The organism is Burkholderia sp. LMU1-1-1.1, from assembly GCF_040675865.1.
Classification (GTDB): Bacteria; Pseudomonadota; Gammaproteobacteria; order Burkholderiales; family Burkholderiaceae_D; genus Rugamonas.
Map to the genome: position 1 here is coordinate 1 of NZ_JBEGHG010000001.1, position 57,671 is coordinate 57,671.

Genomic DNA, 57,671 nt, shown 5'->3' on the forward strand with positions numbered 1-57,671 from the left:
GCGCTGGTTATGGACATACAATCACGACCGGCCACACATGGCACTCGGCGGCATTACGCCGATTCAGAAATTGGCCCTCGCCGCATAGCCTCTACTTCTGGTGCGCATCATTAATGGGGGGATTACCGCTGCGGCTGGTACTGCAAAGCCTGCGCGCATGATTGGCCTTCCTGCCGGCACCCGGATCTGGCTCGCCGCCGGCATCACCGATATGCGCGCTGGCATGAACGGGCTGGCGGCCAAGGTAGAGACTGCGCTGGCCGACGATCCTTTCAGCGGCCACCTCTTCGTGTTCCGTGGCCGGCGCGGCGACATGATCAAGGTGCTGTGGTGGACTGGCGATGGCCTGTGCTTGCTGGCTAAGCGTCTTGAGCGGGGACGCTTCGTGTGGCCGCAGGCCGACAGCGGTAGCGTGGCACTGACGCAAGCCCAGCTTTCCATGCTGTTGGAGGGAATCGACTGGCGCCGACCAGAGCGCACCTGGCGGCCGACATCGGCCTTGTAAACGTCATCGGCCTCGCGTAAACTCGCTTCATGCTCACTGCCGCCGACCTCCCTGACGATATCGCTGCCCTGAAGGCATTGCTATTGCCAAGCGAATGTCGCGTTCAAGAGCGCGATGACCAAGTCGCAGGACTGGAAGCGCAGTTGAACACGCGCGCCGCCGAGATCGAGCATCTCAAGCTGTGGATCTCCAAGCTGCGGCGCATGCAGTTCGGCCGCAAGTCCGAGAAACTGGACCATCAGATCGAGCAGCTGGAACTGCAGCTGGAGGATCTGCAAGCCGATGAAGGCGAGGTGGTGAAGGCGATACCTGAAACGGACCGGGCACCACGCAACAAGCCTGTACGCAAGCCGCTGCCTGACCACCTGCCTCGCGATGAAAAGGTCCATCTGCCCACCGCCGACGCGTGCCCGTCTTGCGGTGGTGGACTGCGCTTTTTGGGCGAGGACGTGGCCGAACAGCTCGAATATGTACCGGCCAGTTTCCGAGTAATACGCCATGTGCGTCCCAAGCTCGCTTGCAGCTGCTGCGACGCCATCGTGCAAGCGCCGGCGCCGAGCCGCCCGATCGAACGCGGCATCGCCGGACCCGGTTTGCTGGCACATGTCCTGGTGGCGAAGTTCGCCGACCACTTGCCGCTCTACCGCCAGAGCGTGATCTATGCACGGGAAGGCGTGGATCTGGATCGCGCACTGCTGGCACGCTGGGTTGGTGCCGCCAGCGCCTTACTGCGACCACTGGTTGATGCCATCAGGCGTCATGTGCTGGCGGCCACCAAGTTGCATGCTGACGATACGCCGATCCCGGTGCTCGCTCCCGGCAATGGCAAAACCAAGACTTCCCGACTGTGGACGTACGTGCGCGATGACCGGCCAAGCGGCGACACGGCGCCAGCCGCAGTTTGGTTCGCCTACTCGCCGGATCGCAAGGGCATCCGTCCGCAAACCCACCTGGCTGGGTTCAGGGGCGTGCTGCAAGCGGACGCCTACGCCGGCTTCAACGCGCTCTATGAAAGCGGCGCGATCCAAGAAGCGGCATGTTGGGCCCATGCGCGGCGTAAGTTCTATGATCTGCACGAAGCGCAGCCATCAGCGCTGACGACGGAGGCGCTGCGCAGGATCGCCGAACTCTACGTCATCGAGGTCGATATTCGAGGTAAGCCGCCCGATCAACGGCGACAAGCTAGGCAAACCAAGGCCAAGCCTTTGCTCGACGACCTTGAACACTGGCTTCGTGCCGCGCTTGAGAAGCTGTCGCGCAAATCCGATACCTCGGCGGCCATCCTGTACTCGCTCAAACTGTGGCCGGCACTGACACGCTATTGCGATGATGGCGCCATCGACATCGATAACTCCGCCGCCGAGCGCGCCCTGCGGGGCGTCGCTATTGGCCGCCGCAACTACCTGTTTGCCGGAGCTGACAGCGGCGGCGAACGCGCCGCCGCGATCTACTCCCTGATCGGAACCGCCAAGCTCAATGGTGTCGACGCTGAGGCTTGGCTACGGTACGTGCTCGCCCGCATTGCCGATCACCCCGTCAATCGGGTGGACGAATTGCTGCCTTGGAACTGCGTCGTTCAGCTCAATGATACTTTGCCGTTTGGCGACTCCCATTCTTCGTAGGTGATTGGCACGTTAGCGGCCATGTCCCATACCATCGAGTGATACTGGACACCTAAAGACTTGCCAACGAAGCTGGGTTAAACGGCATAATCTCAGAGAAATTATCGCGCTTGACCTTTGATGGCCAGTCAGCATCGGCAATTAGTGCCCGGCCTACGGCGACCAAATCGAATTCATGACGTTTCAGCCGTCGTTCGAGTTCGCCAAGGTCGGTTACCGCTGCACTTTCACCTTTGAACGCATGGGTAAAGTCGTTACCCTGGAGCCCCACAGAGCCGACCGTGATGGTAGGCTTGCCTGTGATTTTCTTGGCCCAACCTGCCAGATTGAGGTTGGAGCAATTGAACTCCGGCTCCCAGAAGCGGCGTGTTGAGCAGTGGAAGATGTCTACCCCGGCTAACGCCAGCGGCTCCAGTAATGCAGAAAGCTCCAATGGATTATTAGCCAGTCTGGCGTTATAGTCCTGCTGTTTCCACTGCGAAAAGCGAAATATGATGTTGAAGTCCGATCCCACGCGTTGTCTTACCGCATGTATAACTTCCCTGGCGAATCTCGTGCGGTCAATTATGTCGCCGCCATATCGATCGGTACGTCGATTGGATTGGGCCCAGAAGAATTGATCGATAAGATAGCCATGGGCGCCATGTAACTCAATTGCGTCGAAACCAATTTCCTTGGCCTTCGCTGCGGCATTGGCAAAGGCACTGATGGTGTCGGCTATGTCAACGTCGGTCATCGGCTCCGACAGCTCTTCGCCAGCTGCTGATAAACCGGAGGGGCCTTCGGATGAAGTACCAGGATTGGGACCGGAGCCAGGCACTCGAGCCATGCCCATATGCCAGAGTTGCGGTGCTATCTTGCCCCCGGCCGCATGAACTTGCCCCACCACGCGCGCCCAAGCGTCTAGGCTTTCGCTGGTGTGAAAGTTAGGAATTTGCGAGTCGTTCGACGCGCTCGGCCGGTTGATGGTCGTACCTTCTGTAATGATTAGGCCGACACCACCTTCCACACGGCGGCGGTAGTATGAAGCTACTTCATTTGTCGGTACACCGTTCGGAGACTTGGCACGGGTCATGGGTGCCATGACGATGCGATTTCCCAATGATAGATTCTTGTTGCGGAACGTCGAAAACAGCGGATGGGATGGCATCGTTATCTCCTTTGGTGTCGGTGAAATCGAAAAGATCGGAGTTCGCCGGTGGTCGCCGGTTATTTTGCGGATCCTACGGTTTCAGAAATAAACCGTGCAGACTCGCGCAGTGCTTGTTCTGCTTCCGGCAAGAAGCTCTGGAAGAAATGCCAAGCATGGGGCATCTGTGGCCAGACCTCGAGATTGACCCGCACCCGGTTCTCGGCTAAATGGCTGGCCAAGCGAATGGCATCGCTAAGCATCAGTTCGTTCTCACCGATTTGCACCAGTATCGGTGGCAGACCTGTGACGTCGGCGAATACCGGCGAGGCCAGTGGATGGTTGGGCAACGCGCCTGCGAGGAAGGTTCGGGCCAGCAGGTCCAGCAACGGCTTGGTGTTGAGCGGATCGAGACCTTCACGATTCGTCATCGACGCACCAGTGTGTTCGAGGTTGGCCCATGGCGAAATAGCGACGCCAGCAGCTGGTAACGGCAGCCCCTTATGCTTGGCGGCCACCATGACACTGACGACCATGGCGCCACCAGCAGACTCACCCGCGAAGGCTATTTTTCGTGCGGGGATACCTTGTTCCAGCAGCCATTCGTAAGCTCGCAGCCCATCGTCAATTGCAGCGGGGAAAGGATGCTCAGGCGCGAGGCGGTAGTCGGGAATGTAGACGCGGGCGCCGAGCAGCTTTGCGTAGTTGCCGCCAATACCGCGATATCCGGCCGGCTCACCGACGATATAGGCACCGCCGTGAATATAGACGAGGACGATGTCGGAATTTTGCTCATCGGGTAGCGCCAGCGTAGCCGGCACGCCACCCATATTGACCTCCTCAAACCGCACTCCTTGCGGCGGCTTCTGCTGCGCCTGAAAAGTGGTGTACGAAGCGCGCACCTGCGCCATTGAAGCGGTTTCGTCGCTGCCACTCAGGACCGGCACCAAGTTAACCAGGCTGTCTGCCCAGCCGCTCATTGCACGTGTTAATTCGTCATTCATAATCATCCTTGGTTATTTGCTTCAAATCGAAACGAATTGATATATTATCCAAAGGATTGGGGAATGTGCTTCCCTACACAGCGGCCTCGCCGCATGCCGATCCACCTAGGCTAGAAAGGCACGTCGATGGAAGTAACTAACCTGAATGACATTGCAGCCTTCGCCAGCGTGGTGAAGCACGGCAGCTATACGATGGCAGCTAAGCAATTAGGTCTGACGCGCTCGGCAATAGGAAAATCGGTCGTGCGTCTGGAGCAGCGCCTGCAGGTCCGACTGCTTAACCGGACCACTAGGAGTCTGAGTTTGACCGATGACGGCAGGGTGCTATATGAGACTTGCGTCACTATTTTGGAGGAGCTGGAAGGGGTAGAGAGCGCGCTGGCACAACGTAGCGGCACGCCCCAAGGTCAGATGCGTATCAGTCTGCCGGTCGCCCTGGGCCGCTTGCATGTGATGCCGGTGATCGCCGCATTCCTCAAGAAATGGGAAATGGTCACGATCGAGGCGAGTCTGTCGGATCGCGTGGTGGATTTGATTGATGAGCGATTTGATCTGGCAGTCAGAATCGGCATACCCAAGGACGATTCTCGGCTGTTGACGCGCACCCTTGCGCACCAGCAAATGATCACCTGCGCCGCACCCGAGTACCTGCTTCGCCATGGAAAACCCGCATCGCCGAAGGAACTGCACACATTTCGATGCCTGCATTTTGTTGCTGAAGGACGAGTTCTACCATGGAACTTCAGTTACGCTGGCGACAAAGTTTCCGTCATCAATGAGGGAGCACTGCATCTGGATAATGCGGAAGCGATCAAAGTTGCAGCCTTGGCTGGCCTTGGCATCGCCAAATTACCCAGCTACATTGTGGCAGATGATCTACGCAACGGAATGCTGCAAACGGTACTAGGCGAATTTTCCGAGCCGCCCGAACCCATACGCATCGTTTATCCTAGTAAACGGCATATATCGCCAAAAATCCGGTGCTTCATCGACGAACTGGTCAGTCATTGGCATCCTGTTCCATGGGAATTGACCTCTGTGTAAGAGAGAACCTCGCTTTTATCGCATATAGCAAAATCTCGGCCGACCGATGCAGCACCGCTCTAGGGATTCAGTTTGAAACCACAGGTTGACCACAGCAGCTGGAAAGTCAACGACGGCCCTCACGTCACGCTTACTGATGAACTGTCAGAAGTTCCTTCTGTTCGTAATCAGGCATTACGCCTGAACATTCGAAGAACAGGTGTATCTCCGAGTGACAGTGCAGATACGACGGTCAATGAACGGTTACAGGTGCTTCGACGGGACGGCAGGGTTACGTACGATTCGGCGACAAGTCGCTGGTGCACTATCTAATCGTCACGAGCTTTTACATTCAACCCATGAGCTACGGCTCGAAAAATGGTGGATGTCCGCTCTGGGGCGTTAGCACAGTCGGCTCTTGGTACTGAATACCGGCCGCAACGGGTCGACTTCAGCCTGGACGTGACAAATGAACTTTTCATGCAGGCAAGATGCTATCCTGACCATCCAGGCGGCATCCGGAGCCAAGACCGGCCGTTAGGTCGCTGCACAAGAATTTCAGAGATTTGAAACGGCGGAAAATGATGAGAGTGCTTGATCACGAGCCCCAATGGTGGTTTTTGCTGGAAGAGGATGTGTCGCTTTTCTTGGATGTAAATTGCGCTCACAGCTTCGTGGGTTACGGCTTTTTGCTTGAGCTAAGCGCGGAAGAGCATAGAGCGTATAAACACCTCGGACGAGAGTTTATCAGTCGGCTAGCAGCCGAGATCCAGGACGGTGCGCCAATCGTCAAAGGTAGCACTTCCCGGTTTAAAGGGCGGAACCTGTCGCGCACGCACTCGGACAAGGTTACGAAAGGAAGCCGCGTGCTCACGAGTTGCTCAAAGACGATCCGATAGTGGCACTAGAGATTATCGGATTCGTGAATTTTTAGCGAAGACAGTGGATCGTGCAAAGCGTCTGTGACATCGAATTATCTTCTTATGGTCCCCTAAAGCTGCCTGCACACCGCTAAGACTTCTGTCTTGCATAATTTTTTAAGAGGAATCAATGTTTGACAGAATAGTGCTGCGCCGATCGGAAGATGGAAGCCCAATTTCTCAAGGACAGCTAGCTGAAGCAATGCTGTACTATCAGAATGTTCATGTTGTATTCGATCCGGGAACTTTGCAAGAATTGATAAAGTCGATTGGGACAGATCTCATTCTTACTTTGCTTAAACGAGGCGGTATCTCAGCGGTTTATTGCGACGAAATGCTCGGAACAAATACGGAAGGGTCAGCCGCAACACAATGTCATAATTACATTGCATTCACGCTAACCGCAGATGCTGATGGTCGGTCCTTTGGATCTGCAGCAGATCGTATCGAGCACAATATGCGCAGGGTTGGAATTTCGGGAAAACCAGCAAAAGATTTCATTAGGAAATTTTTGGACAGGGTCCCAATTCGGACATTTAGTGGTAACCATTATGTAAAAGGCGGAATCATCGGTGCAGCGAATGTGGATTTGCAAGACAACGATTACGTCCAATCAGCAGCCAGGAATTTCATAAAAACCACCTCTGGTGGGTACATACCGAGTACAGATTTCAAGTTTGAAATCCTTAATTCCGATATGGGGCATTTTGTCTTTACCAACACGGACTTCAATGCCATAAATAGAGCTCGTTCTAGAATGCTGCCTCCGCAAGATCCACTGACGCCAGCACATGTTCTTAGTGGCATATTGGATGCGCGAGCGGACCTCATGATGGCCGCATTCTATGGTGGCGATTTTGCTACCTCGGAGTGTACATCAGCCATTATTCAGTTGAAACACTCTGAACTGCTCCGTAGGATGGAAATCAATGATCGAGAGAGAGTGGGATTTACCGAAATTGTACTACCTGATGCTCCTGCCGTTGCAGAGGTAATTAACAGCGGGGAACGGAGTTTTGAGGAATTTCTTAAGTTACTTGATCAATCGAGACGCTTTAAAGAATGGCTGCACAAAGCAAATCCTGACGAAAACTTGGTAAGTAGGTACCTGAAAGATGTTACAAGAGAAGGCTGGATTGAGGGCACCAAAGCAAAAGGAATTCGCTACATGCTTACAACTGGAATCGATGCGTTGAATCCTGTTGCGGGAATTGTTGCTGGCCTTTCTGATACATTCGTTATTGATAAGTTGTTCAAAGGCTGGCGCCCAAATCATTTTATAGACAAGCGTCTTACTCCTTTTCTTAGATAATAGCGGATTTTAATATTTTCACTTCCGCTTTGCGGCGAGAACGGCCCATCGTAGCAGGACGTGGCGCTTTCTCTTTAGCAATTTTTTATACTGGCGCGATCGGCTGAGAACGGCCAAAAGTACACAGCCATTACGAGCTTCCTGCATCGTTTAGGTAGTTCGTCACAAGGCCGGATAAATTTGCGGTAACGGGTTAACTTGTAAAAAAAGACATTTATGCGTGAAACATTCAATGCCCCACTCGACAAGCCCCTGTATCACTACACTGGTATTGATGGCTTAATGGGAATGGCTAGCTCAGGAAAGCTCTGGGCCGGCAACATTCATTTTATGAACGATTCCGAAGAGCTAAAGCACGCCGTGAATCTGTTGGAAGAACACTTGAGTATTGCGGTGTCCACTTCGTCCGGTAACGACGTGAAACGGAGTCATCTTTGGAGCGCGTTAAGAGCGTGGGCCGAAGAGAAGTGTTACGAAGTCCAGGAACATCATCTTTACATCTTCTCGCTATCGGAAGTCCCAAGCTTGCTCAGCCAGTGGCGCAGCTACACACCACACGGTAAGGGCGTGAGCATCGGATATTCACCGCAGCTCTTGCAGCAGATCTGTAAGTCAAATACATGTCGTTTAGTAAAGTGTGTATATGATAATGCGGAAAAGTCGCGGTTGTTCACCGAATTCACAGAGCGACTGTACAAGAATTTGGAGGAGACAAATCCTGATTGCTTGCTGGACTTCTACGCTTGTCGCGAAGCGGTAGCTGCTGAATCCAAAAACATCTTTAAAGTACTTGCGTTAATCAAGCACCAAGCTTTCAGCGAAGAGCGAGAGTGGCGTTTGATATCAGACTACTACAGCGATCTGACAAATGCGGAGTTCCGACCAGGGTCAAGTATGCTGACTCCCTATTTGGAGTGGAAACTCCCAGATGCTGAATGGATGTACGAAGCCATTATCCTTGGGCCGACTCCACACCCACAACTAGCATGGAAGTCGCTGCGCGCAATGGCCTATAAGAAGAAACTCGCTAGAACAGTGACGTTCAGCGAAATACCCTATCGCGTTTGGTAGCCTACGTAAGTTGTTCTTGGCAAAAGCAGACAGATTTGAGAGCAGTCAAAAATTTTTACTGGCTCAAACTTGACCTGACTCCGAGTGTCAAATGGGTTAGAGTTCCGAGAGGTAGCATTCGGCCATGAGCGGCCTGACGCAATTTCGCTATTTATAGAGAGGCACCCGACAATGAAGAACTTTTTTACTCCTGCTTTCAGCGTGTGTATAGTCGCTTCCTCGATAATGGGTTGCGCTACAACGGGCACGGATGGAGTGGTCGAGATAGGCCAGAATTTGTATATGATCGGTGGGCTTGGCAATTTTACCGATTTTTCCAGCAGCGCAGTTAAAGCTCGGATGTTCCAAGACGCGACGAAGTTTTGTTCGGGGAAAGGGAAGCAAGTGGAACAGGTAGGCAGCACAGGAAAAGACTCGAGCTACGGCACTTATGCCTCTGCCGAAGTCCAGTTTCGTTGTGTATAGACGCCGCAATCGGCTGCGGAAGCAGACGTACGGCAGGAGGTCGGCGTTAAGATAACGGCCGTGTTCGCAGCCGTACTGATGCCAGGGCACAATCACTGCTACCGACACCGGCCGGTGGGTGCGCATACTAGCCGGAACCCGACCGGTCGGGGCAAGCTCGGCTGCAAACATAGTCTACTGGCATGGCATGCCCGCACCACACCGTTCCCGCTGGCCTACCTCTTCGGTGTCAGCATCAGCAGCCGGCCGCGCGGACCGTCTTCCAGCAGCCATAGCGCGCCATCCGGCCCGGTGCGCACGGCGCGGATTCGTTCGCCCATGTCCCAATGGTCCTCCTTGGTGGCGTTCTCGCCGTCGAGGGCGATGCGGTCCAGCGACTGGCCCGAGAGACCGGTGATGAAGAGGGAATTTTTCCACTTCGGGAACAGGTCCGCATCGTAGTAGGCGAGGCCGCCCGGTGAAATGGCCGGGTTCCAGGAAACTTTCGGGGCCTCGAAGCCGTCGCCGGGCGCGTGGTCGGGGATGTCCCGGCCGTCATAGTGGCTGCCATTCGATGCCCTCGGCCAGCCATAGTTGAGGGCTGGCTTGATCAGGTTGATCTCGTCGCCATGGCGCGGCCCCATCTCCATTTCCCACAGGCGCCCCTGCCTGTCGAAGGCGATGCCCAGCAGGTTGCGGTGGCCATACGACCAGACGGCTGCATGGAAGCCCTTGGCCGCGAGCGGGTTGCCGGCGGCCGGCGTGCCGTCGAGGTTCAGGCGCAGCACCTTGCCGAGCGTTGACCCGGGGTCCTGCGCTGGATCGAGAAGCTGGCGGTCGCCACTGGTGAAGAAGAGGTACTTGCCATCCGGCGAAAAGCCGATACGGCCCGAATAGTGCCCGCCAGTCGAAGCATCCTGGCCGCGGAAAATGGCCTTTGTATCCTTGAGCGTGCCGCCTGCCTGATCCAATGTCGCGGTGGCGAGCACGACCCGGCTGCTGGCACCGGGACCCGCCTCGGAGTAGCTGAAGTAGATCAGCTTGCTGGCCGCGAAATCGGGAGCGGGCACGATGTCCATGAGCGCGCCCTGGCCCTTGCTGCTGACGGCGGGTGTGCCGGACACTGTCCGCCTGGTACTGGTTGCGGGATCGAACAGGATCATCGCTCCTTCTTTTTGCGTAACCAGCACGTTGCCGTTGGGCAGGAATGCCATTGCCCATGGGCTCTTGAATGCGCCGACCGGCTTGACCTCGAAAGGCAGGCCGCCGGTCGCGGAGGCGCTGGACTGCGCGTTCGCGGCTGCCGGGGCGGCGGCGAACGCGAGCAGGGTGAGCGAGAAAGTGGTGGCAAGGCCGAGCATGCTCATATTCATGTTTTCCAGATCTCCATTCGCGTATTGATGCCAGGTTGTTGGGGCGAAAAGCACTGCTGGTCCATAGGGGCGTTGGGGAGTGTAGAGCAAAACTCCCTCAAATATCGCGGATTCACATCAAAAGTCGACCGTCGCCGACAACACCGCCGTACGCGGCGACCCGAGCACCAGATACCCCGAACCCGGATATCCGCCGGCCGACGCCCAGTAGCTCTTGTCCGCGACGTTGTCGATCCGCGCGCGGAAGGTAACCTTGCGGTCCGCGATGGTGGCGACATAGCTCGCGCCGATATCCAACCGGCTCCACGACGGCAACTCCTGCAGATTCGCGCCATCGGCGTACTGCGACGACGTGTACAACGCCCGCGCATTCAGGTTCAGACCGCGCACGCCCGGCACATCCCACTCCGCGCCGATGTTCAGCTGCGTCTTCGGCACGCCGATCACGTCGTTGCCTTGATTGACGCCGCCGGCTGTGACGCGCTGCTCGGCGTCGAGCAAAGTCAAGCCGCCCAGCACGCGCAGGCCGCGCGTCGGCACGCCGAACACGGTCATTTCCAGGCCACGGTTACGCTGCTCGCCGAACACGCCGAAGATCCTGTTTTGCACGTAGGCCGATGGCTGCTTGGTGCTGAACACCGCCGCGCTGGCGCCCACCGTGCCGATATCGTACTTGACGCCGATTTCCTTTTGCTTCGATACGCACGGCGCGAACGCCTGTCCGATATTGTCGACGTCACCGGACGCCACCGGCCCCTGTTGCAGGCCTTCGGTATAGTTCGCGTACAGCGACACCGCTTTCACGGGACGGTAGACGATGCCGGCCATCGGCGTGTTCTTGCTTTGATCGTAGTGCGACAGCGAGGCGCCGGAGTCGTAGTCGTAGCTGTCGGACTTGATGGTCTGGCGGCGCACGCCGACGGTCAGCAGCACCTTATCGTCCAGCATGGACAGCGTGTCCGCCAGCGCGTAGCTGGACAGGATCGATTTGGCGGTCAGCTTGGGATCGTTCATGGCGCCACCGGTGAAGTAATCGGCGACCGGCGCCGCCACATCGACCGGATTGAAGATATTGGTCGCGAAGCCGGCGAAGTTACTGAATGCGTAGGCGTTGCGCGACTCCGTCCAGAACCCCGACGCCGTCGCGCTCAGGCTATGGCCGATGGCGCCGGTGCGCAGCTTGGTGCGTACGCCGATTTCGCCGGTGCGCACGCTGTCGTGGCGCACGTTGTCGAAGCGATACATGCTGGCCGCGCCGCCGGTACTGCCGACGGTCGGTTCGGCGATGATGTTAGACTCGTCGCCGCTGCGCGCGCCCAGCGCTGCCCACGCCACCGTGTCCTTGGCCAGATCGACTTCGCCGCGTAAGGTGCCGAAGGTGTCGCGCTCCTTCGAGTGGGTCCACTTCTGCGCCCAGTTGCTGTCCGAGTCCGGCGCGGAGGGCAGGGCGACGCCCTGGCTGACGGTCACGCTCGGGCGCGCGCCTTGCAGGTTGTGGTTCTGGTAGCCGACATCGGCCGACAGGCGGAAGCCGCGTCCCTGGAAGTCGACGCCGACGGAGGCCACCGACAACTCGCGCTTCTCGCCGTCAATGGGCGTGTCGCCGTCGCGGCGCACCGCGTTGACGCGGATGCCGGTGTTGCCGTTCTCGCCGAAGCGGCGGCCGATGTCGACCGCGCCGTAACCCTGGCCGCCGCTATCGACGCCGACCGTTAGCTGCGTCAGCGGGTTGTTGCTGGCGCGCTTGGGCAGCAGGTTGATCGAGCCGCCCACGCCACCGCCGCCAGGCGCCGCGCCGTTGATGAAGGAGTTCGCGCCGCGCAGCACTTCCACGCGTTCGAGCAGTTCGGAGGCGACGAACTGGCGCGGCAGCAGGCCGAATAGACCGTTGTAGGCCAGATCGTCCGAGTTGACCGGGAAGCCGCGTATCACATACAGCTCCTGGTAGTTGCCGAACCCGCGCGCGACGCGCACCGACGGGTCGTTTTGCAGCACGTCGGCGACGCTGCGCGCCTGCTGGTCCTGGATCACGGCCTGGGTGAAGTTGAGCGTATTAAACGGCGTATCCATCATGTCCACATTGCCCAGCAGGCCAAGACGGCCGCCGCGCGCGACCTGGCCGCCGGCGTAATCCTTGGTCAAGCCGTCGGCCGACGCATCCGCCGAGGCGCTGACGACCACGGTCTGGATCTTGCCCTCGGCGACATCGGCCGCCGCGCCTGCGGCGGTTTGATCTTGCGCGCCGGCGGCGCCGGCCATGAGCATCGCGGCCAGCGCGAAGGGGGACAATTTCAGATTTGGAGTGGGCATGATTCGTTTAATTTTTGGTAAGTAAATGAGAGTGATTCTCAATTATAGCGCTGGAGGCCGCAGTATTGCTACTAAATGAGAGTGATTTGCATTATCATTGTAATTTCCGGTTTGCCGACTCACTTTCAAAATGACACCCGTTACCGTCCGCCGCTGGGCCTGGATCCATAAATGGAGCAGCCTGGTCTGCACCGTGTTCATGCTGCTGCTGTGCCTGACCGGCTTGCCGCTGATCTATCACCACGAAATCGACCACCTGCTAGGCAACGCCATCGAGGCGCCGAAGATGGCGCCGGACACCCCCAAGGCCGATCTTGACGCCGTCATCGCCGCCGGCAAGGCGCGCTATCCGAACAAGCTGGTGATGTACATGTCGCAGGAGGCGGACGAGCGCGAGATCTGGTATCTGACGATGGGCGACCATCCGACCGACGAGGCCTTCAAGTCGGTCGCCGTCGATGCGCGCACCGCCAAGGTGCTGGCCGAACCGAGTTTCGAGGGAACTTTCCTGGGCGTGATGTTCCACCTGCACGTCGATCTGTACGCGGGTCTGTGGGGCAAATTGTTCCTCGGATTTATGGGACTGTTGCTGGTGGTGGCGATCATTTCCGGCGTCGTGCTGTACGCGCCGTTCATGCGCAAGCTGGAATTCGGCCAAGTCCGGCGCGAACGCGGTCCGCGCGTGAAATGGCTGGACCTGCACAATATGCTGGGCATCGTCACGCTGACCTGGGCGCTGGTGGTGGGCGCCACCGGCATGATCAACACCTGGGCCGACTTGCTGGTCAAGTACTGGCAAGCCACCGAAATGGCCGAGATGACCGCGCCGTACAAGGATCTGGCGTTGCCGAGCAAGCTGGGTTCGATGCAGAAGGCGATGGACAACGCCGTCGCCGCCGAGCCGGGCATGCAGGTGGCCTTTGTCGCCTTCCCGGGCACTGCGTTCTCCAGCCCGCATCACTACGGCATCTTCATGCACGGCAACGAGGCACTGACGTCGCGCCTGTACAAGCCGGTGCTGATCGATGCGCAAACCAGCGAGATCACCGATCGCCGCAAGTTGCCGTGGTACTTGACGGCGCTGCTGGTGTCGCAGCCGCTGCACTTCGGCGACTACGGCGGCGCGTGGATGCAGTTCCTGTGGGCGATGCTCGATATCGCCACCATCTTCGTGCTGGGCAGCGGTTTGTATCTGTGGTTGAGGCGCGGGGTGCAGGCCAGGGCGCCGGCCCGCCAGGAAGACGAGGATGTCACCGCGGAACGACAGGCACCTGCCTATGCGGCCGAAGGGGAGGCGCGATGAGCGGCGCGGGTTCCTTCCGCCGCATGTGGGGAGCGCCGATCACGCTGGCGATACTGACGGCGATCGGCCTGATTTCGGCGTTGCTGGGCGACGGCGTGTGGGATTACGTATCCGCCGTCGCGCTCGGTGTTCCGACCATCGCCTGCGCCTGGTACGGGTTGCGCCGCTGAGTTGCTGCCTGGCTAACCGGCCAGGTTCCGCAAGCCTTGCTGTGGCCGCTTTTCCATCAGCAGCGGCAGTAATTGCGTGGTCAGTTCGTTCAGCTCCGCGCCTCCGCGCTCCCGGATTTTGTTCACCTGCGCGACGATCTGGTCGTGCGCCAAGGTGTACTCGACGGTTTTGAGCATCTCGATGCGGCCGCGGATGCGCCGCAAGTCGTCGACCGCCTTGGGCTCGGCGGTCAGTGCCGTTTTTTCGACGATCGCCAGCAACACGTCGGTGATCAACCCGAGCTGTTTGCCGTACGACGCGACGCCGGTGAAGGCCTTCTCTTCAATTGCCGCGTTGCCTGCACCGGGGGTAATCCAGTGTGAGAACCACGTCAGATCGGGGTCGATCTGTTGCATTACTCCACCGCTCCAGGGGAAGTAAAATTGTGGCGACCAGGTCCAGAATGAAAGTGGCGATGTCATGATGACTCCTTTAATTGTGGGTGTTACGCTCGGTTAGACAGGACTCATCAGTAAAGTTCAAAGTATATGACTGATAATTGATGTGGATTTGGAGCAATCCGAGTCGCCCCGTCAGGGCATGACGCACCGCACAAACCAGCGGTTGCTTTATTTGCATGGATTGCTATCATTTGCCGGGTCATCCACCAGGAGTCCCAATGAATGCATCGACCAGGCAGCAATCCTCGCACCCCAACTACGACCGTTTGATCGCCGCCGCCCGCAACGCCGGGCCGGTGACGGTGGCCGTGGCCCATCCATGCGACCGCAACGCGCTGGAGGCGGCGCTCGATGCCGCCGAAATGGGCTTGATCAAGCCTATCCTGGTGGGGCCGCAGGCGCGCATCCGCCAGGCGGCCGACGAGGCGAAGTTCGATATCTCCGCGCTGACCTTGATCGATACCCCGCACAGCCACGCGTCGGCCGCGCGCGCGGTGGAGCTGGTGCGCGAGGGCAAGGCGCAGGCGCTGATGAAAGGCAGCCTGCACACCGATGAGTTGATGGGCGCCGTGGTGGCCGCCGACACCGGCCTGCGCACGGCGCGGCGCCTGAGCCACTGCTTCATCATGGATGTGCCGGGGCGCGGCGAGCCGTTGATCATCACCGACGCCGCCGTCAACATCAACCCGGGACTGAGCGAGAAGGTCGACATCGTGCAAAACGCGATCGATCTGGCGCGGGTGCTGAGGTTCGATCCGGTCAAGGTGGCGATCCTGGCCGCCGTCGAGACGGTGAGCGCCAAGATGCCGTCGACCATCGACGCGGCCGCCCTGTGCAAGATGGCCGACCGGGGCCAGATCACCGGCGCCATCCTCGACGGCCCGCTGGCGATGGACAACGCCATCGATCCGGAGGCGGCGGCGATCAAGAACCTGGTCTCGCCGGTGGCGGGGCAGGCCAATGTACTGATCGCGCCGGATCTGGAGGCGGGCAACATGCTGGCCAAGAGCCTGACCTTCATGGCCGGCGCCGGCGCGGCGGGCATCGTGCTGGGCGCGCGCGTGCCGGTCATCCTGACCAGCCGCGCGGACTCGGTGGAAGCGCGGCTGGCTTCCTGCGCGGTGGCGGTGCTGCTGGTGCACAGCAAGGCCTCCGCGCTCGCCGCCACAGGAGCCTGAGCTCATGGCGCCGAACGATTGCATCGTCGTCATCAACGCCGGTTCGTCCAGCATCAAGTTCTCGCTGTTCGACGGCCCCTCGCTGCGACCTGCGTTGCGCGGCAAGATCGAGAACCTGTATGCGGGCGTGACGCGCTTCATCGCCCAGGATGCGCAGGGCGCGACCGTCGGCGAGCGTAGCTGGCCGGATGCGCCCATCGATCACGAGGCCGGCATGCGTTTCCTGATCGATTTCGCGCAGACGCACCTCGATGGCAGGCGCGTGGCCGCCGTCGGCCACCGCATCGTGCATGGCGGCGTCGCCTACAGCGGGCCGCAACTGCTGGATCAAACCGTGGTGGCGCAGTTGGACCAGCTGGTGCCGCTGGCGCCGTTGCACCTGCCGCACAACCTGGCGCCGGTGCGGTCGATGATGGCGCTGGCGCCCGAGGTGCCGCAGGTGGGCTGCTTCGATACCGCCTTCCACGTCCGCCAGCCGGCGCGGGCGCAGGCGTTCGCGCTGCCGGCCAGGATCACGGATCTCGGCATCCGCCGATACGGTTTCCATGGCCTGTCCTATGAATATATCGCCAGCCGCCTGCCCGCGGCGGATCCCGCGCTGGCCGGCGCCAAGGTGGTGGCCGCGCACCTGGGCAACGGCGCCAGCATGTGCGCCATGTCGGCCGGGCGCAGCGTCGCCAGCACGATGGGCTTTACCGCCGTCGACGGCCTGCCGATGGGAACCCGCTGCGGCGACCTCGATCCCGGCGTGGTGCTGTACCTGATCGAGGAACTGGGCATGGATGTGGCGGCCGTCCAGAAGCTGCTGTACCAGGAATCTGGCCTGCTGGGCGTATCGGGCATCTCGGCCGATATGCGCACCCTGGAGGCCAGCGAAGATCCGCGCGCCAGGGCCGCCATCGACTTGATGGTCTACCGCATTGGCCGCGAACTCGGCTCGCTGGCCGCCGCGCTGGGTGGACTCGATGCGCTGGTGTTCTCGGGCGGCATAGGCGAGAACAGCGTCGCGGTGCGCGCCGCCGTCTGCCGCGACGCCGCCTGGCTCGGTGTGGAGCTGGACGCGGCGGCCAACGGCGCCAATCCGCGCGGCGTGGCCCGCATCAGCGCCGCCGGCAGCAAGGTCGCGGTATGGGTGGTGCCGGCCAACGAGGAACTGATGATCGCCCGCCACACCCTGGCGATGCTGGAGGATGCATGAACACTGAAACCGTTTTTCCCATTTTGGCCGGCAAGCGCGCCCTGGTGGTCGGCGTGGCGAACGAGCACTCGATCGCCTGGGGCTGCGCGCAGGCCTTTCGCAAGGCGGGCGCCGACGTGGTGCTCACCTATCTGAATGACAAGGCGTTGCCGCACGTGGCGCCGCTGGCGGCGCAAATCGACGCGCAACTGCTGCCGCTGGACGTGACCCAACCGGGTCGACTCGAAGCGTTGTTCGAGATCCTCGCAGGACAGGGCAAGCTCGATATCCTGGTTCACTCCATCGCCTTCGCGCCAAAGGCGGACCTGCAGGGCGGCCTGCTCGATTGTTCGCTGGACGGTTTCCTGCGGGCGATGGACGTGTCGTGCCATTCGTTCGTGCGGATGGCCAGGCTGGCGGTTCCACTGATGACGGACGGCGGCACCATGTTCGCGATGAGCTATCACGGCGCCAACAAGGTGGTGCCCAACTATAACGTCATGGGGCCGGTGAAGGCGGCGCTGGAGGCGTCCTGCCGCTATCTCGCCTATGAACTGGGGCCGCGCGGAATCCGGGTGCACGCGATTTCGCCGGGGCCGTTGAAGACGCGGGCGGCGTCGGGCCTGAAGGATTTCGACCGGCTGCTGAACGAGGCGGTCGCACGGGCGCCGCTGGGCGAGCTGGTCGACATCGACGATGTCGGTGCCACCTGCGCGTTTCTGGCGACGCCTTACGCGCACCGGCTCACCGGCAGCACCGTGTATGTCGACGGCGGGCTGAATATCGTCGCCTGAGCGATTCGGGCACGCGCAGTTAGCTCTCCAGCTCCCGCCGAGCCAGAAACGCGTGTATCTGCGATACCACGGCGGCGCCTTCGCCGACGGCTGCGGCCACCCGCTTGGTCGAGTTGGCGCGCACGTCGCCGATCGCGAACACCCCCGGCACGCTCGTTTCCAGGCTGGCCTGCCGGCTTTCGAGCGCGCAGCCAGGGGCGTCGTAGCCGGTCAGGATGAAGCCTTTTGAATCGACCTCCACGCCGCAGTCGCCCAGCCAACCGGTGTTCGGATCGGCGCCGATGAACAGGAACAGCCGCCGCACGTCGTAGTCGGTTTCGACTTCGCTGCGGTTGTCGCGCACGCGCACCTGCCGCAGGCCGTCCTCTCCGCCGCCTTCCAGCGCGACGATCTCCGAGTGCGTGTGCAGCACGATGTTCGGCGTCGCCTCGATACGTTCGATCAGGTAGCTCGACATCGTCGACGCCAGGCTGTCCTTGCGGATCAACATGTGGACCCTGGAGGCGAAGCCGGACAGGAACACCGCCGCCTGGCCGGCCGAATTGCCTCCGCCGACCAGCACCACTTCCTCGCTGGCACACAGCTTGGCCTCCAGCGGCGAGGCCCAGTAGTACACGCCCTTGCCCTCGAACTGGGTCAGGTTGGCCAGGGAAGGGCGGCGATAGCGCGCCCCGCAAGACAGCACCACCGTGCGCGCCCGCAGCTGTTGCAGGCTGCCGCACATTTCCACTTCGAGCGGGTAGCTGTCGCATAGCAGCCGCCCGGCCGGCGCGGGTATCGCCATCTCGACGCCGAATTTACGCGACTGCACGTAGGCGCGGCCGGCCAGCGCGCGCCCGGAGATCCCGGTCGGGAAGCCCAGATAGTTTTCGATCCGGGCGCTGGCAGCCGCCTGGCCGCCATAGGCGCGCGTTTCCAGCGCCAGCACGGACAAGCCTTCGGAGGCCGCATACACGGCCGTCGCCAGTCCGGCCGGCCCGGCGCCGACCACGATCACGTCCCACACCTGGTTGGAGTTCAGCTCCGGAAGCGTGCCCAGACAGCGTCCCAGTTCGACCGTCGACGGATTTTTCCGTACGCTGCCGTCGGGGCACACCACCAGCGGCATGTCGTCCGGCAGCGGGCGATAACGTTCGCACAGGGCGCGCGCCTGCTCGTCGGCCTGCGGGTCGAGCACCTTGTTCGGAATCCCGTTGCTGTTCAACCAGCCCTGCAGCGCGTGCACGCGCGGATAGCCAGGTGTTGCAATCAGCACCACGCCGCTGGCGCCGTTTTCCATCAGTTCGACGCGCCGCAATATGAAGGCGCGCACGATCTTCTCGCCCAGTTCCGCCTCCGCCACCAGCAGCGCGCGCAGCGACTGCGTGGTCAGCACCAGCACTTCGACGGCGCCTATCGCGTGGCCATTGACCAGCGACGGCGCGTTGGATAGCTGGCTCATTTCGCCGGCGAATTCGCCCGGCAGGTGTTCGGTGATCACCGATGTATTTCCCAGGCCGTCATAGCGGCTGATGCGGATTTTCCCGGCCAGCAGAACGAACATGCCGAAGGTGCTGCGCCCGGCCTCGAACAGCATCTCGCCGTCGCGGTAGCAGGCGCGCGCGCCAAAGCGTTCGACCCGCCGGATTTCGGCCGCATCGAGTTTGGGAAGCGCCTGGCCGGCGCGGGATTTGAAGGTGTCGTAGGTCGTCATGATCACAGTCTAACGCGGTTAAATGCTGCACTGCCAGATTCTAAAGGAAGAGCGGTTGGTGATCATCATTGTGATTCTTTGAGCGGGCGATGATTTTTATGCGCAAGCGACTACTAGAATGCGCTCACAAGCTGATCATAAAACACCGGCCGTACACATGGCCGAGAAGACGGGAGACAAAAGTGAACACAGTAATGAACACGGCAGGTAAGCATTCGAAGTTGGCGGATAGCCGCATCACCCAGCGTGTCATCGTAGCCGCCGTGGCGTCGGCGGTCGCCTCCATCCTGGCCAGTAATGCCGCGATGGCGCAATCCACCGAGGCCGCCGCGCCCACCTCCCAGCCGGCGGCGGTGCCGCGCGCGCCGGACGACATGGCGCCAGCCGTCGTCACCGTCGTGGGCACCCGAAAATCGGTGGCGTCGGCGATCGACCGCAAGATCCGCAACTCCACCGTCTCCGACTCGCTGGTGGCCGAGGATATCAACCAGTTCCCGGATAAAAACGTCGGCGAGGCGCTGTCGCGTATCACCGGCGTGCAGTTGACGCGCGATTTCGGCGAAGGCTCGCAAATCTCGATTCGCGGCGTCGAGCCGGATTTGAACCGCGTGGAGATCAACGGCATGTCGGTGCTGGGCACCAACGGCAACGCCGGCCGTGGCGCCGAACTGCGCGAGCTGGCCTCCGAGCTGATATCCTCGATCGACGTGTTCAAGGGCAGCACGCCCGACCTGACCGAGGGCGGCGTCGGCGGCACGGTGGTGATCACCACCCGCAAGCCGCTCGACTTCAAAAAATTCACCATCGCCAGCACGGTGTCCGGCGAGCAGTCGTCCAGCCGTGGCGGCGTGCAGCCGCGCGCCAGCCTGCTGATCGCCGACCAGTTCCTCGACGGCCGCCTCGGGCTGATGGCCAACGTGGTGTATGACGACGTCCGCACCCGTAACGACTACACCCGCAACACCAGTTGGCGCTTCCTGCGCGACTGGGACTTCTCGCCGGAGAAAACCGTCACCTCGCTGGATCCGACGGTGGCCGGCATCTCGGACGTTTCCGGCTGCGGCGCCGCCAACCTGTCGGCCGCGCAGCGCACCGCCTGCAGCCAGCAGTGGTACGACTACTCGCCGGGCACGCCGCGCTACGGCATCTGGACCCGCGACCACAAACGTTCGTCGGCCGAGTTGACCGCCCAGTACAAATTCAGCAACGACCTGAAAGCGTACGTCAGCTATCAGGCCAACAAGCAGGACCAGCGCCTCAACGACCGCAACTACGGCACTGATTTCAGCGCCGTCACCCGGCTGGCCAACGCCGGCCGCGCGCCGACCTACAACGCCGCCGGTGTTCCTTCCGGCGCCACCTGCACCGCCGCGCCGACCGCTTCCACGCCGGCCGGCATGACCGTCGCTAATCACTACGTGACCGAGTACACGGTCGGCAGCTGCACCTATTTGAACGGCATCGCCGGGCAGGGCGCGTTCAGCACCCAGGCGCGCGATTTCGACCTGAAAATCGATTCGCGCTACGTCACCTCCGGCTTCACCTACAAAAAAGGGCCGCTGGAGATCGAGGGCCTCGCCGGCACTTCGCGGTCGAACTACCACAACGAGACCAACAGCATCGTGCTGTCGCAAAACGCGCCGGGCCTGAAGGTCTCCCTCGACGCCCAGGGCCTGCCGCACTTCGACTTCCCGGCCGGCTACTCGCCGGAGGACAGCCGTTCCTACGTCAGCGCCCAGCTGCAATACCGTCCCTACGAAACCAAGAACGATGAAGACCAGGCCAAGCTCGATTTCAAGTACCGCCTGTCGACGCCTTTCTTCAGCAAGCTCTGGTTCGGCGTACAGGCGCGCAAATCGTCCGCGCAGCGCTACAACGGCACCTCCTATGTGCTCGACAACGGCGCCGATCTGGCAGGTACGGCGGACGACCTGATCGTCGGCGGCGCCAACATCAACCAGACCGTGACCTACGACCCGAACAACACCAGCGGCGTGATACGCGGGCCGGACAAGTTCAACATCGCCGACCCCGGATGGTCTAGCCGCTATGTTAACGCCGCGCAGATGGCGCAGCTGGTCGACGCAGTGCGCGGCCGCTCGCCTGGCACCTTCTTCGGCGGCTACGACAAGGTCGGAAACATCCCGAGTGGTTGGATGACGCCGGTCTACAGCGCGGCGGCGCCGTACTTCGACACGTCCAAGTTCAACTTCGACGCCATCTACAACGGCATCGGCACCGACGGCAACATGCATCCACAGATCCCCGCCTACCGGGTCGAAGAGCGCATCAGGTCCGCGTATGTGCGGGTCGATTTTGACACCGAGCTGTACGAACACCAGATCTGGGGCAATCTGGGCGTGCGCTATACCGGCACGCGTGACAAATCCACTGGTTCGCAGTCCTACGGCATCCGCGTGGCGAATCCGGGTTCGTCGGCAGGCTATTCCGATTACCTGTATGGCACCAATATCATCTCGCTGGACAACAGCTACCACGACTACCTGCCTAGCCTGAACGTCATGGGCTGGGTGGTTCCGGACAAGTTCATGGTGCGGTTCGGGCTGGCCAAGGTGATGTCGCGGCCGCGCGTCGACCTGCTCGCGCCTAACGCTCGCTGCATCGCCGGCAGCGGCAATCCCGCGTTCGGCGGCGAGGGCGACGACGATTGCACGGCCGGCAACCCGAATCTGAAGCCGTTCCGCGCGACGAACACGGACCTGAGCTTCGAATACTATCCGAGCGCCGACAGCCAGGTCAGTGTCGGCCTGTTCAAAAAGAAGATCGACAGCTATATCCTGGAAAAGCAAATCGTCAGGGGCGTCGACTTGTTCAACGACGGCCAGCGGTTCGACGTCACGCAGGCGATCAACGGCGAGGGCGCCACCACCAAAGGTGTCGAGGTGACGGCGCGCACCGCGTTCACCTTCCTGCCTGGATGGCTGGGCGGCTTCGGTGGGGACGTCAACTACACCCGCATGACGTACAAGTACGCGGCCGGCACCGAACGAATCAATCCGCTGGACGGCACGGTACTGCCGTACGCCGGGCTGTCGAAAAACAGCTATAACGCCGCGCTGTGGTACGACTTGGGCAAGATCAACGCACGCCTCGCCTACAACTTCCGCGATCGTTTTTACACGGGTAACAACGATGTGGCGGGCAATCCGACCTTCCAGCAGAAGACCGGTTTCCTCGACGCGAAGTTCCAATATCGCTACAATGACAACGTCACGTTCTCCATCGAAGGCAAGAACTTGACGGACCAGGCACAGACCACCGACGGCGGCGATCCGTTCCGCGTGAACGAAGTGGCATGGTCCGGCCGTCGTTACTTCGTCAGCGTGTCGATCAAAAACTGAGCGATTAAAAATCAAGGGCATCCATGGCGCAAACGTTTATTGCGCGCGGACTGAAAACGGCGGCCTGCATGGCCGCTGTTTTTTCGTTTGCGCTCGCCGCATCGGCGGCGGAACCGGTATTTAACAACCCGCTGGTCAAACAGCGCGCCGACCCGCAGGTCTCGCTGCACAGCGACGGCTATTACTACTTCACCGCCACGGTGCCGGAGTACGACCGCATCGAGTTGCGGCGCGCGCGCTCGCTCAACGACCTGGGAGCGGCCGAGGCCAAGGTGGTATGGCGTAAGCACGCCAGCGGCATCATGGGTGCGCACATATGGGCGCCGGAGATGCACTACATCGACGGCAAATGGTATATCTATTTCACGGCCGGCGCCTCGGACAAGATCTGGGAGATACGCCTCTATGTGCTGGAAAACAGCTCCCCCAATCCGCTGGAAGGGGAATGGAAGGAGCTGGGGCAGCTCAAGACGGGCTGGGAATCGTTCTCGCTGGACGCCACCACGTTCACGCTGGACGGAAAACGGTACTTGTTGTGGACCCAGGTCGCGCCGGAATCGACCACGCACGCCACCAACATCTACATCGCCCGGATGGATACTCCGTCATCGATCAAGGGCCCGGCGGTGATGCTGACGAAGCCGGAGTATGACTGGGAGAAGGTCAAGCACGCGGTCAACGAGGCGCCGGCGGCGCTGGTGAAGAACGGCCGGGTGTTTGTCAGCTATTCGGCCAGCGCGACGGATGCGAACTATGCGCTTGGCCTGTTGACGGCGCCGGTGGGAGGGGACTTGCTGACGCCCGGCACCTGGACCAAATCGCCGAAGCCGGTGTTTGTCAGCAGCGAGGCGAATGGCCAGTACGGGCCGGGGCACAACTGGTTCACCACCACGCCGGATGGCAAGACGGATATATTGGTTTACCACGCACGCAATTACCGTGACATCGTTGGCGATCCGTTGAAGGACCAGAACCGGCACACGCGCGCGCAGGTGCTGCATTGGAATGCGGATGGGACACCGAATTTTGGTCAACCGGTAGCTGACAAGCGCGATTGACAACGGAGACACGTAGGGCGGATTAGGCGGAACGCCGTAATCGGCCATATATGCGCCGCCAACGGCGCATGCATGGCCGATTACGCTACGCTAATCCGCCCTACGTGTCTCCACGAGGGACAGCCAGCGCTGTCTATACTGATCCCAGCCATCGATCCGCAGCGGCGCCGCCGTCGTGCTGCGCAGCGCCGGCGCGCTGCCCCAGTGGTGCAGCATCCAGCCACCGCACGTGGTGCCGCTGGTATCGTCCGTGCTGTTGATTTGCTGATCCGGACGCAACGCCGCCAGCAAAGGCGCGAACCACGGATTGCCCGTATAGCTGCCTTCGACCACCACCGCACCGTCCACACCCAACTGCTCCAGACAGTAGTCGCTCATCAAAACACAATACAGCGTGGCGAGCGCGTAACGCTGCCTGTTGTCCTGCGGCGTCATCCCCACAATCGTCCCGGCCCGCCCGGCAAACGGCCCCCCAGCCTGCGAGTAGCAAGGCAACGCCATCGTCTGCCGCTCGATCAGCAAGCGCAAATCCTCGACGCCGCAGACCTCCAGCTCCGCCCCCGCCAATTCGCCGAACTCGCGCCCACCCATGAAGCGCATGCACGCCACGGCCTGGCCCATCGCGTTGCTATTGGCGAGCATATCGGCCGCTTCGCGCAAACCTTCCAGCGGCTTGCCCGGCGCGGCGGCGATCACCCAGGTTCCGGTGGACAGGACCGCCGGCGTCTCGCCTTCGCCACCATCGGCACGCGCGAAATGCCGCAGCAGCGATGCGTTGCTGTCATGGATGCCGCACAAAACCCTGCATTCCGGGGACAAGCCCGTTTGCCGCGCCAGTTCTGCCTTCAAAAAACCAAGCGGCGCCCACGCCGGCTGCAACGGTGGGAACAATCCGGTCCACCCCATGCGATCGACCAGCGAGGAATACTGCTGGCGGGCCGGCTGCCACAGATCCGTGTGACAGCCCAGCGACGTAACCTCGCTGGCCGCCACGCCGCTCAAACGCCATGCCCAATACTGCGGATACATGAGGATATGGCGCGCGCGACGGAACTCCTCGGGGAAGGCCTGCGCCTGCCAGGCGAGCTGCCGCCCCAGATTCAGACCGGCCGGCAGTTGAGGCGAGTAGGTGGCGGAATAGGGCGGCCGCTCGTCGGCGTAGTGCATTCCCTGCCCGGCGGGCATCTCGAACTCGTAGTCTAGCACCGGCAGCACCAGCCCCTCGTCATCGACCAGCGCCGCCGTGGCGCCGTGCGTGACGCTGACAATGGCGCCGACATGCGCCAACGCCGTGAATTGCTGCATGCCGTCCAGCGTCCAGTTCCAGATCCGGTCCGTGTCGTGGTGCGGATACGGAGTGCAGTTCAATATCGTATTCGGACTGCGGCGCTCCGCCAGGACCGCGCCGTCGGCATCGATCAGCACCAATTTGACGTTGGTTTTGCCGATGTCGAGGACGATGGTGGCTTCGATCGGCAAGCTCATTTGGCGGTCCTTCGGCCGCGCAGCAGACGTGGCAAGGCGATGGTCGCCAGCAGCAGAATACCGACGACGATGGTCATGTAAATGCCCGGGATATTGGCCAGCGACAGTCCGTAGGTGACGGTGCCCAGGGTCAGCACGGCCAGCACCACGCCGCCGATGGTGCCGGCGCCGCCGGCGATGCTGACGCCGCCCAGGATCACCATCGTGATCACCTCCAGCTCCCAGCCCATGGCGATGTTCGGCCGCGTGCTGCCGATACGTCCCGTCAGCAGGTAGGCCGCCAGTCCGGCCATCGCGCCGGTCAACATGAACAGCACCAGCCGATAGCGGTCGACGGCGATGCCCGAGAAGCGCGCGGCGACCGGGTTGTTCCCGATGGCGTAGATGCGGCGGCCCCAGGTCGTCGCATGCAGCACGAACGCGAAGAGCCCGGCGAAGGCCAGCAGGATGACGAATTCGCGCGGGATGAAGCCGAAGAAGTAGCCCTGGCCCCAATCGGCCATCAGTTGCGGATAGCCGGTGAACGCCTTATCGCCCAGCACCACGCTGGCCAGCCCGCGGAACAGCGAGACGGTGCCGATGGTGACGACGATCGACGGCAGGCGGAAGCGCGTGACCATGATGCCATTGAGCCAGCCGCAGGCCGTGCCGGCGGCCAGCGCGACCGGCAGCAGCAGCTCCGGCGCCACGCCGTTGGCGTGGGCCAGGCCGATCGCCACCGACGACAGCGCGAGGATGCCGGACACGGAGATGTCGATCTCGCGGCAGATGATCAGCAACGCCATCGGCAGCGCGATCAGCGCCTTTTCGCTGAAGTTGAAGGTGCCGTCGGCCAGGTTGTACAGGTCAAGGAAGTGCGGCAGCATGATGGCGTTGGCGGCGAAGGCCGCCACCAGCAGCAGCGCAAGCAGGCTTTCCCAGCGGCCCAGCAGGGCGCCCAGGCGGAAGCCCGGACGGTCCGCGATGATGTAGCGGGAAGAACTTGCCTTTTCAGGCGCGTCGGCGGAATTGGACATCACGGTACTCGTAGTCACGCAGCGCTCCCGGTTGCGTTGGATTTATTCAGGTGCAGCGGCAGGATCTGCCGGCCGATAGGTCGGCCGCCACGGGCATTGATCAGCACCGCAGTCAGGATCACGACGCCGGTCAGCGCGCTTTGCCAGAAAGGCGATACCTTCACCACCGGCAGCGCGTTGCCGATCACGGCGAGGAACAAGCCGCCCAGCACCGCGCCGGCCACGCTGCCGCTGCCGCCGGCGATGCTGATGCCGCCGATGACGCAGGCCGCGATGACGGTGAATTCAAAGCCGTAGGCGATCTCGGTGTAGGCGACCGCGTAACGCGCCACCCACAGGTAGCCGCACAAGCCGGCCATGGCGCCGGACAGGCCGTAAGTCCACATCAAACGGCTGGCGATCGGAATGCCGACGTAGCGTGCCGAAAACGGTTCGTTGCCGATGGCGTACAGGTCGCGGCCGAAGCGGCTGTGCTTTGCGACATACCAAGCCGCCAGCACCGTCAGCGCGGCGATCCACACCAGATGCGTGACGCCGAACAGGCGCGCCAGCGGGAAGGCGATGAAGTCGGCCGGCATCTGGTGCGACGACACCCAGGCGCCGCCGGACAGCACGAACACCAGGCCGCGATAGACGCTCATGGTGCCCAGGGTGACGACGATGGGCGCCAGGTCCAGATAGCCGATCAGGTAACCGTTGATCAAACCAAGCAGCAGGCCGATCGCCACCGCCGCCAGCATCACCAGCGGCAGCGGCAGTTCCGGAAAACGGGATGCCAGCAAGGCCGACATCATGCCCGCCAGCGCCAGGCTGGAGGCGACCGACAGATCGACGCCGCGCGTGACGATGACCAGCATCTGCGTCAGCGCCAGCATGATCAGCAAGGTGCTGTCGGTGAGCAGATTGGCCAGGCTCGAACCGGTGACGAACACCGGCGCGCGCGTTCCGACCAGGATAATCAGCGCGACGGTGCACAGCGCTAGCTGAACTTCCCGCATTTTCAGCAGCGCCTTCATACACATTCCTCCGCAGGCAGCGCGCAGCCGGAGGCGGCGGCGACGATGTTTTCCGGCGTGGCGTCCGCCCGGTTATAAGTATGTTCGATGCGGCCCTGGTGCATGATCACGATGCGGTCCGCCAGCCCCATGACCTCGGGCAGTTCGGACGAGACCAGGATCACCGACAGTCCCTTGCTTACCAGCTCACCGATAAAACGGTGAACTGCGGCCTTGGAACCGATGTCGATGCCCTTGGTGGGTTCGTCCAGGATGATCACTTTGGGATTGGTCGCCAGCCATTTGCCCAGCACGACCTTCTGCTGGTTGCCGCCGGAGAGCTCGGCGACGTTTTGCGTCAAGTGCGCCGCCTTCAATTCCAGCTGCTCGGCGTAGTGGCGCGCGATCGCGGTTTCCTGCGCCCGCCGTCCGCGCAGGAAGAAGCCGACCCTGGACAGGATGGGCAGGGTGATGTTCTGCATGATGGGCAGCGACAAATGCGCGCCCTGGTGCTGGCGGTCCTCCGGCACATAGGCGATGCCGTGCTTGATGGCGTCCGACGCGCAGGATACGCAAATCTCCTTGCCATCGAGCCTGACCGTTCCGCGCACGGCGGTGCTCAATCCGAAGATCGCGTGCATGACCTCCGAGCGGCCGGCGCCGACAAGCCCATAGAAGCCTAGGATCTCGCCGCGCCGCAGCGAGAAGCTGACGTCGTCGAACTCGGTGGGGTGGCACAAGTTTTTCACCTCAAGCAGCACCTCGCCGGGCGTGACATCCGCCTTCGGGTAGGCTTGCTTGACGGTGCGGCCCACCATCAGCGCCACCAGCTCCGCTTCGGTGACGTCGGCGATCGCGCCCTCGGCGATGAACTGACCGTCGCGCAGCACCGTGTAGCGGTCGGCCACGGCGAAGATCTCGTCGAATTTGTGCGTGATGAAAATGATCGCCGTGCCGGCCGCGCGCAACTGGCCGATGATGCGATACAGCTCGTGGATCTCGCGCTGCGACAGCGACGCCGTCGGCTCGTCCAGGATCACCACCCGCGCATCCTGCGACAGCGCGCGGGCGATTTCGACGAAGTGGCGCTGGGCCACGCTCAGGTCCTTGACGCGGGCGCGCACCGGCAGGTTCACCTCGAGGCGCGCGAACAGCTTCTCGGCCTCGGCCTCGATTTTGCTCCAGTCGATGCGGCCGGAGGCGCCCTTGCATGGCTGGCGGCCGACGTAGATATTCTCCGCCACGGTCAGCTCGTCGAACATCACGGTTTCCTGGTGCACGGCCGTGACGCCGGCGCGCATCGCATCCTGCGCGTTGGCGAACTTGATCGGTTGGCCGGCCAATTCGATCATGCCTTCGTCCGGCCGGTAAATACCGGTCAGGGTTTTGACCAATGTCGACTTACCTGCGCCGTTTTCTCCGATCAGGGCCATGACTTCACCCGCGCGCACCGACAGCGCCACGTTGTTCAACGCGACGATGCCGGCAAAGCGCTTGCAGATCCCGGTCAATTGCAGGACCGGGGTTGTATTCATATTCATAGGACTCCAGCTCAGAAGATCTTGGAGAACTTGTCGACGTTCCCTTTGTCGTAGGTGAATGGCGGCGCCATCGCACCCTCACCGTTGGCGTCCAATGCGATGCTGCCCATGCGGCCGGCCGAGACGCTGCCACCCGGCTTGGCGGTGGGCTGGCCCTTGACGAAGTCGTAGGCGGCATACGTGGCCGCATAACCGAGATCGATCGGATTCCAGATCGCGAACTCGCGTACCGCGCCGCTCTTGACGTGGCCGGCCATCTCGGACGGTAGCCCCAGGCCGGTGACGTACACTTTGCCGACCAGGTTCTCGTCGACCACCGCCTTGCTGGCTGCGTTGATGCCGACGGTCGTCGGGGCGATGATCGCCTTCAGGTTTGGATTGCTGCGCAACAGGCCGAGCGCCTCGCGGTAGCTTTTGTCCGACTGGTCGTCACCGTAGACGGTGGCGACCAGCTTCATCTTGCTGAACTCCGGCTTCTCCAGCGTCTTCTTCATCACGCCGATCCAGAGATTCTGATTGGTCGCCTGCGCCGACGCCGACAGGATCGCGATCTCGCCCTTGCCGCCGATGGCGTCGGACGCCATCTGGATCTGCTTCAATCCGATCAGGTCCGGGCTGGAGGGATTCAGCTGCATCAAGCGGCCTTCGGGCGCCAGGCCGCTGTCGAACGAGATCACCTTGATTCCGCGCGCCATGGCCTTTTTGGTGATCGGCACCAGCGCGTTCGGATCGTTGGCCGAGATGACGATGGCGTCGACCTTCTGGCTGATCAACGAGTTGATGATTTCGATCTGGCCTTCGGCGCTCGGCGTTGTCGGCCCGGTGTAGATGATCTCCACATTTTTCAGTTCCTTGGCCGCGTCCTTGGCGCCGGTGTGGGCGGCGTCGAAGAAGCCGTTGCCAAGGCTTTTGACGACCATGGCGATGCGCATGTTCTCACTTTTCTTCTCGCCGCATCCGGCGATGGCCGTCAGCAGGCCGGCGGCAACGGCCGCCAATACGATCTTCCTGCGCTTCAATGCGATACCTCCGATTGGTACATCGCGGCCGACTGGTAGTCGAACGGTGGATTGAACTGGCTGGCATTGTGCTGGGCGGGGATGGCTTCCGGCTCCACGGTGACCACGCGCACGCCGGATTGTTCGAGCAGCTGCACCGCAGAATCGGAGGCGTAGGTATCGGTGATGACGGTCGACACGCGGTTCAAGCCGCACAGGATCAGGCCCGCCTTCTTGGCGAACTTGGAGCTGTCGACCAATACGATCAGTTCCTCCGCCTGCGAGATCAGGCGCTTCTCGGCCTGGATCAGCAGCGGGTCGGCCTCCATCAGGCCAAGCAGCGACAGGCCGTAGACGCTCATGAACATCTTGGCCGCGTAGTGGTGCTGGGTGATGTCGTTGTCGAAGGGACTGAGGATGACATTCTGCTCGCGATAGACTTTGCCGCCGGGGACAATGATCTCGTTCTCGCTCGATACCAGCAGGCGCTCGGCCATCAGGAAGGAATTGGTGAGGATCTTGAGGTGCTGGTCGACCAGGAATTCGGCCATCATGAAGGTGGTGGTGCCGCCGTTGATGATGATCGTTTCGCCTTCGCTGCACATGCCGGCGGCGTGGCGCGCGATCGCGCGTTTGCGCTCGGCGTAGCACTGGATATTGTGCTGGAAGGTCTCGCTGGTGAGGGTGAAGCTGCGTTTTTTCTGCTCCAGGTTCGCGGCGCCGCCCCGGGTGCGGGTGAGCAGACTGCGGGCGGCGAGCCAGCTGATGTCGCGGCGGACCGTGGCGGGGGAGGCGCTGAGCCAGTCGACCAATTGCGGCACGCTGGCCGTATTATGTTCGGCGAGCAACTTCAGCAAACGTTTACGGCGCTTGTGATTTACCATTCCTGTCTCCTTTTATTCGCCACTACTACCGTCGCTGCCACAGTTTGCTGGGGGACCGATCCGGTGTGTGACTTTATTAATTACTAAGACTAAACATTTCAAAATCGTCCGTCAATCATTAGTCGATCAAATATTTGATTGTTTCGATATCGATTTCGCGATCCAATCAAGTTTCGATCATCGATATGATTATTTCCTACTTGGTCATCAACTTGAGCGCTTGCGCATTGACACCCATGCGCCGCTGATTTCTACTGGTTACAGTTGCCAAAAGCGGCAAGGGATCAGTAGAAACGCAAGACGAAACCAAACAACGGAGATCAGTAAATGAAAGTAACCCAGCAGCAAGCCCCGATCACTTCTCTGTGGGACGACGAAGCTGCGGCAGCCATGAGCGAGCCGGAGCTGTTGCTATACCGTTCGAACCTGCTCGGTTCGGACCTGCGCATCACCAATTTCGGCGGTGGCAATACGTCGGCCAAGGTGAAGATGGCCGATCCGCTTAGCGGCGAACAGGTGGAGGTGCTGTGGGTGAAGGGCTCCGGCGGCGATCTTGGCAGCATCAAGCTTGACGGCTTCTCGACGCTGTACATGGATAAGCTCAACGCCTTGAAGGGGCGCTATCGCGGCCTGGCGCTGGAAGACGAGATGGTGGCCTATCTGCCGCATTGCACGTTCAACCTGAATCCGCGCGCGGCCAGCATCGACACGCCGCTGCACGCCTACATCGCCCGCAAGCACGTCGACCACATGCACCCGGACGCGGTGATCGCCATCGCCGCCTGCGCCGGCAGCCAGGCGCTGACGCAAAAAATCTTCGAGGGCGAACTGGGATGGCTGCCATGGCAGCGTCCAGGCTACGACCTTGGCCTGAAGCTGGAACAGGTATCGAAGGCGCAGCCCAACCTGAAAGGCATCATCCTCGAAGGCCACGGGCTGTTCACTTGGGGCGACACCGCCAAGTCCTGCTACGAGACGACGCTGGCGATCATCAAGCGCGCGGAGGAATGGTTGGCCGCGAATTCCAAGCAGCCGTCGTTCGGCGGCCAGGCGATCGAGCCGCTGCCGGCCGAGCAGCGCAGCGCCCTGGCGGCCAAGCTGATGCCGCTGCTGCGCGGTAAAATCAGCCGCGACGAATACAAGCTCGGTCACTTCGACGACAGCGCCGCCGTGCTGGAATTCGTCTGCAGCCGCGACCTGCAACCGCTGGCCGCGCTGGGCACCTCGTGCCCCGACCACTTCCTGCGCACTAAAATCCGTCCGTTCGTGATCGACTTCGATCCGCTCAAGCCGGACTTCGACAAGCTGGTCGCCGGCCTCGATCAGGCGCTGGAGGAATACCGCGCCGGCTACGTGGCCTACTACGAGCGCTGCAAGCACGATAACAGCCCGGCCGTGCGCGACGCCAATCCGATCATCTACCTGATTCCAGGCGTCGGCATGCTGTCGTTCGCCAAGGACAAGGCCACCGCGCGCATCGCCGGCGAGTTCTACGTCAACGCGATCAACGTCATGCGCGGCGCGAACGGCGTCGACACCTACGTCGGCCTGCCGGAACAGGAGGCCTTCGACATCGAATACTGGCTGCTGGAGGAAGCGAAGCTGCAGCGCATGCCGAAGCCGAAAAGCCTGGCCGGCCGCATCGCGCTGGTCACCGGCGGCGCCGGCGGCATCGGCCAGGCGGTCGCCAGGCAGCTGTTGCAGGAGGGCGCGTGCGTGATGTTGACCGATATCGATCCGGAAGCGCTGTCGCAGGCGCACACCGATCTGGTGAAGTCGGCCGGCAAGGATAGCGTCGGCAGCATCGTCGCCAACATCACCAGCGAGGAAGCGGTGGAAAGCGTGCTGCAGGCGGCAGCGCTGCGTTTCGGCGGCGTCGACCTGCTGATTTCCAACGCCGGCATCGCTTCGTCGGCGCCGCTGGAGGACACCACGCTGGAAATCTGGCAGCGCAACCAGGACATCCTGGTCACCGGCTACTTCCTGGCCAGCCGCGCCGCCTTCCGCATCATGAAGCAGCAGGGACTGGGCGGCAGCATGGTGTTCGTCGCCAGCAAAAACGGCCTGGTAGCGTCGGCCGGCGCGTCGGCCTACTGCACCGCCAAGGCGGCGGAAATCCATCTGGCGCGCTGCATCGCGCTGGAAGGCGCGCCGCACGGCATCCGCGTCAACGTCGTCAATCCGGACGCGGTCATCCGGGGCTCGCGCATCTGGGACGGAAAGTGGAAGCAGGAGCGCGCCCAGTCGAATAAAATCGAGGCCGACGACGTCGAGAAGTTCTACCGTGACCGCAGCATGCTCAAACTGAGCGTTCTGCCAGAGGATATCGCCGAGGCGGTGTACTTCCTGGCGAGCGACAAAGCCGGCAAGAGCACTGGTAACATCCTGAACGTCGATGCCGGCAACGCTGGCGCGTTCACGCGCTAAGCCACACACTATAAAAATAACGAAGGAGACCTTATGAGCACCATCATCGACAGCGGCCGCGTGGCCGAACACAACGCCAAGCTGCGCGCCAACCTGGACGAGGACTACGCGGCGCTGGGCGGCATGCTGGCCCGCCGTGGGCAGGATATCGAAAAACTGACCGCGCAGGCGCAGAAGTTCGCCGTGGCCTTGCCAAGCTGGGGAGTCGGCACCGGCGGCACGCGCTTCGCCCGTTTTCCGGGCAAGGGCGAGCCGCGCAACGTGCTCGAGAAACTCGAGGACTGCGCCGTCATCCACCAATTGACCTGCGCGACTCCCGGCGTGTCGCTGCACTTCCCATGGGATAAAACCTCGGACCCGGCGGCGCTGCGCCAGCAGGCCGAGAGCCATGGCCTGTACTTCGACGCCGTCAACTCCAACACCTTCCAGGACCAGGTGGGGCAGGAGCACAGCTACAAATACGGTAGCATGACGGCGCACAGCGCCGCCACGCGCGCCCAGGCGGTCGAGCACAATATCGAATGTATCGAGTTGGGCCGGGCGCTTGGATCGAAGGCGTTGACGGTGTGGGTGGGCGATGGCGCCAACTTTCCGGGCCAGCACAATCTGCGCGGCGCGCTGGAACGTTATCTGGACAGCGCGCGCGGCATCTACGCCGCGCTGCCCGACGACTGGAACATGTTCATCGAACATAAGCTGTTCGAGCCGGCGTTCTACGCCACCACCATCGCCGACTGGGGCACCAGCTTCGCCTGCGCGCAGACCCTGGGCGAGAAGGCGAAATGCCTGGTCGACCTGGGACACCACGCGCCGAACACCAACATCGAGATGATCGTCGCCCGGCTGGCGCAGTTCGGCAAGCTGGGGGGCTTCCACTTCAACGACAGCAAATACGGCGACGACGATCTGGACTCCGGCAGCATCAATCCGTTCCAGCTGTTCCTGGTCTTCAATGAGCTGGCCGATGCGGCCGAACGCGAAGGCGCTTCGTTCGCTCCCGCCTACATGCTGGACCAGTCGCACAATGTCACCGATCCGATCGAAAGCCTGATGAACAGCGCGGTCGAGGTACAGCGCGCTTTTGTCCAGGCGAACCTGGTGGACCGCGTGGCCCTGCGTCAGTACCAGGAAGCCAACGACGCGCTGCAGTCGGCGCAAACGCTCAAGCACGCTTACCGCACCGATGTCAGCGCGATTCTTGCGATGGCGCGCCTGCGTTCCGGAGGCGCGATCGATCCGGTGGCGTTCTACCGCTCCAGCGGTTATCGCAGCCAGGCGGCGGAGCGCCGGCCGGCCAAGGCGGGTGCCAGCAGCAGCGGAATCGTCTAAGCGGTGGCCCCGATAATCAAGGGGCCGCGCCATCGGCACCGCCCGGCGACGCCCGCCGCAAGGGCGGTATCCGCCGCTGCCGCGCTGGCGTTGCTGTGTGCCGGCGTCGCCGCCGCGCATGGGGACTCCCCGGGACCGGTGCTGTCCGACCGGCTCGCCGATGTCGCCGCCCACCTGGCAAATCCGCCGGCGGACGCCCGTCCCTTGGTGCGCTGGTGGTGGTTCGGCCCGGCCGTGGTCCAGTCGCAACTCGAGCGGGAACTGCTGGCGATGAAGGCCGGTGGCTTCGGCGGCGTCGAGATCCAGCCGGTCTATCCGATGGAGCTGGACGATCCGGCGCGCGGCATACGCAACGTTCCATATTTGTCGGCCGAATTCCTCGATTCGGTCGGTTTCGTCAACCGCAAGGCGAGGGCCGAAGGCATGCGCGTCGATATGACGTTGGCCAGCGGCTGGCCGTATGGCGGTCCGAATGTTCCGGTCACGGAGTCGGCGGGACGTTTGCGCGTCGCCGTCGCGGAAGTGGCGCCCGGCGCGGCCAGCGTCACGCTGCCGGCCATTATGAGCGGAGAAAAACTGCTGGCGGCCTTCATCGGCACGGGCAACGCCGGTCAGTATGACGCCGCCGCGTTGAAGCTGACGGAGCTGCCCGCAACCGCCGGTCCTGGACGCGCTGTGGTGGCCCCCGTGGCCGATGCGCGCGTGATGGTGTTCTACATCGCCAGCCGCACGGGCCAGCAGGTCAAGCGCGCCGCGCTGGGCGCCGAAGGCTTTGTGCTGGACCATCTGAGCCGCAAAGCCATCGACCACCATTTGAACACCGTCGCCGAGCCGCTGCTCAAGGCGTTTGGCGATCAACCGCCGTACGCGGTGTTCTCGGACAGTCTGGAAGTCTACGGCACCGACTGGACCGACGATTTTCTTGAGGAGTTCCAGCGCCGGCGTGGATATGACCTCAGACCGCACCTCCCGGGGATCTACAGCGGCGCCGGGCCGGATGCGGGCGCGCTGCGCCGCGACTGGGTGCTAACGCAAACGGAACTGGTCAACGAGCACTATCTGACACCGGTCAACGACTGGGCGAAGGCCCACAACACGCAGTTCCGCTCCCAGACCTACGGCGAGCCGGCGGTCTCCATGTCCAGCAACCGGCTGGTGTCGTTGCCGGAAGGCGAAGGGCCGCAGTTCCGCAGCTTTTCCTTTACCCGCCTGGCGACATCGGCGGGGCACTTGTACAACAAGCCGGTGATCTCGGCCGAAACCTGGACCTGGCTGCATTCGCCGGCCTTCAGCGCCACACCGCTGGATATGAAAGCGGAAGCCGACCGCATGCTGCTGCAGGGCGTGAACCTGTTCGTCGGCCATGGCTGGCCTTACACGCCGCCCGGATCGCCGGAGCCTGGCTACGCGTTCTACGCCGCCGCCGTCTTCAACGATCACCAGCCCTGGTGGAACGTCATGCCCGACGTGACGGCGTACCTGAGCCGCACCAGCCATCTGCTGCGCCAGGGGCGGCCAGCCAACGACGTCGCCGTCCTGCTGCCGAACGACGACGTGTACGCGTCGATGACGCCGGGTAAAGTCTCGCTGTCGGCGGAAATGCACAAACACGTTACCCCGGAATTGACGGAGCAGATCCTCGATGCCGGCCACAATCTGGACTATGTGGACGCCGAATCGATACTGGCGCTGGGCGTCGGCCATCCGGTGCTGGTGATGCCGCATGTGACGCGCCTGTCGCCGCAAGTGATGGCCAAACTGGCGGACTACGTACGTGGCGGCGGCAAGATCATCGCCGTCGGCGCGTTGCCGTCGATGGCGCCGGGCTACGCCGATGCGCGTCGTATAACGTCGCAGGTTGTGGCGGCCGCCAGGGCCTTGCAAGGCAAGGCTGGCGTGACGCTGGTGGCGGACGACGCGGCGGTCGGCCCGGCGCTCGGCAAGGCACTGACGCCGGACCTGAAGCTGGCGTCGCAGTCGGCCGATGTCGGTTTTATCCGCCGCAAACTGGCGGATGGCGATATCTACTTCATCGCCAACACCAGCAACCGCGAAGTTCGTACAACCGCAAAGCTGCGGGCTACTCGGAAATCCGCATCGTGGTGGAATCCGCACGACGGCACGACCAGCGCGGCCAAGGTGACGCCGTTGCTGGAACTGGTTCTGGCGCCATACGAGTCCCGGATTCTGGTTCTGAGCGATGGTGACGCCGCCGGCCGGGTCGCCAGCCCCAAATCATCGACTGTCCTCGCGGACCTGAGCAGCGACTGGCAAGTACGATTCCCGGGTGAGAAAGCGCAATCGATGCCGCAACTGCGCTCGTGGACCGACGACCCAGCCAGGCGTTTTTTCTCCGGCATCGCCGTCTACAGCAAGGATGTGGAACTCAGCGCGTCGCAATTGAGCGGTGCGACCATTCGTCTGGATTTCGGCAAAGGCACGCCGTTGGACACCACGCCCAAGGTCCCCGCCGGCATGCGCGCGATGATGGAGAGCCCGGTCCGCGAGGCCGCCGAGGTCTTCGTCAACGGCCGGCGTGCCGGCTCGGTATGGCACCCGCCATATGAGCTGGACGTCACCAGCCAGCTGCGCGCGGGTGCCAACAAGATCGAGGTCAAGGTCGCCAACCTGTCGCTCAACGCGCTCGCGGGCCAGGAACGTCCGGATTATCGGCTGCTTTCGGCACGCTACGGACAGCGCTTCGTGCCGCAGGATACGCATCTGATCGTTCCGACACCGTCCGGCATGCTAGGCCCCGTGCGACTGCTGACGCAACCTAAAGAATGAGAACCACCATGAAGATAACGAAGTGGATACGCCTCGCCGCAGCCGCGATCCTTATCCTCGCCATGGCCACCCCCGGCGCGAAGACGTACAACGCCGGTAGCTATGGCGCCAAAGGCGACGGCGTCACCCTTGACACCAAGGCAATCCAGGCTGCCATCGACGCAGCCGCCAGGGACGGCGGGACTGTGGTGCTCAGTCCCGGCACCTACCTGAGCGGATCGATCTTCGTCAAAACCGGCGTTACTCTGCAGGTGGACAAAGGCGTTACCATCCTTGGCTCGCAGCGGATCGAGGACTATCCCATCATGCCGACCCGGATCGCAGGTATCGAAATCAGTTGGCCGGCGGCGCTGGTCAACGTCTACGAGCAAAAGAACGCGGCGATCACCGGCCAGGGAACCATCGACGGCGACGGCAAGATCTTTTGGGACAGCTATTGGACCCTGCGTAGGACCTACGAGCCTCGCGGGTTGCGGTGGGCGTCGGACTACGATGCCCGGCGTCCGCGTCTGATCCAGGTCTTCAATTCGTCCGAGGTGAAGGTGGGTGGAGGATTGCTGTTGCGGCGCTCTGGCTTCTGGACGCTGCACATCTGCTACTCGACCGATATCACTGTCGATGGTGTAGTCATCCGCAACAACGAGGGCGGACGCGGGCCGTCGACGGACGGTATCGATATCGACTCGTCGAAGAAGATCCTGGTGCAAAACGCCGACATCGCCGTCAACGACGACGCCTTGTGCCTGAAAGCCGGCCGCGATTCCGACGGACAGCGTGTCGCCCGCCCGACCGAGGACGTCATCATCCGCGACTCCATCGTCCGCGACGGCGCGGCCGGGGTGACATTCGGCAGCGAGACGGCGGGCGGCTTCCGCAACATCGAAGCCTACAACATCACGGTGCTGGACAAAGTTCCCGTCGGCATCCTGTTCAAATCGGCGCACACGCGCGGCGGTTTCGGCGAAAACCTCCGCCTTCACGATTTCACGATGAAGGGCACGCCCGTCGTCGTCCGCATCACGATGAACTGGAATCCTAGCTACAGCTATGCCGAGATACCGAAGGAGATCAAGGATTATCCCGCATACTGGAAGGTGCTGGCCACGCCGGTGCCGAGGGAAAAGGGCATCGCGCACTTCCATGACGTCCGCATCTGGAATATCAAGGCCACCGGCGCCGCCACCGCTTTCGAGGTTGACGGCTACAAGGAAGTGCCGCTGGACCGCTTCAGCCTCGCCAATCTGGACATCGAAGCGAAGAGGGGCGGCCATATCTACGATGCCAAAGCCTGGCAATTCACTGACACGAAGCTGCGTCTGAAAGAGCCGGTCGCCATCGAGGATGCGGCGGCGGTGCGCGGCCTGCCGCCGGGCAGCGTGGTCGTCAAGCCGGCGCCGCCCAAGGAAGATCCATCCAAAAAGAGTTTTGAAGAACAGGACAAGACTTGATGAAGACCTCTTATTTGCTTCTGGCGGCGCTCGGCCTGCTCGGCGGCTGCGCCGGCACCAATACCCAGCAGTATCCGCTTCCGACTCCCGCCATGCAGGCTATTGTCGACAAAGACACCAGCCGTCATTTCGGCGATGCGCCAGTGGACGGGGGACCGATGGCAACAGACCTGTCGCCGGCATTGCAGGCGGCGGACATCGACAAGGCGCTGCGCAAGGTGGCCAACTGGCAGTTGGCTCGCACCCTGCCGCATCTGGACCGGATCTGGACCTCCAGTGTGCTGTTCAGTGGTTTCATGGCCGCCTCGGAAGCCACTGGCGACCCGAAATACCGCGACGCCATGCTCGCCATGGCGAATCAGTTCGAATGGAAGCTGCGCGCGCCGTATCCCAACGCGGACGATATCAGCGTCGCGCAAACCTATCTGGAACTGCACGAGCGCGATCCCTCGTCGGCCCGTCTCGGCCCGACCAAGACCGAGCTAGATATCCTGATCAACCTCAAAACGCTGAAGCCGGGCGACGAACGGTTGCCTTGGTGGTGGTGCGATGCGCTGTTCATGGCGCCGCCGGTGTGGGTGAAGATGTACAAGGCCACCGGCGAGCGTAAATACCTCGACTACGTGCACGAGCAATGGCGCAAGACCTACGATCTGCTCTACGACAAGGAGGAGCATTTATACGCGCGAGACGCCAGCTACATCACCAAGCGCGAGCCGAATGGCAAGAAGATCTTCTGGTCGCGCGGCGAGGGCTGGGTGCTCGGCGGCCTGGCGCGCACGCTGGACTACATTCCCGAGAACGACCCGCAAAAGCAGTTTTACGTGCGGCAGTTGCGCGAGATGTCGGCCCGCATCGCCAGCTTGCAGGGCAAGGACGGCCTGTGGCACGCGGGTCTGCTCGATCCGGCCAGCTATCCACTGCCTGAGATTTCCGGCTCGGCGTTGTTCGTGTACGGGATGGCCTATGGCGTCAACAAGGGTTATCTGGACGCCAAAGTCTACCGCCCTGTGATTGAACGGGCTTGGGCCGGCATCATCAAACACGTCTATGCTGACGGCCGTCTTGGCGGCATCCAGCAGACCGGCGCGGAGCCGGCGTTCTACCGGCCCGCGTCCAGCTTTAACTATGGCGTCGGCGGCTACCTGCTGGCCGCCGCCGAACTGAAGAAAATGGCCAACGAAGGCAAACCATGATCACACGCGCATTCCGGATGAAGCTCAAACCCGGCACGGTCGACGAATACAAGCGCCGCCACGATGTGCTGTGGCCGGACCTCGCGGCCGCGCTGAAGGAGGCCGGCATCTACGATTACTCCATCTTCCTCGACGAGGAAACGCTGCACCTGTTCGCCGTCCTGAAGCTTGCGCCGGACAACAAGATCGAGGCGTTGCCCGGCCAGCCGGTGATGAAGCGCTGGTGGGACTACATGGCGGACCTGATGGAGGTGGAGCCGGGCAACCGGCCCCGCGAATGGCCGCTGCAGCCGATGTTCTACTTCGCCTGAGTGAGCAGGCCACGGTCGCGCATCCATTCCTCCGCGCGGCGCGGCCACAGCGACGATGTGCCCAGGCCGTCGCGCATGCCCATGCCGTGGCCGCCGTGCTCGAACAAATACATTTCGGCCGGCACTTTGGCCTTGGTCAGCGCCTGGTAGAACAGGATGCTGTTTTCGACCGGGACGGCTTGATCTTCCTGCGTATGGATCAACAGCGTTGGCGGCGTGGCGGCGGTGACCTGTTTTTCCAGGGACATCAACTGAAGCGTTTCGGACGAGGGCGCGGCGCCCAGCAGCGCTTTGCGCGATCCCGCGTGGACTGCCGGCTCCTGCATCGATATGACTGGATACATCAGCATCAGGAAGTCCGGACGGGCGCTGACCGCGTCCATGGCGGCGCCGGTGCGGCCAGCCGGATTGTCGAACAGCGTGCCGGCGCTTGCCGCAAGGTGGCCGCCTGCCGAACTGCCCATCACGCCTATGCGCGACGGATTGATATTGAATTCGGCGGCGCGCGAGCGCAGCATGCGGACCGCGCGCAGCACGTCCTGCAGCGGGGCGGGGTGGCCGTACTCCTGCATGCGATACTTGAGCACAAAGCTTGTCACCCCCAGGGTGCTGAGCCAGTTGGCGTATTGGTCGCCTTCGCGCGCGGTGGACATGCGCACGTAGCCGCCGCCGGGGCAGATGATGACGGCGGTGCCGTTTGGACGGTCGACGGCGGGACCGACCATGGTCAGTGTCGCTTCGCTGACGTTGGAGTTGTAGCCGCCGCCGATTTTTTCAGGGCCTATGTCAGCTTTGATTCCGGGCACGCCCTCGGGCCAAAGCTGGATGACGGTGGGGGCGGCGCCGGCCAGGCTGGCGCTGACGCCGAGGATCAGGGTAATCAGGGTTTTTTTCATAGTGAAGAGAGTATCAGATGATGAATCGGATGGCATGCGCCGCCTTGCTGTTTTTTTCCGCCCAGACGGCCGGCGCGGTGGATTTGTTCAACGGTCGCGATTTCAGCGGCTGGGAGTTGAGGACGTCGCCGGCCGCCGGCATCGACAGCGTGTTTAGAATGCTGCCGGGCGGTGTGATCGCTTCGACCGGACAGCCGTCGGGGTTTCTGGCGACGCTGAACAACTACCGCAACTACAAGCTGCATGTGGAGTGGCGCTGGAGCGGGAAGCCGGGCAATGGCGGCATCCTGCTTCATATCAGCGACGGTCCGATGGATCGCGTGTGGCCGCTCAGTCTTCAGGTGCAGACCAAGCGCGGGAACGCCGGTGATTTGCTGCCGATGGCCGGCGCCAGCTTTGCGGAGCCGCTGACATCCGCTCATGGCGCCGAGCCGCGTATCAAAGGGCGTACGGCGCCGGACAGCGAGTTGGCTGTCGGGGAGTGGAATGTGTGCGATATCGTCAGCCGCGACGGCAGGGTTGAGGTCACGATCAATGGTGTGTATCAGAATAGCGTCACGCGGAGCGCGCCGGCGTCGGGGCGCATCGGTTTTCAGCTCGAGGGGGCGCCGTATGAATTGCGCCGCGTGGAGCTGGTGGAGTTGGATTGAGCCGCCGTTAGCGTTTGAGCCACGCCTCCGGCACCGGCACGATGCAAATGTTCATGCTGCGCCCATCCTCCGACAACATCGCCGATTGAATCTGTATGCGCGTGCCTTCGGCGTTGAACGTCGGGTGCGGATGGTCGGCCGCCGTGGTTTTGTGCCCGGTGGTCAGCATCATCATCTCGCGCGTCTTGCGGTCGATCAGATAAACGCTGCGGCTGAAATCATCCCCCACCGCCCAGCGTCCATCCGACGATCCGTGCACGTGCCATAAACCGCTGCCGGACGGCGTCTGCCCGGCTATCGTCATCTCGCGGGTGCGCAGGTTGACGATCGCCAGGCCACTCGGTTTCTCGCGGGTGCCGGTGATGCCCCAGCCCTCGTCCTGGCCGGGATTCGCGCCCTGAACACCGGTCGCCGGGGCGCCAACGCCGCCGCCGCCCTCGGCGATGGGCCGGTGCCCCATGATCGCCATCGCCACCTCATCCTTCGAGATCACCGCTTCGTGCGTCACCCATTCATACGGCGCCTCGGGATAGAGCGGCCGCAGGCCGCTGCCATCGGCCTTCACCGTCCACGTGCGCTGCGGCGATTTGCCGCCAGTCTCCCAGCAGAAGACGATCTCGCCCGGATTCCACAGGTTCGCCTGGATATGGCCGATCTGGAAAGGCACCGACACCACATGTTTGACCTCCCCGGTACGCACATTCATGCGCGAAATCCCGTTCGGGCCGGCACCCATGCGGCGTGGGCCGAAAGCCGGTTCGATCTTCACGCCCGGCGCCAGGTGCTTCACCGCCTCGGTTGGACCGGTGCGGAAATAGGCCCATTCCTCGTCGGCGTCCAGCGCCATGTCGCCGCCGGCCTCCAATTCCGGCGCCGTGGTGCCGCATATGCGCTGGTAGGCGTCGGCGGGTTTGAGTTTGCCGGCCTTGCTGTCGGCCAGCAGCGCCGCCAGATCGACTTCGACGAACTGCATGCGTTTGGCATCGGCGTCCTTGCGCATGAAGTAGAGCTTCATCGACTTGCGCGCCAGGTTCAACATGCCGACGTATCCGCCCTCCGTGACCTGTACCAGGTCGCCGGTTTCCTCGTTGACGGCCATGGCCTCGCCCTTGACCCGCGCGGAGCGGAACACCAGCCATTTGCCGTCCGACGTCCATTGCGGATGCGTGGGATAGATTTTGGAGTCGCCGTTCGGCTTACTGGTCAGGAAGGTCAGCATGGTGCCCGTGACCGGGTCCTTGACCACCTTGCGCTCGGACGGAAAACGCTTGCCGATCTGCGCGTGCGCGCTACTGGAGAGGATCATGGCTGCGCAAATCAGGATCTTGATAATCATCGATGGCTCAAAACAGGTTGAAAGGTTACGATTGTCTGCTCATACCGATGCGGACATTGCTCATTTTTCTGATTCTTTAAGCTCAAAGTACAAGCCTCGAAAAATCCTCGCATAGAATTGGCGCCATGAACAGATACCTTGCTTTCATCCTTAAATTGTGCTGCGCCGCAGCAGTCGTCGCTTCCTCGGCGGCGTCGGCGCAGACGCCGCCGCCGGCCGTCAACACCGATCCCCGCAACGCGCAGGTGGTGCTGCCGGAGCCGGCGAATCCGAACCTGCCTTCGCTGATATTGATCGGCGATTCGACGGTCCGCAATGGCAAGGACGACGGCCAGGGCAAAGGCGCGGCAGGCCAATGGGGATGGGGTAATCCGCTCGCCACGATGTTCGACCCGGCCAAGATCAACGTGGTCAATCGCGCCATCGGTGGCCTGAGCAGCCGCACCTATCTGACCACCAAACATTGGCAACGCAGCCTGGCCTTCGTCAAGGCGGGCGACGTGGTGCTGATCCAGTTCGGCCACAACGATGCGGGGCCGGTCAACGATAACGTCCGTGCGCGCGGCACCATCAAGGGCATTGGTGAGGAGGTGGAGGAAATCGACAACCTGATGACCGGGGAGCGTGAAGTAGTCCACAGCTACGGCTGGTATCTGCGCACCTTCGTTGCAGACATCAAGGCGCGCGGCGCCACCGCCGTCATTTGCTCGCCGATACCGCGTAAGAGCTGGGGCGAGGATGGCAAGATACGGCGCAGCCAGAACGAATACGCCGGCTGGGCCGAACAGGTGGCGCGTCAGCAGAAGGTCGGCTTCATCGACCTGAATGGCATCATCGCCCGCCAATACGACGCCATGGGCCGCGACGAGGTGATGAAGATGTTCCCGGTGGTGACGCCGGACGAGCAGACCCACACCAATCTGGCCGGCGCCGAGTTGAATGCCCGTGCCGTGGTCGCTGGTCTCAAGGCCTTGCGGACGCCGGTCGTCATGACGGCGCTGAACGCCGCCGGCCAGGCCGTTCCCGCCGCCGAGGATGACCGTCCTGTGATCGACGCCAACAAGGTCGCCGGCGAAAAGCCGCGCGATCCGTCGCTACCCAGTCTGTTCCTGGTGGGCGATTCGACCGTCAAAAGCGGCGGAACGAACGGCGCGGTCGGTTGGGGGGAGCGCATCGCGTCGCACTTCGACACCGACAGGATCAATGTCGTCAACCACGCGATCGGTGGCCGCAGCAGCCGTACCTTCTTTACCGAGGGGCGCTGGGACAAGGTGCTGGCGCAGTTGAAGGCCGGGGACTTCGTCGCTATCCAGTTCGGCCATAACGACGGCGCCCGCATTGGCGATCCCGCCGGTAAAAATCGCGGTTCGGGGCCTGGCACCGGCCCGGAGACGGTCGAGGACACGCGCCCGGACGGCAGCAAGGAACAAGTGCATACCTTCGGCTGGTACATGGCGCGCTACGTCGCCGACGCCAAAGCCAAGGGGGCGACCGTGATCCTGCTGTCGCCGGTGCCGCACCGCGACGTGTGGGAGCAGGGTCGCGACTTCGCGAACTATGCGCAATGGGACGAGGAAGTGGCGCGCAAAGGTGGCGCGTTGTTTGCCGACCTGACGATGGTGGTCGGCGACGCTTACCGCAAGGCCGGCGCCAGCGCGGTCAACGGCTATTTTTCCGACGCACGCACGCATACCAACGAAGCCGGCGCGCAGTTCAATGCCGCGCGCGTGGTCGATGCCCTTAAAACCCTGCCAGGCAATCCGCTGGCAGCTTATCTAAAACATTAACAACAACGAGACACATCATATGAAAGTTAAGCTTTTGCTGAAACGAACCGCCATCGCCGCCATGTTGCTGCCGCTGGCCTGCCAGGCCTGGGCCGAGACCAAGCCGGCCAACGACATGACCGCGCCGCTGCACCTGATGAAGGCCGACTATCCCACCCCATACGGCAATCCGTCGATCGATGACGTCAACAAGGTGCTGAACCGGGTGTTCACGTATCTGGACGCGGCCACGCCCGCGCAGGCGATCAACGCCAAGACAAAAAAGGAGATCACCGATTTCAGTCGGATGGACGACGACACCGTGCTGGCGCCTGGCGATTTTCGCCTGACCAGCTACGAGTGGGGCGTCACCTATGCCGGTATGCTGGCGGCGGGCGCCGCCACCGGCGACAAGCGTTACAAGGAATATGTGAACAAGCGTTTGACGCTGCTGGCCGATATGGCGCCGGCCACGCTGGCGCGCAAGAAGTCCAACCCGCAAAGCAAGTCGCCGGTGCGCAGTATGCTGGAGCCGCATGCGCTGGACGATATCGGCGCGGTGTGCGCGGCCATCGTCAAGGCCAAGCAGGAGGGGTTGCAGGCCGACGTCAAACCGCTGTTGGATAGCTGCATCACCTTCATCCGCACCAAGGAGCATCGGCTGAAGGACGGCACCCTGGGCCGCGTGCGTCCGCAGGTCGATACGCTGTGGCTGGACGATCTGTTCATGGCGGTTCCGGCGCTGGCGCAATTGGGCAAGCTGACCGGCGACGCGAGTTACTATGACGATGCGGTCAAACAGGTGGAGCAGTTCTCGAAGCGGATGTTCAATGAGCAGAAGGGCATCTACATGCACGGTTGGGTGCAGGGGATGGAGGTGCATCCTGAATTCCATTGGGCCCGAGCGAACGGCTGGGCGGTGATGACGCTGGTGGAGCTGCTCGATGTGCTGCCCAAGAGTCATCAGGGATATCCGATGGTGCTGAAGCAGTTGCGCGCGCATGTCAAGGGATTGGCGTCGTATCAGGACGGCACGGGTCTGTGGCATCAGCTGTTGGACCGGAACGATACATATCTGGAGACGTCGGCAACGGCGATCTATGCGTATTCGATGGCGCGGGCGATTAACAAGGGTTACATCGACAAGATGGCGTATGCGCCCGCCGTCATGCTGGCGTGGAACGCGGTGGCGACCAAGGTCAATGCAAAGGGGCAGGTGGAAGGGGTTTGCGTGGGGACGGGGATGGGATTCGATCCGGCGTTCTATGCTTATCGTCCGGTGAATGTGTATGCGGCGCATGGATACGGGCCGGTGCTGCTGGCGGGAGCGGAGGTGATCACGATGCTGAAGACGCACAAGTTCGAGATCAATGATAGTTCGTTGCAGTTGTTGGCGAAATAACGAGGGTTAGGCGGAACGCCGTAATCGGCCATGCATGCGGCACCGGGACGCATGCGTTAGCGCGGTTCGGATTTCAACTTGCCCAGCACTTCCCCGGGCACGGCGATCACCGTGCCATGGCGCAGCCGCAATGGCGTGCCTTCGTCGGGGAATTGCATCTTCGCCGTGACATCCTCCCATTTCACCATGTCGCGCGAGCGCATGGCGCCGTAATGCTTGGTGGTGTACGCGTCGTAGTAGAGGATGACGTCCTGGCCGATCTGGAGCGCAGTCGGACCTTCCACCCACAAGCCCGGCGGCGTGATCGGCGCACTTAGTTTTCCGAACGGCCCTCTCAAGTCCGGCGCCGACGCTATCTGCAGATATTTCTTCGGCGGGTTGCGCGTCTCATCCTTGACCATCAGGTAGTTCTTGCCGTTGGCGCGCACGAAGCTGGCGTCGATCACACTGAAACCCGGATCGTAGTACAGCTTCGTCGGCGCGTAGGTGACGAAGTCGCGCGTCGTCGTGTAGTACATGCGGTGGTTGTATTTTTCCTCCGACGAGCCGTCGGTCGCGGGGAATCGGCCAGGTATCGTTGAGGCCCAGAAGATCAGGAACTCGCCGCGCTTGTCGTCGTAGACGATCTCCGGCGCCCAGGCGTTCAGCGAGCCAGGTTCGTGCGCCATGATCGGCACCTGCTGCTGCGGCGACCAGTGGACCAGGTCCTTGGACGAGGCGTAGCCGATGTTGTTCTCGTTCCAGCCCGAGGTCCAGACCATGTGATAGGTGCCGTCCGGGCCGCGCGCGATGCAGGGATCGCGCATCAATTTGGAGTTGCCCACCTTCGGCGCCAGGAAGCTGCGGCCGCCGCCCAGCTTGTCCCATTTGTAGCCGTCGGCGCTGCCGGCGAAATGCAGACCATCCTCACCGTTGCCGGTGAAGTAGGCGAAGACGTAGGCGTCGGCCGCCTGGGACGCGAAGCTGGCGACCGCCAGCGTTAAGCCAACGGCCAGCTGCCGCGTGATTTTCATGCTATTAATTTGCCTCGTCGCCCAGCGGGCGTTCGTTGGTGAAGGTGGGACTGGCCGGGACAGAGAACGAAGCCACCGGGTCGGGATGAGATGGATCGAAATTGCCGTAGCCGTCCGCGATGAAGGCGGCGACCGGCAGGCCGCTCTGGCGCATGCCGGTCAGCACGGCCTGCGCCAGTTCGTAGCCGCCATAGTTGTTGTGGTGCGTGTTGTCGATGCGGCCCGGCTGCGGCTCGGCGAAGGCTTTCTTCGACAGCTCCGGGCCCAGCGCCTCGTAGAACGGTTTGCTCATCGCATTGAGGTCGATGAAGGCGACGCCCAGCTCTTTCGCGGATTCGCGCGCGGCGTCGGCGTAGTCCCGCAACGATGGCACGACCTTGCCGGCGGCGTCGAAATTACGACGCTCCATCGACGACACGATGACCGGAATACCGCCGTGCGCGCGGATGGCATCGACGTGGGCACGGATCTCGTCCTTGTAGGTGGTGAAAGGCCCACCTTTGTTTTCCTTGATCTGTTTTTGGTCGTTGTGACCGAACTGCATCAGGACCGTGTCGCCCGGCCGGATGGCGCTGACGACCTTGTCCAGCCGGCGGCGCGCCAGAGAATCGCGGTAGGTCTCGCCGGATTCGGCGTGGTTGGCGACCGCGATGCCCGGCTTGAGAAAGCGCGGCAGCATTTGTCCCCAGCTACTATACGGTTCGCCCGGCTGGTCGCAGACGGTGGAGTCGCCCAGCAGGAACAGCGTCGGCGCCTTGACGGGGACGATCTCGATCGCACTGATGGCCGGGTTGGCGCCGTTGATTTCCAAGGTCAGGCGCTTGTCCCAGTTCCAGGCTTCCTGCACGGTCTCGCGCGGCGCCTTCAGCTTGACGCCGCCGGCGGCGATGCCGTCGCCGGCCGGAATGCGGGGCGTGCGGACGTTGACGGTGAAGGTACGTTTGAGCGTGGCGCCCGGCGCGGTCGATACGTTCTCCAGCATCAGCCGGCGCAGTTCCGATTTGACGGTCGTATTCGACGCAGCGTCGCCGCCACCAAAGGTGATGGTGACGTTGTAGTTCCCTTCGGGCAGATCGACGGAAAAGAAAAAGGGTTTGTCGGCGGTAAGGTGCCCGGAGTGTGCAGCGACATTGCGCACCACGGCGCCCGGCTCGAAGCCGAAACCGCGCTTTTCGTCGTAGTCCATATCCGGCTGCACGGCGATGTAACCGGACGACGGCTTGCCGCCACCGAAAGCCAGCCGCCAGGTGTCTGTCACCGCCGCTGACTGGGCATGACCGGAGGCGGCCAACGCCAGAATAGAAAACCCTGCCAGCAGCGTCGCCGAGGAGAGACGGCTTGCCACTGGCAGGGAAGGAGTGCCCGGGTTAAAGTGCATTGCTTACTTACTTGTTCACTTGCTTGTGCCCAGCGTGACGCTGACCGGCGCGCGCAGGCGCGCGGCATGCGCCGCCACGTATTTCTGCCAGTCTTCAGTGGTGGCGAAGTCTCCGCCACGGGTCCAGCCGGAACCCACGTAGTAGCGCAATGGCTGGCCGGAGACGACCTTGGCCAGCATCAGCTGATTGAGCTTGTCTTCGGCGTAGCCTTTTTCATCGGCGGTCGGCACGATGATCGCGGTGCCGAAGGCGCCGTTCGATTTCTGCTCGACCCACTGCAGCATCGAGCGGTCGGCCGGCACGGTCGACGGCTTGACCACGGCTTCCTGGCCTTTGTCGGCTGGCGTTTTGTTCAGGCCCACGGCGGCGGTCAGCTGCTCCGGACCGGTAAAGGTGAAGGTGCTTTCGATCTGGTCGAAGTAGTGGCCGGCGTCGACCGTGAAGCGCTTGACTTCGGAAACCTTGGTGCCGGCGGCATCCCAGGCGTCGTAGTTCAATTCAAAGATCGCGCGTACCGGGCCGTTGGCGATGACCTTCCACTTGGCGTAGTTCACGCTGGTGAACAGGTTGCTGCCATCCCAGATGCCGGTGCCGCCAGCGCCGCGCGACTTGCCGACGTTGTACATGTCCATGCCTTCGCCTTCATCGTGGTGATAATGGTCGTGGCCCTTGTTGTACCAGCGGTCGACGATCGGATAGGCGACGCGCTTGTGCCAGATATCCATGCCGCTCGTGACCAGCACTTCCTTGCCGCTGCCTTCAGGCGCCGGCGCGGCCAGCGCGGGGCCGTAGGTACGGTGCGCGACCTTATCGTTCTCCCACGCGAAATCGTCCAGCCGTTCCTGGATGTAGCGGGCCGAGACCTTGCTCGGGAAGGGCGGCGCCATCGCTTCGATCTTCTCGACGGTGAAGGTGGCCTTCTTTTCACCGGCGGCGAAGTTATGCTGGAAAATCAGGTCACCATACGCGATGCCGACGTTCTTCGGGTCCTTGGCCTGTGGGGCGACGTTGGTGACCTGGTACGGTAGCACACGGCCGGCCGCGTCTTTCACTTCGATATGCTGCAGCAGCGCGCCTGGCAGCACGCGATTGACTTCGGTCCAGGGGATGGTGATCGTCTCCGACGGACGCGCCGCATCCAGATTGTGCGTGACGGTGACGGTCAAACGGTCGGCGGCGAAGCCCGCGCCGGCGGCGGCCAGTGCGGCAGGTACGAACAGGATGTGACGAAGGTTCATGTATTTACCAGTGTTAGTGACGACGTTATGAAAGCGGGTATTTCCGAGACTTTACCGCATCTTGCAAATTCGGCAAAGCACGAATGAAACCGTCCGCCGGCCGCCGTCATGTCCAGCTTATTTTGATTTTCGGTTGCGACGAGTATCGATATTGCGATTGATAGTGTCAACGGTTGACGCAATCTAATCATGTTTGTGACTAAAGCTAGTAAGAGTTCGTAAGCCAAATTTCGTTGTGCGCTCTGGTGATTTTCGTAATTGCGGCCGCCTTGACGAAATCGCAGAATGGTCAAACGCGCACCAGATGCGCGATAACTATAAATCTAAGAGAGACAAAAATGAGAATAAAGCCCGTTGTGGCGCTGCTCGCGGCAGCGCTGTCGATCCCGCTCGTCTCCACGGCGGAAAACTACCACTGGGACTCGGTCGCCATCGGCGGCGGGGGCTTCGTTACCGGGGTTGTCCCTAGCAAGCTTGAACGCGATGTCGTCTACGTCCGCACCGACGTAGGCGGCGCTTATCGCTGGGACGCCGGCAAATCGCGCTGGGCGTCGATGACCGACTGGATAGGCCAAAGCGATGTCGGCTTGCTGGGCATCGAGTCGCTCGCGGTCGATCCGCACAACGCCGCCAATGTCTACATGCTGGCGGGTACCAGCTATTTCAGCGGCGGCAAGACAGCCGTGCTGCGCTCCAGCGACTACGGCAAAACCTTTACCGTCACCGACGTCAGTACCCAGTTCAAATCCCACGGCAACGGCATGGGGCGGCAGAACGGCGAGAAGCTGCAGGTCGATCCCGGCTCTGGCAACGTGCTGTACGCCGGCACGCGCCGCGACGGCTTGTTCAAAAGCTCGGACTCCGGCGCCAGCTGGAGCCGTATGCCCGGCTTCGAGGTCACCAGCACGCCGAACGACAATGGCGTGAGCTTCGTGCTGCTCGACCCCACCAGCGTGGACGGCGGCCTGGCACAGCGCATGTTCGTGGGCGTGTCGCGCTTCGATTCGGCGGGCCCCAACCTGTACTTCAGCTATGACGCCGGCGAGACCTTCGTACCGGTCGAAGGCGGCCCCACCGGCCTGATGCCGCAGCGCGCGGTGCTGTCCCCCGAAGGCCTGCTGTACATCACCTACGCCAACGGCGCCGGCCCCCACCCGGGCACCGACGAACCGATGGACAACGGCCAGGTATGGGAATACGACGCCGTCGGCGGCAACTGGACCAACATCACGCCAACCGGCTTCGCGCGTCCATTCGGCGGCATCAGCATCGACCGCAACGACCCCAAACATCTGGTGGTCTCCACCATCAACACCTGGATGCCGCAGGGCGCCAACCAATACGGCGACCGTATTTTCACGTCGAGGGACGCCGGCCGCACCTGGACCGACGTCGTGGCGCGCGGCTTCGCGCTCGACCCCAAGGGCGCCAACTGGATCGCCGACACCTCTATTCATTGGGCCGGTTCGGTGGAAATCGATCCGTTCGACGGCAAGAAGGTGTGGGTGGTCTCCGGTAACGGCTTGTTCAAGACGAACGACATCGACGCCGCCACCACCACCTGGAATTTCGATGTGGCGGGGCTGGAGGAAACGGTGCCGTTCGATTTCCAGAGCATCCCGAACGGGCCGCTGGTCTCGGTGATCGGCGATTTCGATGGCTTCATCAACAGCGATCCGTCGCAATACGGTGTGCGCCATGCGCCGCAGACCGGCACCACCACCGGCCTGGCCATCGCCGCGCAGGACCCGCGCATCATGACGCGCGTCGGCAACGATATGTACTACACCACCAACAGCGGCTCCAGCTGGACCAAGTCGCCGGTGCTGAACGGCGCCAAGGGCTACATCGCGCTGTCGGCCGACGGTTTCGCCTTGCTGCATAGCCCCGCCGACTCGGCCATCAGCTATCGATCGACCAACTTCGGCGCCAGCTGGGCCGCCATCTCCGGGCTCACGGCCAGCAATGCGCGCCCGGTGGCCGATCCGGTCAATCCGTCGAAGTTCTACGCCTACGACAACGGCAAGCTGCTGGCCAGCGTCGACGGCGGCGCCTCGTTTGCCCTGAAAAGCACCCTGGCCTCGGGCGGCTCCAGGTTGATTCGTCCCGCGCCGGGGCGCGAGGGGGATCTGTGGGTCTGCCTGAATGGCAGCGGGCTGTCGCGCTCCACCGACTCCGGCGCCACCTTCACCAAGATCGCGACGGTGAACCAGTGCGACGCGGTCGGTTTCGGTAAAACTGCGCCGCAGGCCAGCTATCCAACCGTCTACCTTCACGGCACGGTGGGCAGCGTGCACGGCATGATGCGCTCGACCGACGCCGGCGCCACGTGGGTACGCGTCAACGACGCCGCCCACCAATACGGCGGACTGGCCAACGGCGGCATGGTGGCTGGCGATATGAACGTCTTCGGCCGGATTTACATGAGCACCGCGGGCCGGGGCATCGCCTACGGCACGCCCACGAACGGTGGCGAAGTGCTGGTGACGCCGGTGACCGCCGGCCCGCCGGTGGTCACGCCGCAGCCGGTCAACGAGTGCAGCTACGTGGTCACCGCATCCTGGTCGGGTGGCTACAACGCGGCCGTCCGCATCAAGAACAACCGCTCGACCGCCGTCAATGGCTGGGCCGTCAGCTGGACGTATACCGACAATTCAAGCGTCCAGGGATTCTGGAACGCCGACGTCACCGGCACGCCACCGACCTATACGGCCATGCCCAACCAGAGCTGGAACACCAACATCCAGCCTGGCGACACCGTCGAATTCGGAATGACGGTCAGCGGCGAGGCGATTCCCGTCGTAACCGGCGACGCTTGCAAATAACTAGAGATAAAGACTATGAAAAAAATACTGACTGGTTTCTTGACGGGTGCCGTCCTCACGCTGGCATCCCCGGCGCAAGCCGCCGTGGTGGACTTCGACGATGTAAGCGCCGGTGGCAAGCTGTCGACGCTTTCCAAATACAATCCGTACGATGGTCTGAGCTGGACCAACAGCTGGTTCCTGGGCGACACCGCCGTCAATGGCTACAGCAACGGGGCGCATTCGGGCACGCAGTTCGTCGCCAACGGCTTCGGTGTCAACAATCTGGGCATCAGCAGCGCCACGGCGTTCAATTTGAACGGCGCGTGGTTCGCCACGCCGGCCACCAACGGATCGAAGGCCACGTGGATCAACATCACCGCCTACGATGCCGCGAACCAGCTGATAGGCAGCACCGGCAATATCGCCATCAACGGCAACTACAGCTGGGTACAAGCCAGCTTCGCCAATGTATCCCGGTTGACCATCACACGCGACAAGGGCTGGTTCGTGATGGACGACCTGTCGATGTCCGCCATCGGCCCCGTACCGAGTCCCGTGCCGGAGCCGGGCAGCCTTTTGCTGCTGACGGCGGGATTGCTGATGACGGGTTTGGCGGCAAAGCGCAGCAAGTCCTAACCACGTAACCACGAAAGGCCACATGATGAAACCCTTGTTATCGTTGGTGCTATTCCTCCTCGCGCTGGGCGCGGGACCGCTCGCGCAGGCGCAAAGCTGCGGTAGTGGCGGCGGCGCGACCGTGTGCCTGACCGCGACCGGCACGCCGGACAATATCAAACTGAGTTGGACTGTCAGCGGCGCCGTCACCGGCATTCAGGTCTACCGCGATACCGACAGTGATACCAACGGCCGCAGCCGGGTGGCGATCCTGGCGGCATCGGCCACCACCTACACCGACACCACTCCGGTCCAGGGAACGCCTTATTGGTACTGGATCAAGTTCACCAACAGTGGCGGCACGTTCAATTCGGGCGCGGCGACGGCGGTGCGCTCCGGGGCGATGCGCAGCTTGACCAGCCTTCAGTTGTCCGCGCAGATGTCGCCGGGCTGGAATTTGGGGAACTCGCTGGAGGCGATCGGCGGCGAGACCGCCTGGGGCAATCCGCAGGCCAACCAGGCGCTGTTCAACGGCGTCAAGGCGGCGGGCTTCGAGAGCGTGCGGATTCCGGTGTCGTGGAGCCAGTATGCGGACTCCAACTACAACATCAGCGCCAGCTGGATGGCCCGCGTGAAGCAGGTCGTCGACTACGCGCGGAACGCCGGCCTGTATGTGATCATCAACGTCCACTGGGATGGCGGCTGGATGCAGCCTTCGTTCGCCCAGCAGGCGGCGGTGAACTCGCGTTTGAACAAGTTCTGGACCCAGATCGGCAATACCTTCAAAACCTACGACGACTATCTGCTGTTCGCCGGCACCAACGAGACCAATATCGAGGGGGTGTTCAGCGCGCCGACGGCGGAGAACTGCACGGTGCAGAAGAGTTTCATCCAGACCTTCGTCAATGCGGTTCGTGCCACCGGCGGCAATAACGCCCAGCGGCACCTGGTGGTGCAGGGTATTTGACCAATATTGATTACACCGTCGGTTGCAATGCGACGATGCCGTCCGATTCGGTGGCCAGCCGCTTGATGATGGAGGTGCATTACTACGATCCGTACAACTTCACGCTGAGCGAGAGCGATAACATCTGGCAGTGGGGCGCGAGCGCGACCAATCCGGCGGCCACCGAAACCTGGGCCAACGAGTCGTACACCGATGCGCAGTTCCAGAAGATGAAGACCAACTTCATCGATAAGGGCATACCGGTGATTCTGGGCGAGTATTCGGCCAACTTGCGCAGCAATGTCGATCCGACGGGTAAATATCGCAAGCTGTGGAATCAGTACATTACGCAGGCGGCGTTCAAGCGGGGCGTGGTGCCGATGTATTGGGACAGCGGCTTCACCGGCAACCACGCTTCGGGATTGTTCAACCGTTCGAACGGCACCCAGGCGTATCCCGATGTGGTCACCGGGATTATCAACGCCGCAAAGTGAATCGGCGACCTGAATCAGGCCTCCACGACGCTTTCCTTCGCCGACATGCGCCAGCGCTTGTCGGCGTCGGCGGCGGCGTTGAGGTCCTGAGGGAAGTCGTCCACGTGCACCGACAGGTCGGTGAACCGGGCGAAGTCCGATAGCGCGCGGCGTTCCTCCGGCGTCACCAAGCCCTTGGCCGCGGCCTGCGTGACCCATTGCTCGATCTCCGGCAGGCTTTGCGGCATGGCGTCGAGTTGACCGGCACGCACCGCCGGCTTGAGGCGGTGCTCGACCGCCTCCACCTGTGGCAGCAGGCCGAACGCCAGCTCGCCGCACGCCACCGGATCGCGCAGATCGTCGGCCAGGAAGCCGTCCGCCAGCAGCCGTTCGCGGCTTGCGCCGGCGGTTTGCATGGCGTTCGCCACGGCGCTGCCCAATTCATCGGACGGCGGCGAGTACGGAAGTCCGAACGGGAACGTCAGCAGACGCGCCAGAACGGCGGCGGGGCGGTTGGGGAAGTTTTCCAGCACGCCGTCCAACGCCAACTGCGCCTTGTGCAACGCGTCCTGCACCGACCAGTGGACATAGGGGGCGTCGGCTTCCTGCCGGCCGTCGTCCTCGTATCGCTTCAGCGTGGCGCTGACCAGGTACATCTGCGACAGCGCGTCGCCCAGGCGGCCGGAGATGCGCTCGCGGCGTTTCAGTTCCCCTCCCAGCACGAACATCGACACATCGGTCATCAGCGCGAACGCGGTGGACATGCGGCCGATGGCGCGATAGTAGCCGGCCATTTCTCCGGCCGCCTGCTCCGGCGCCGGCGCGGTGCCACCGCCGGTCAGTCCATACCATAGGCCGCGCGCGGCGTTGGCGCAGACGAAGCGCATGTGGCCAAAGAAGGCGGCGTCGAAATCGTACAGCGCCTTGCGATGGTCGCTGTCGGTGGTGGCGCTCATTTCCCGCAGCACGTAGGGATGCGAGCGGATCGCGCCCTGGCCGAAGATGATCAGGCAGCGCGTGAGGATGTTGGCGCCTTCCACCGTGATGGCGATCGGGATCTGCTGGTAGGCGCGGGCGAGGAAATTACTCGGTCCCATGCAGATGCCTTTGCCGCCCAGGATGTCCATGCCGTCGTTGACGACCGCGCGTCCACGCTCGGTGACATGATACTTGGCGATGGCCGAGATCACTGCCGGTTTTTCGCCCAGATCGACGGCCAGCGCCGACAGCTTGCGCGTGGCGTCCATCATGTACAGGTTGCCGCCCATGCGGGCCAGCGCCTCCTGCACGCCTTCGAACTTGCCGATCGGGGTTTTGAATTGGCGGCGGATCGCGCAATAGGCGCTGGTGCCGCGTACCGCCAGCTTGGCCGTGCCGACGCTTGCCGAAGGGAGCGAGATCGCGCGTCCGGCCGCCAGGCATTCCATCAGCATGCGCCAGCCCTTGCCGATCTGTCGCGGGCCGCCGATGATCCATTCCATCGGGATGAAGACGTTGTCGCCGCTGGTCGGGCCGTTCTGGAACACGGCGTTCAGCGGCCAGTGGCGGCGGCCGATCACTACGCCGGGATGGGTCGTGGGGATCAGCGCGCAGGTGATGCCGGTGCTCGATCCGGCCGGCAGCAGCCCATCCGGATCGACCACGCGGAAGGCCAGGCCCAGCAAGGTGGCGATCGGTCCCAAGGTGATGTAGCGCTTGTTCCAGGTGATGCGCAGGCCCAGCGTTTCGCGGCCCTCGAACTGGCCCATGCACACCACGCCGGTGTCCGGAATCGCGGCGGCGTCGGAGCCGGCGTAGGGGCTGGTCAGCGCGAAGCAGGGGATTTCGGTGCCGGCGGCCAGGCGCGGCAGATAGTAGTTCTTCTGCTCGTCGGTGCCGTAGTGCAGCAGCAGTTCGGCCGGGCCGAGCGAGTTCGGCACCATGACCTGCACCGCCAGCGCCGAGCACCGCGTCGACAGCTGCATCACCACCTGCGAATGCATGTAGGCGGAGAACGCCTTGCCGCCATATTCCTTCGGGATGATCATGCCGAGGAAACCCTTGTCGCGCGCGTATTGCCAGGCCGGGGCTGGAAGGCCTTGCCAGACTTGCGTCGCTTCCCAGTCATCGACCAGCTCGCACAGGTGGCGCACTTCGTGGTCCAGGAAGGATTGCTCCTCAGCCGTCAGCGTCGGGCGCGGCAGCTTCATGAATTTGTTCCAGTCGGGACGGCCTGAGAACAGGTCGGCGTCCCACCAGGTGGTGCCGGCTTCGAGGGCGTCGCGCTCGGTGTCCGACATGGCCGGCAGGATGCGCTTGAATAGCGCGAAGATATGCGGGGTGACCAGGCTGCGACGCAGCGCCGGCGTGGCGAGGATGATGGCGGGAACGCCAATCAGTATCGCGAGGAATAGAGAGAAGATCATATCGTGCTCCTTTATTATTGGAAGCACCATACTGCTCGCGAGGCTACATTACCGTGCGGTTACGCGCATAACTGTTATCTAAACTGTCATTGACCGCGGGCGGAGCTTGGCCGATTACGCTTCGCTAATCCGCCCTACGTGTATCCTCGTTATCTTTTGGTTGGGGTGGACATCAGGACTTTTTCCGGGTTGCCTGTATTGACGCTCTGGTTGTGCAGGTAGTTCTGGGCGGCGTCCAGGCCCGCGTTGTAGCGGACCGTGGCCATGACGCTCTGCGTGTCGATGGTCCATTCCTTGAACGGGGGTGCGGCCTGCTCGGTGCGCATCGCGGCAAGAATGTCGTCGCGGCTGGCGCCTGCGGCCAGCTTTTGTTGCCAGTTGCTTGCCCAGGTCGCGGTTTGGGGATCGAGCGTGTTGAACGTGAGGGTCTTTAGCAAGA

45 protein-coding genes (1 of these 45 running past the window's edge) are annotated in these 57,671 nt (G+C 62.3%); 26 read left to right on the top strand and 19 right to left on the bottom strand.

The window, feature by feature from the left end:
• The 3 genes from MRBLMU1_RS00005 to tnpC all read left to right on the top strand — a co-directional run.
• A partial coding sequence (locus tag MRBLMU1_RS00005) for an integrase core domain-containing protein (protein ID WP_161051113.1) occupies nt 1-88 on the top strand: 88 nt, incomplete at its 5' end.
• A 69-nt stretch (nt 89-157) separates the two neighbouring features.
• The gene (gene tnpB, locus MRBLMU1_RS00010) at nt 158-505 is read left to right on the top strand and encodes an IS66 family insertion sequence element accessory protein TnpB (protein ID WP_363495136.1); all 348 of its coding nucleotides are present in this window, start codon (nt 158-160) and stop codon (nt 503-505) included.
• A 29-nt stretch (nt 506-534) separates the two neighbouring features.
• Nucleotides 535-2,127 (top strand): IS66 family transposase, encoded by a 1,593-nt coding sequence (gene tnpC / locus MRBLMU1_RS00015; protein ID WP_363495139.1) that lies wholly within the window; start codon nt 535-537, stop codon nt 2,125-2,127.
• 52 nt (nt 2,128-2,179) lie between these two features.
• Here tnpC and MRBLMU1_RS00020 read toward each other — a convergent pair whose 3' ends face one another.
• Both MRBLMU1_RS00020 and MRBLMU1_RS00025 read right to left on the bottom strand, forming a co-directional pair.
• Nucleotides 2,180-3,277, bottom strand: coding sequence for an NADH:flavin oxidoreductase (locus MRBLMU1_RS00020; protein ID WP_315393994.1), 1,098 nt, complete (start codon nt 3,275-3,277; stop codon nt 2,180-2,182).
• A 59-nt stretch (nt 3,278-3,336) separates the two neighbouring features.
• Entirely contained in the window at nt 3,337-4,260 is a 924-nt protein-coding gene (locus MRBLMU1_RS00025) for an alpha/beta hydrolase (protein WP_315393996.1), read from the bottom strand.
• A gap of 126 nt (nt 4,261-4,386) precedes the next feature.
• Here MRBLMU1_RS00025 and MRBLMU1_RS00030 point away from each other — a divergent pair, with 126 nt between their 5' ends.
• From MRBLMU1_RS00030 to MRBLMU1_RS00040, 3 genes are all read left to right on the top strand, one after another.
• Entirely contained in the window at nt 4,387-5,304 is a 918-nt protein-coding gene (locus MRBLMU1_RS00030) for a LysR family transcriptional regulator (protein ID WP_363495142.1), read from the top strand.
• 1,029 nt (nt 5,305-6,333) lie between these two features.
• Entirely contained in the window at nt 6,334-7,515 is a 1,182-nt protein-coding gene (locus MRBLMU1_RS00035) for a hypothetical protein (RefSeq protein ID WP_363495145.1), read from the top strand.
• 216 nt (nt 7,516-7,731) lie between these two features.
• Nucleotides 7,732-8,586, top strand: a complete 855-nt coding sequence (locus MRBLMU1_RS00040) for a DUF2971 domain-containing protein (RefSeq protein WP_363495148.1) — start codon at nt 7,732-7,734, stop codon at nt 8,584-8,586.
• Nucleotides 8,587-9,266: 680 nt separating this feature from the next.
• Here MRBLMU1_RS00040 and MRBLMU1_RS00045 read toward each other — a convergent pair.
• A complete protein-coding gene (locus MRBLMU1_RS00045; RefSeq protein WP_363495151.1) occupies nt 9,267-10,457 on the bottom strand; it encodes a PQQ-dependent sugar dehydrogenase in 1,191 nt (396 codons plus the stop codon).
• A 63-nt stretch (nt 10,458-10,520) separates the two neighbouring features.
• Entirely contained in the window at nt 10,521-12,713 is a 2,193-nt protein-coding gene (locus MRBLMU1_RS00050) for a TonB-dependent receptor (RefSeq protein ID WP_363495154.1), read from the bottom strand.
• Nucleotides 12,714-12,843: 130 nt separating this feature from the next.
• Here MRBLMU1_RS00050 and MRBLMU1_RS00055 point away from each other — a divergent pair, with 130 nt between their 5' ends.
• Entirely contained in the window at nt 12,844-14,016 is a 1,173-nt protein-coding gene (locus MRBLMU1_RS00055) for a PepSY-associated TM helix domain-containing protein (RefSeq protein ID WP_363495157.1), read from the top strand.
• Nucleotides 14,013-14,186 carry a hypothetical protein gene (locus tag MRBLMU1_RS00060; protein ID WP_363495160.1) on the top strand — a complete coding sequence of 58 codons (174 nt, stop codon included), beginning with the start codon at nt 14,013-14,015 and terminating at the stop codon, nt 14,184-14,186. The genes MRBLMU1_RS00055 and MRBLMU1_RS00060 overlap by 4 nt, the downstream gene beginning before the upstream one ends.
• Before the next feature lie 12 nt (nt 14,187-14,198).
• Here the strand turns inward: MRBLMU1_RS00060 and MRBLMU1_RS00065 are convergent, their stop codons facing one another.
• Complete coding sequence (locus tag MRBLMU1_RS00065) at nt 14,199-14,648, bottom strand: hypothetical protein (protein ID WP_363495163.1); 450 nt, start codon at nt 14,646-14,648, stop codon at nt 14,199-14,201.
• Nucleotides 14,649-14,845: 197 nt separating this feature from the next.
• On the opposite strand from MRBLMU1_RS00065, the gene MRBLMU1_RS00070 reads away from it, so the two are divergent.
• Genes MRBLMU1_RS00070 through fabI form a run of 3 tightly spaced genes read left to right on the top strand, consistent with a single transcriptional unit; the run spans nt 14,846 to nt 17,776 of the window.
• Nucleotides 14,846-15,805: a phosphate acetyltransferase gene (locus MRBLMU1_RS00070; protein ID WP_363495166.1), complete on the top strand. Its 960-nt coding sequence runs from the start codon at nt 14,846-14,848 to the stop codon at nt 15,803-15,805.
• 4 nt (nt 15,806-15,809) lie between these two features.
• Complete coding sequence (locus MRBLMU1_RS00075; RefSeq protein ID WP_363495169.1) at nt 15,810-17,003, top strand: acetate/propionate family kinase; 1,194 nt, start codon at nt 15,810-15,812, stop codon at nt 17,001-17,003.
• A complete protein-coding gene (gene fabI, locus MRBLMU1_RS00080; RefSeq protein ID WP_363495172.1) occupies nt 17,000-17,776 on the top strand; it encodes an enoyl-ACP reductase FabI in 777 nt (258 codons plus the stop codon). Before MRBLMU1_RS00075 ends, fabI begins: the two co-directional genes overlap by 4 nt.
• 19 nt (nt 17,777-17,795) lie before the next feature.
• Here fabI and MRBLMU1_RS00085 read toward each other — a convergent pair whose 3' ends face one another.
• Nucleotides 17,796-19,469 (bottom strand): FAD-dependent oxidoreductase, encoded by a 1,674-nt coding sequence (locus MRBLMU1_RS00085; RefSeq protein ID WP_363495175.1) that lies wholly within the window; start codon nt 19,467-19,469, stop codon nt 17,796-17,798.
• A gap of 182 nt (nt 19,470-19,651) precedes the next feature.
• Here MRBLMU1_RS00085 and MRBLMU1_RS00090 point away from each other — a divergent pair, with 182 nt between their 5' ends.
• Complete coding sequence (locus MRBLMU1_RS00090) at nt 19,652-22,831, top strand: TonB-dependent receptor (protein ID WP_363495178.1); 3,180 nt, start codon at nt 19,652-19,654, stop codon at nt 22,829-22,831.
• A 68-nt stretch (nt 22,832-22,899) separates the two neighbouring features.
• Nucleotides 22,900-23,889, top strand: coding sequence for a glycoside hydrolase family 43 protein (locus MRBLMU1_RS00095; RefSeq protein WP_363495181.1), 990 nt, complete (start codon nt 22,900-22,902; stop codon nt 23,887-23,889).
• Between the two features lie 90 nt (nt 23,890-23,979).
• On the opposite strand, the gene MRBLMU1_RS00100 is transcribed toward MRBLMU1_RS00095, so the two are convergent.
• Genes MRBLMU1_RS00100 through MRBLMU1_RS00125 form a run of 6 tightly spaced genes read right to left on the bottom strand, consistent with a single transcriptional unit; the run spans nt 23,980 to nt 30,808 of the window.
• Entirely contained in the window at nt 23,980-25,374 is a 1,395-nt protein-coding gene (locus MRBLMU1_RS00100) for an FGGY-family carbohydrate kinase (RefSeq protein WP_363495184.1), read from the bottom strand.
• The gene (locus MRBLMU1_RS00105; protein WP_363496417.1) at nt 25,371-26,390 is read right to left on the bottom strand and encodes an ABC transporter permease; all 1,020 of its coding nucleotides are present in this window, start codon (nt 26,388-26,390) and stop codon (nt 25,371-25,373) included. Before MRBLMU1_RS00105 ends, MRBLMU1_RS00100 begins: the two co-directional genes overlap by 4 nt.
• 14 nt (nt 26,391-26,404) lie before the next feature.
• The gene (locus MRBLMU1_RS00110) at nt 26,405-27,406 is read right to left on the bottom strand and encodes an ABC transporter permease (RefSeq protein ID WP_363495187.1); all 1,002 of its coding nucleotides are present in this window, start codon (nt 27,404-27,406) and stop codon (nt 26,405-26,407) included.
• Nucleotides 27,403-28,926: a sugar ABC transporter ATP-binding protein gene (locus tag MRBLMU1_RS00115; RefSeq protein ID WP_363495189.1), complete on the bottom strand. Its 1,524-nt coding sequence runs from the start codon at nt 28,924-28,926 to the stop codon at nt 27,403-27,405. Before MRBLMU1_RS00115 ends, MRBLMU1_RS00110 begins: the two co-directional genes overlap by 4 nt.
• Nucleotides 28,927-28,937: 11 nt before the next feature.
• Nucleotides 28,938-29,951 (bottom strand): rhamnose ABC transporter substrate-binding protein, encoded by a 1,014-nt coding sequence (gene rhaS, locus MRBLMU1_RS00120; RefSeq protein ID WP_414646018.1) that lies wholly within the window; start codon nt 29,949-29,951, stop codon nt 28,938-28,940.
• Nucleotides 29,942-30,808: a DeoR/GlpR family DNA-binding transcription regulator gene (locus tag MRBLMU1_RS00125; RefSeq protein WP_363495195.1), complete on the bottom strand. Its 867-nt coding sequence runs from the start codon at nt 30,806-30,808 to the stop codon at nt 29,942-29,944. The genes rhaS and MRBLMU1_RS00125 overlap by 10 nt, the downstream gene beginning before the upstream one ends.
• Before the next feature lie 327 nt (nt 30,809-31,135).
• On the opposite strand from MRBLMU1_RS00125, the gene MRBLMU1_RS00130 reads away from it, so the two are divergent.
• Genes MRBLMU1_RS00130 through MRBLMU1_RS00155 form a run of 6 tightly spaced genes read left to right on the top strand, consistent with a single transcriptional unit; the run spans nt 31,136 to nt 40,306 of the window.
• Nucleotides 31,136-33,235 (top strand): bifunctional rhamnulose-1-phosphate aldolase/short-chain dehydrogenase, encoded by a 2,100-nt coding sequence (locus MRBLMU1_RS00130; RefSeq protein ID WP_363495198.1) that lies wholly within the window; start codon nt 31,136-31,138, stop codon nt 33,233-33,235.
• Between the two features lie 33 nt (nt 33,236-33,268).
• Entirely contained in the window at nt 33,269-34,564 is a 1,296-nt protein-coding gene (gene rhaI / locus MRBLMU1_RS00135) for an L-rhamnose catabolism isomerase (protein WP_363495201.1), read from the top strand.
• 3 nt (nt 34,565-34,567) lie between these two features.
• Nucleotides 34,568-37,351 (top strand): glycosyl hydrolase, encoded by a 2,784-nt coding sequence (locus MRBLMU1_RS00140; protein ID WP_363495204.1) that lies wholly within the window; start codon nt 34,568-34,570, stop codon nt 37,349-37,351.
• A gap of 8 nt (nt 37,352-37,359) precedes the next feature.
• Entirely contained in the window at nt 37,360-38,799 is a 1,440-nt protein-coding gene (locus MRBLMU1_RS00145; protein ID WP_363495207.1) for a glycoside hydrolase family 28 protein, read from the top strand.
• Nucleotides 38,799-39,995: a glycoside hydrolase family 88/105 protein gene (locus MRBLMU1_RS00150; protein ID WP_363495210.1), complete on the top strand. Its 1,197-nt coding sequence runs from the start codon at nt 38,799-38,801 to the stop codon at nt 39,993-39,995. Before MRBLMU1_RS00145 ends, MRBLMU1_RS00150 begins: the two co-directional genes overlap by 1 nt.
• On the top strand, nt 39,992-40,306 hold the full coding sequence (locus MRBLMU1_RS00155; RefSeq protein ID WP_363495213.1) for an L-rhamnose mutarotase: 315 nt from the start codon (nt 39,992-39,994) through the stop codon (nt 40,304-40,306). Before MRBLMU1_RS00150 ends, MRBLMU1_RS00155 begins: the two co-directional genes overlap by 4 nt.
• Here the strand turns inward: MRBLMU1_RS00155 and MRBLMU1_RS00160 are convergent.
• Nucleotides 40,294-41,202, bottom strand: coding sequence for an alpha/beta hydrolase (locus tag MRBLMU1_RS00160; RefSeq protein ID WP_363495216.1), 909 nt, complete (start codon nt 41,200-41,202; stop codon nt 40,294-40,296). The two genes, MRBLMU1_RS00155 and MRBLMU1_RS00160, sit on opposite strands and share 13 nt — an antisense overlap.
• Before the next feature lie 44 nt (nt 41,203-41,246).
• Between MRBLMU1_RS00160 and MRBLMU1_RS00165 the strand changes: the two genes are divergently transcribed.
• Nucleotides 41,247-41,852 carry a 3-keto-disaccharide hydrolase gene (locus tag MRBLMU1_RS00165; RefSeq protein WP_363495219.1) on the top strand — a complete coding sequence of 202 codons (606 nt, stop codon included), beginning with the start codon at nt 41,247-41,249 and terminating at the stop codon, nt 41,850-41,852.
• A gap of 7 nt (nt 41,853-41,859) precedes the next feature.
• Here the strand turns inward: MRBLMU1_RS00165 and MRBLMU1_RS00170 are convergent, their stop codons facing one another.
• Entirely contained in the window at nt 41,860-43,188 is a 1,329-nt protein-coding gene (locus tag MRBLMU1_RS00170; protein ID WP_363495222.1) for a hypothetical protein, read from the bottom strand.
• A 125-nt stretch (nt 43,189-43,313) separates the two neighbouring features.
• Between MRBLMU1_RS00170 and MRBLMU1_RS00175 the strand changes: the two genes are divergently transcribed.
• Together MRBLMU1_RS00175 and MRBLMU1_RS00180 are read left to right on the top strand one after the other, a co-directional pair.
• Entirely contained in the window at nt 43,314-44,975 is a 1,662-nt protein-coding gene (locus MRBLMU1_RS00175) for a rhamnogalacturonan acetylesterase (protein WP_363495225.1), read from the top strand.
• A gap of 19 nt (nt 44,976-44,994) precedes the next feature.
• The gene (locus MRBLMU1_RS00180) at nt 44,995-46,356 is read left to right on the top strand and encodes a glycoside hydrolase family 88/105 protein (RefSeq protein WP_363495228.1); all 1,362 of its coding nucleotides are present in this window, start codon (nt 44,995-44,997) and stop codon (nt 46,354-46,356) included.
• 56 nt (nt 46,357-46,412) lie between these two features.
• Here the strand turns inward: MRBLMU1_RS00180 and MRBLMU1_RS00185 are convergent, their stop codons facing one another.
• From MRBLMU1_RS00185 to MRBLMU1_RS00195, 3 genes are all read right to left on the bottom strand, one after another.
• On the bottom strand, nt 46,413-47,369 hold the full coding sequence (locus MRBLMU1_RS00185; RefSeq protein WP_363495231.1) for a glycoside hydrolase family 43 protein: 957 nt from the start codon (nt 47,367-47,369) through the stop codon (nt 46,413-46,415).
• Nucleotides 47,370-47,373: 4 nt separating this feature from the next.
• Nucleotides 47,374-48,627 (bottom strand): rhamnogalacturonan acetylesterase, encoded by a 1,254-nt coding sequence (locus MRBLMU1_RS00190; protein ID WP_363495234.1) that lies wholly within the window; start codon nt 48,625-48,627, stop codon nt 47,374-47,376.
• Nucleotides 48,628-48,762: 135 nt separating this feature from the next.
• A complete protein-coding gene (locus MRBLMU1_RS00195; protein ID WP_363495237.1) occupies nt 48,763-49,986 on the bottom strand; it encodes a DUF4861 domain-containing protein in 1,224 nt (407 codons plus the stop codon).
• A 338-nt stretch (nt 49,987-50,324) separates the two neighbouring features.
• Here MRBLMU1_RS00195 and MRBLMU1_RS00200 point away from each other — a divergent pair, with 338 nt between their 5' ends.
• From MRBLMU1_RS00200 to MRBLMU1_RS00215, 4 genes are read left to right on the top strand one after another with little or no spacing between them, the layout of a single operon-like run.
• Complete coding sequence (locus MRBLMU1_RS00200) at nt 50,325-52,811, top strand: cellulose binding domain-containing protein (RefSeq protein ID WP_363495240.1); 2,487 nt, start codon at nt 50,325-50,327, stop codon at nt 52,809-52,811.
• A 15-nt stretch (nt 52,812-52,826) separates the two neighbouring features.
• Nucleotides 52,827-53,429, top strand: coding sequence for a PEP-CTERM sorting domain-containing protein (locus MRBLMU1_RS00205; protein ID WP_363495243.1), 603 nt, complete (start codon nt 52,827-52,829; stop codon nt 53,427-53,429).
• 22 nt (nt 53,430-53,451) lie between these two features.
• Nucleotides 53,452-54,375: a glycoside hydrolase family 5 protein gene (locus MRBLMU1_RS00210; protein ID WP_363495246.1), complete on the top strand. Its 924-nt coding sequence runs from the start codon at nt 53,452-53,454 to the stop codon at nt 54,373-54,375.
• Entirely contained in the window at nt 54,372-54,848 is a 477-nt protein-coding gene (locus tag MRBLMU1_RS00215) for a cellulase family glycosylhydrolase (RefSeq protein WP_363495249.1), read from the top strand. Before MRBLMU1_RS00210 ends, MRBLMU1_RS00215 begins: the two co-directional genes overlap by 4 nt.
• A gap of 14 nt (nt 54,849-54,862) precedes the next feature.
• Here the strand turns inward: MRBLMU1_RS00215 and MRBLMU1_RS00220 are convergent, their stop codons facing one another.
• Together MRBLMU1_RS00220 and MRBLMU1_RS00225 are read right to left on the bottom strand one after the other, a co-directional pair.
• A complete protein-coding gene (locus MRBLMU1_RS00220) occupies nt 54,863-57,232 on the bottom strand; it encodes an acyl-CoA dehydrogenase (RefSeq protein WP_363495252.1) in 2,370 nt (789 codons plus the stop codon).
• A gap of 149 nt (nt 57,233-57,381) precedes the next feature.
• A protein-coding gene (locus MRBLMU1_RS00225; protein WP_363495255.1) for a tetratricopeptide repeat protein crosses the window boundary here: on the bottom strand, nt 57,382-57,671 show its final stretch. Its footprint extends 1,480 nt past the window's final position; the window shows 290 of its 1,770 coding nt (coding positions 1,481-1,770); the start codon falls outside the window, past its right edge — the gene reads right to left on this strand; its stop codon occupies nt 57,382-57,384.

Bases quoted from the DNA above. Each gene is read 5' to 3' on its own strand.
- MRBLMU1_RS00170 (WP_363495222.1), bottom strand. From the start codon at position 43,188: ATGATTATCAAGATCCTGATTTGCGCAGCCATGATCCTCTCCAGTAGC.
- MRBLMU1_RS00200 (WP_363495240.1), top strand. From the start codon at position 50,325: ATGAGAATAAAGCCCGTTGTGGCGCTGCTCGCGGCAGCGCTGTCGATC.
- MRBLMU1_RS00220 (WP_363495252.1), bottom strand. From the start codon at position 57,232: ATGATCTTCTCTCTATTCCTCGCGATACTGATTGGCGTTCCCGCCATC.
- fabI (WP_363495172.1), top strand. From the start codon at position 17,000: ATGAACACTGAAACCGTTTTTCCCATTTTGGCCGGCAAGCGCGCCCTG.
- rhaI (WP_363495201.1), top strand. From the start codon at position 33,269: ATGAGCACCATCATCGACAGCGGCCGCGTGGCCGAACACAACGCCAAG.
- MRBLMU1_RS00020 (WP_315393994.1), bottom strand. From the start codon at position 3,277: ATGCCATCCCATCCGCTGTTTTCGACGTTCCGCAACAAGAATCTATCA.
- MRBLMU1_RS00150 (WP_363495210.1), top strand. From the start codon at position 38,799: ATGAAGACCTCTTATTTGCTTCTGGCGGCGCTCGGCCTGCTCGGCGGC.
- MRBLMU1_RS00050 (WP_363495154.1), bottom strand. From the start codon at position 12,713: ATGCCCACTCCAAATCTGAAATTGTCCCCCTTCGCGCTGGCCGCGATG.
- MRBLMU1_RS00185 (WP_363495231.1), bottom strand. From the start codon at position 47,369: ATGAAAATCACGCGGCAGCTGGCCGTTGGCTTAACGCTGGCGGTCGCC.
- MRBLMU1_RS00180 (WP_363495228.1), top strand. From the start codon at position 44,995: ATGAAAGTTAAGCTTTTGCTGAAACGAACCGCCATCGCCGCCATGTTG.
- MRBLMU1_RS00035 (WP_363495145.1), top strand. From the start codon at position 6,334: ATGTTTGACAGAATAGTGCTGCGCCGATCGGAAGATGGAAGCCCAATT.
- MRBLMU1_RS00095 (WP_363495181.1), top strand. From the start codon at position 22,900: ATGGCCGCTGTTTTTTCGTTTGCGCTCGCCGCATCGGCGGCGGAACCG.
- MRBLMU1_RS00195 (WP_363495237.1), bottom strand. From the start codon at position 49,986: ATGAACCTTCGTCACATCCTGTTCGTACCTGCCGCACTGGCCGCCGCC.
- MRBLMU1_RS00065 (WP_363495163.1), bottom strand. From the start codon at position 14,648: ATGACATCGCCACTTTCATTCTGGACCTGGTCGCCACAATTTTACTTC.
- MRBLMU1_RS00025 (WP_315393996.1), bottom strand. From the start codon at position 4,260: ATGAATGACGAATTAACACGTGCAATGAGCGGCTGGGCAGACAGCCTG.
- MRBLMU1_RS00145 (WP_363495207.1), top strand. From the start codon at position 37,360: ATGAAGATAACGAAGTGGATACGCCTCGCCGCAGCCGCGATCCTTATC.
- MRBLMU1_RS00075 (WP_363495169.1), top strand. From the start codon at position 15,810: ATGGCGCCGAACGATTGCATCGTCGTCATCAACGCCGGTTCGTCCAGC.
- MRBLMU1_RS00105 (WP_363496417.1), bottom strand. From the start codon at position 26,390: ATGTCCAATTCCGCCGACGCGCCTGAAAAGGCAAGTTCTTCCCGCTAC.
- MRBLMU1_RS00100 (WP_363495184.1), bottom strand. From the start codon at position 25,374: ATGAGCTTGCCGATCGAAGCCACCATCGTCCTCGACATCGGCAAAACC.
- MRBLMU1_RS00055 (WP_363495157.1), top strand. From the start codon at position 12,844: ATGACACCCGTTACCGTCCGCCGCTGGGCCTGGATCCATAAATGGAGC.
- MRBLMU1_RS00030 (WP_363495142.1), top strand. From the start codon at position 4,387: ATGGAAGTAACTAACCTGAATGACATTGCAGCCTTCGCCAGCGTGGTG.
- MRBLMU1_RS00155 (WP_363495213.1), top strand. From the start codon at position 39,992: ATGATCACACGCGCATTCCGGATGAAGCTCAAACCCGGCACGGTCGAC.
- tnpC (WP_363495139.1), top strand. From the start codon at position 535: ATGCTCACTGCCGCCGACCTCCCTGACGATATCGCTGCCCTGAAGGCA.
- MRBLMU1_RS00125 (WP_363495195.1), bottom strand. From the start codon at position 30,808: ATGGTAAATCACAAGCGCCGTAAACGTTTGCTGAAGTTGCTCGCCGAA.
- MRBLMU1_RS00210 (WP_363495246.1), top strand. From the start codon at position 53,452: ATGATGAAACCCTTGTTATCGTTGGTGCTATTCCTCCTCGCGCTGGGC.
- tnpB (WP_363495136.1), top strand. From the start codon at position 158: ATGATTGGCCTTCCTGCCGGCACCCGGATCTGGCTCGCCGCCGGCATC.
- MRBLMU1_RS00060 (WP_363495160.1), top strand. From the start codon at position 14,013: ATGAGCGGCGCGGGTTCCTTCCGCCGCATGTGGGGAGCGCCGATCACG.
- MRBLMU1_RS00175 (WP_363495225.1), top strand. From the start codon at position 43,314: ATGAACAGATACCTTGCTTTCATCCTTAAATTGTGCTGCGCCGCAGCA.
- MRBLMU1_RS00160 (WP_363495216.1), bottom strand. From the start codon at position 41,202: ATGAAAAAAACCCTGATTACCCTGATCCTCGGCGTCAGCGCCAGCCTG.
- MRBLMU1_RS00115 (WP_363495189.1), bottom strand. From the start codon at position 28,926: ATGAATATGAATACAACCCCGGTCCTGCAATTGACCGGGATCTGCAAG.
- MRBLMU1_RS00070 (WP_363495166.1), top strand. From the start codon at position 14,846: ATGAATGCATCGACCAGGCAGCAATCCTCGCACCCCAACTACGACCGT.
- MRBLMU1_RS00130 (WP_363495198.1), top strand. From the start codon at position 31,136: ATGAAAGTAACCCAGCAGCAAGCCCCGATCACTTCTCTGTGGGACGAC.
- MRBLMU1_RS00205 (WP_363495243.1), top strand. From the start codon at position 52,827: ATGAAAAAAATACTGACTGGTTTCTTGACGGGTGCCGTCCTCACGCTG.
- MRBLMU1_RS00085 (WP_363495175.1), bottom strand. From the start codon at position 19,469: ATGACGACCTACGACACCTTCAAATCCCGCGCCGGCCAGGCGCTTCCC.
- MRBLMU1_RS00110 (WP_363495187.1), bottom strand. From the start codon at position 27,406: ATGAAGGCGCTGCTGAAAATGCGGGAAGTTCAGCTAGCGCTGTGCACC.
- MRBLMU1_RS00040 (WP_363495148.1), top strand. From the start codon at position 7,732: ATGCGTGAAACATTCAATGCCCCACTCGACAAGCCCCTGTATCACTAC.